This window comes from Halobacillus sp. HZG1 (assembly GCF_035818575.1).
Classification (GTDB): Bacteria; Bacillota; Bacilli; order Bacillales; family Halobacillaceae; genus Halobacillus; species Halobacillus litoralis.
In genome coordinates this window covers 1-57,450 of the sequence record NZ_JAYLVQ010000037.1, presented here as the reverse complement: position 1 = coordinate 57,450, position 57,450 = coordinate 1, and the positions used below count along the sequence as shown (strand labels likewise).

At 41.3% G+C, this 57,450-nt stretch carries 59 protein-coding genes, 5 tRNA genes and 2 riboswitches (1 of these 66 only partly in view); of the genes, 46 read left to right on the top strand and 18 right to left on the bottom strand.

The window, feature by feature from the left end; genetic code table 11:
* Window positions 1-1,075, top strand: partial view of a Nif3-like dinuclear metal center hexameric protein gene (locus VKA52_RS05220; protein ID WP_326314453.1) — the 3' portion only. 44 nt of this gene lie to the left of the window's left edge; the window shows 1,075 of its 1,119 coding nt (coding positions 45-1,119); its start codon lies beyond the left edge, outside the window; the stop codon is at window positions 1,073-1,075.
* 34 nt (window positions 1,076-1,109) lie between these two features.
* Here the strand turns inward: VKA52_RS05220 and VKA52_RS05215 are convergent, their stop codons facing one another.
* Window positions 1,110-2,066: a 4-hydroxy-3-methylbut-2-enyl diphosphate reductase gene (locus VKA52_RS05215; protein WP_160915044.1), complete on the bottom strand. Its 957-nt coding sequence runs from the start codon at window positions 2,064-2,066 to the stop codon at window positions 1,110-1,112.
* A gap of 175 nt (window positions 2,067-2,241) precedes the next feature.
* Here VKA52_RS05215 and VKA52_RS05210 point away from each other — a divergent pair, with 175 nt between their 5' ends.
* Both VKA52_RS05210 and VKA52_RS05205 read left to right on the top strand, forming a co-directional pair.
* Window positions 2,242-3,561: a DEAD/DEAH box helicase gene (locus VKA52_RS05210; RefSeq protein ID WP_326314451.1), complete on the top strand. Its 1,320-nt coding sequence runs from the start codon at window positions 2,242-2,244 to the stop codon at window positions 3,559-3,561.
* A 15-nt stretch (window positions 3,562-3,576) separates the two neighbouring features.
* Entirely contained in the window at window positions 3,577-4,470 is an 894-nt protein-coding gene (locus VKA52_RS05205; protein ID WP_160915040.1) for a deoxyribonuclease IV, read from the top strand.
* A gap of 217 nt (window positions 4,471-4,687) precedes the next feature.
* On the opposite strand, the gene VKA52_RS05200 is transcribed toward VKA52_RS05205, so the two are convergent.
* Window positions 4,688-4,972, bottom strand: coding sequence for a DUF2624 domain-containing protein (locus VKA52_RS05200; protein WP_160915038.1), 285 nt, complete (start codon window positions 4,970-4,972; stop codon window positions 4,688-4,690).
* Between the two features lie 190 nt (window positions 4,973-5,162).
* On the opposite strand from VKA52_RS05200, the gene VKA52_RS05195 reads away from it, so the two are divergent.
* Window positions 5,163-5,891, top strand: a complete 729-nt coding sequence (locus tag VKA52_RS05195) for a transglycosylase SLT domain-containing protein (RefSeq protein ID WP_326314449.1) — start codon at window positions 5,163-5,165, stop codon at window positions 5,889-5,891.
* 115 nt (window positions 5,892-6,006) lie between these two features.
* Window positions 6,007-6,582: a DUF4190 domain-containing protein gene (locus VKA52_RS05190; protein ID WP_326314448.1), complete on the top strand. Its 576-nt coding sequence runs from the start codon at window positions 6,007-6,009 to the stop codon at window positions 6,580-6,582.
* A gap of 31 nt (window positions 6,583-6,613) precedes the next feature.
* Here VKA52_RS05190 and ispG read toward each other — a convergent pair whose 3' ends face one another.
* A complete protein-coding gene (ispG, locus tag VKA52_RS05185; RefSeq protein WP_160915033.1) occupies window positions 6,614-7,738 on the bottom strand; it encodes a flavodoxin-dependent (E)-4-hydroxy-3-methylbut-2-enyl-diphosphate synthase in 1,125 nt (374 codons plus the stop codon).
* Between the two features lie 250 nt (window positions 7,739-7,988).
* Between ispG and VKA52_RS05180 the strand changes: the two genes are divergently transcribed.
* From VKA52_RS05180 to phoU, 16 genes are all read left to right on the top strand, one after another.
* Entirely contained in the window at window positions 7,989-8,609 is a 621-nt protein-coding gene (locus VKA52_RS05180) for an NfeD family protein (RefSeq protein ID WP_160915031.1), read from the top strand.
* A gap of 95 nt (window positions 8,610-8,704) precedes the next feature.
* Window positions 8,705-10,486 carry a methyl-accepting chemotaxis protein gene (locus VKA52_RS05175; RefSeq protein ID WP_326314447.1) on the top strand — a complete coding sequence of 594 codons (1,782 nt, stop codon included), beginning with the start codon at window positions 8,705-8,707 and terminating at the stop codon, window positions 10,484-10,486.
* 199 nt (window positions 10,487-10,685) lie between these two features.
* Window positions 10,686-12,323: a Na/Pi cotransporter family protein gene (locus VKA52_RS05170; RefSeq protein WP_160915027.1), complete on the top strand. Its 1,638-nt coding sequence runs from the start codon at window positions 10,686-10,688 to the stop codon at window positions 12,321-12,323.
* A gap of 369 nt (window positions 12,324-12,692) precedes the next feature.
* Window positions 12,693-12,769, top strand: a tRNA-Met gene (locus VKA52_RS05165).
* Window positions 12,770-12,791: 22 nt separating this feature from the next.
* Window positions 12,792-12,867 (top strand) — tRNA-His (locus VKA52_RS05160).
* Between the two features lie 3 nt (window positions 12,868-12,870).
* Window positions 12,871-12,947: transfer RNA gene (locus VKA52_RS05155), tRNA-Ile, on the top strand.
* An 11-nt stretch (window positions 12,948-12,958) separates the two neighbouring features.
* A tRNA-Ser gene (locus tag VKA52_RS05150) sits at window positions 12,959-13,051 on the top strand.
* 94 nt (window positions 13,052-13,145) lie between these two features.
* Window positions 13,146-13,218, top strand: a tRNA-Phe gene (locus VKA52_RS05145).
* Between the two features lie 175 nt (window positions 13,219-13,393).
* On the top strand, window positions 13,394-14,008 hold the full coding sequence (locus tag VKA52_RS05140; protein WP_146812835.1) for a superoxide dismutase: 615 nt from the start codon (window positions 13,394-13,396) through the stop codon (window positions 14,006-14,008).
* Window positions 14,009-14,110: 102 nt separating this feature from the next.
* The gene (locus VKA52_RS05135) at window positions 14,111-15,346 is read left to right on the top strand and encodes an MFS transporter (protein ID WP_326314445.1); all 1,236 of its coding nucleotides are present in this window, start codon (window positions 14,111-14,113) and stop codon (window positions 15,344-15,346) included.
* Between the two features lie 85 nt (window positions 15,347-15,431).
* Window positions 15,432-17,579 carry a peptidoglycan D,D-transpeptidase FtsI family protein gene (locus VKA52_RS05130; RefSeq protein WP_326314444.1) on the top strand — a complete coding sequence of 716 codons (2,148 nt, stop codon included), beginning with the start codon at window positions 15,432-15,434 and terminating at the stop codon, window positions 17,577-17,579.
* Between the two features lie 211 nt (window positions 17,580-17,790).
* Window positions 17,791-18,789, top strand: coding sequence for a PstS family phosphate ABC transporter substrate-binding protein (locus tag VKA52_RS05125; protein ID WP_326314443.1), 999 nt, complete (start codon window positions 17,791-17,793; stop codon window positions 18,787-18,789).
* A 79-nt stretch (window positions 18,790-18,868) separates the two neighbouring features.
* Window positions 18,869-19,816 (top strand): phosphate ABC transporter permease subunit PstC, encoded by a 948-nt coding sequence (gene pstC, locus VKA52_RS05120; protein ID WP_326314441.1) that lies wholly within the window; start codon window positions 18,869-18,871, stop codon window positions 19,814-19,816.
* On the top strand, window positions 19,816-20,694 hold the full coding sequence (gene pstA / locus VKA52_RS05115) for a phosphate ABC transporter permease PstA (RefSeq protein ID WP_326314440.1): 879 nt from the start codon (window positions 19,816-19,818) through the stop codon (window positions 20,692-20,694). The genes pstC and pstA overlap by 1 nt, the downstream gene beginning before the upstream one ends.
* Window positions 20,695-20,716: 22 nt before the next feature.
* A complete protein-coding gene (pstB, locus tag VKA52_RS05110; protein ID WP_326314439.1) occupies window positions 20,717-21,565 on the top strand; it encodes a phosphate ABC transporter ATP-binding protein PstB in 849 nt (282 codons plus the stop codon).
* Between the two features lie 19 nt (window positions 21,566-21,584).
* Window positions 21,585-22,244, top strand: a complete 660-nt coding sequence (gene phoU, locus VKA52_RS05105; protein ID WP_160915013.1) for a phosphate signaling complex protein PhoU — start codon at window positions 21,585-21,587, stop codon at window positions 22,242-22,244.
* Between the two features lie 199 nt (window positions 22,245-22,443).
* Here phoU and VKA52_RS05100 read toward each other — a convergent pair whose 3' ends face one another.
* Both VKA52_RS05100 and VKA52_RS05095 read right to left on the bottom strand, forming a co-directional pair.
* On the bottom strand, window positions 22,444-22,893 hold the full coding sequence (locus tag VKA52_RS05100) for a hypothetical protein (protein ID WP_326314438.1): 450 nt from the start codon (window positions 22,891-22,893) through the stop codon (window positions 22,444-22,446).
* Entirely contained in the window at window positions 22,890-23,267 is a 378-nt protein-coding gene (locus VKA52_RS05095) for a hypothetical protein (protein ID WP_326314437.1), read from the bottom strand. Before VKA52_RS05095 ends, VKA52_RS05100 begins: the two co-directional genes overlap by 4 nt.
* Window positions 23,268-23,450: 183 nt before the next feature.
* Between VKA52_RS05095 and rpmG the strand changes: the two genes are divergently transcribed.
* The 5 genes from rpmG (at window position 23,451) to VKA52_RS05070 (ending at window position 27,200) form a co-directional block, all read left to right on the top strand.
* Window positions 23,451-23,600, top strand: a complete 150-nt coding sequence (rpmG, locus tag VKA52_RS05090) for a 50S ribosomal protein L33 (RefSeq protein ID WP_035509116.1) — start codon at window positions 23,451-23,453, stop codon at window positions 23,598-23,600.
* A 100-nt stretch (window positions 23,601-23,700) separates the two neighbouring features.
* Complete coding sequence (locus tag VKA52_RS05085; RefSeq protein ID WP_326314434.1) at window positions 23,701-24,270, top strand: 5-formyltetrahydrofolate cyclo-ligase; 570 nt, start codon at window positions 23,701-23,703, stop codon at window positions 24,268-24,270.
* Between the two features lie 92 nt (window positions 24,271-24,362).
* Complete coding sequence (locus VKA52_RS05080; RefSeq protein WP_326314433.1) at window positions 24,363-25,346, top strand: L-lactate dehydrogenase; 984 nt, start codon at window positions 24,363-24,365, stop codon at window positions 25,344-25,346.
* 30 nt (window positions 25,347-25,376) lie between these two features.
* On the top strand, window positions 25,377-25,562 hold the full coding sequence (locus VKA52_RS05075; RefSeq protein WP_160915006.1) for a hypothetical protein: 186 nt from the start codon (window positions 25,377-25,379) through the stop codon (window positions 25,560-25,562).
* Window positions 25,563-25,670: 108 nt separating this feature from the next.
* Window positions 25,671-27,200 carry a rhomboid family intramembrane serine protease gene (locus VKA52_RS05070; RefSeq protein WP_326314432.1) on the top strand — a complete coding sequence of 510 codons (1,530 nt, stop codon included), beginning with the start codon at window positions 25,671-25,673 and terminating at the stop codon, window positions 27,198-27,200.
* Here VKA52_RS05070 and VKA52_RS05065 read toward each other — a convergent pair.
* Window positions 27,197-28,048, bottom strand: coding sequence for a hypothetical protein (locus VKA52_RS05065; RefSeq protein ID WP_326314478.1), 852 nt, complete (start codon window positions 28,046-28,048; stop codon window positions 27,197-27,199). The two genes, VKA52_RS05070 and VKA52_RS05065, sit on opposite strands and share 4 nt — an antisense overlap.
* A 138-nt stretch (window positions 28,049-28,186) precedes the next feature.
* On the opposite strand from VKA52_RS05065, the gene VKA52_RS05060 reads away from it, so the two are divergent.
* The 6 genes from VKA52_RS05060 (at window position 28,187) to VKA52_RS05035 (ending at window position 34,910) form a co-directional block, all read left to right on the top strand.
* The gene (locus VKA52_RS05060; RefSeq protein ID WP_326314431.1) at window positions 28,187-29,668 is read left to right on the top strand and encodes a spore germination protein; all 1,482 of its coding nucleotides are present in this window, start codon (window positions 28,187-28,189) and stop codon (window positions 29,666-29,668) included.
* 65 nt (window positions 29,669-29,733) lie between these two features.
* Entirely contained in the window at window positions 29,734-29,949 is a 216-nt protein-coding gene (locus tag VKA52_RS05055) for a YqgQ family protein (RefSeq protein ID WP_160914998.1), read from the top strand.
* Window positions 29,949-30,905, top strand: a complete 957-nt coding sequence (locus tag VKA52_RS05050) for an ROK family glucokinase (RefSeq protein ID WP_326314430.1) — start codon at window positions 29,949-29,951, stop codon at window positions 30,903-30,905. Before VKA52_RS05055 ends, VKA52_RS05050 begins: the two co-directional genes overlap by 1 nt.
* A 298-nt stretch (window positions 30,906-31,203) precedes the next feature.
* Window positions 31,204-33,084 (top strand): LTA synthase family protein, encoded by a 1,881-nt coding sequence (locus tag VKA52_RS05045; RefSeq protein ID WP_326314429.1) that lies wholly within the window; start codon window positions 31,204-31,206, stop codon window positions 33,082-33,084.
* Between the two features lie 337 nt (window positions 33,085-33,421).
* Window positions 33,422-34,108, top strand: a complete 687-nt coding sequence (locus tag VKA52_RS05040; protein ID WP_326314428.1) for an ABC transporter ATP-binding protein — start codon at window positions 33,422-33,424, stop codon at window positions 34,106-34,108.
* Window positions 34,109-34,121: 13 nt separating this feature from the next.
* Complete coding sequence (locus VKA52_RS05035; RefSeq protein WP_160914990.1) at window positions 34,122-34,910, top strand: ABC transporter permease; 789 nt, start codon at window positions 34,122-34,124, stop codon at window positions 34,908-34,910.
* A 55-nt stretch (window positions 34,911-34,965) separates the two neighbouring features.
* Here VKA52_RS05035 and VKA52_RS05030 read toward each other — a convergent pair whose 3' ends face one another.
* Window positions 34,966-35,139 carry a DUF2759 domain-containing protein gene (locus tag VKA52_RS05030; RefSeq protein ID WP_307725367.1) on the bottom strand — a complete coding sequence of 58 codons (174 nt, stop codon included), beginning with the start codon at window positions 35,137-35,139 and terminating at the stop codon, window positions 34,966-34,968.
* A gap of 184 nt (window positions 35,140-35,323) precedes the next feature.
* Here VKA52_RS05030 and VKA52_RS05025 point away from each other — a divergent pair, with 184 nt between their 5' ends.
* The gene (locus VKA52_RS05025) at window positions 35,324-35,947 is read left to right on the top strand and encodes an MBL fold metallo-hydrolase (protein ID WP_326314427.1); all 624 of its coding nucleotides are present in this window, start codon (window positions 35,324-35,326) and stop codon (window positions 35,945-35,947) included.
* Window positions 35,948-36,009: 62 nt separating this feature from the next.
* On the opposite strand, the gene VKA52_RS05020 is transcribed toward VKA52_RS05025, so the two are convergent.
* Window positions 36,010-36,255 (bottom strand): DUF2626 domain-containing protein, encoded by a 246-nt coding sequence (locus VKA52_RS05020; RefSeq protein WP_146812856.1) that lies wholly within the window; start codon window positions 36,253-36,255, stop codon window positions 36,010-36,012.
* A 246-nt stretch (window positions 36,256-36,501) separates the two neighbouring features.
* On the opposite strand from VKA52_RS05020, the gene VKA52_RS05015 reads away from it, so the two are divergent.
* Window positions 36,502-36,885 (top strand): Spx/MgsR family RNA polymerase-binding regulatory protein, encoded by a 384-nt coding sequence (locus VKA52_RS05015; protein WP_160914986.1) that lies wholly within the window; start codon window positions 36,502-36,504, stop codon window positions 36,883-36,885.
* A 364-nt stretch (window positions 36,886-37,249) separates the two neighbouring features.
* Here VKA52_RS05015 and VKA52_RS05010 read toward each other — a convergent pair whose 3' ends face one another.
* The 6 genes from VKA52_RS05010 to comGA are packed head-to-tail and all read right to left on the bottom strand — an operon-like array spanning window position 37,250 to window position 40,746.
* A complete protein-coding gene (locus tag VKA52_RS05010; protein WP_326314425.1) occupies window positions 37,250-37,669 on the bottom strand; it encodes a ComGF family competence protein in 420 nt (139 codons plus the stop codon).
* A complete protein-coding gene (locus tag VKA52_RS05005) occupies window positions 37,653-37,985 on the bottom strand; it encodes a type II secretion system protein (protein ID WP_326314424.1) in 333 nt (110 codons plus the stop codon). Before VKA52_RS05005 ends, VKA52_RS05010 begins: the two co-directional genes overlap by 17 nt.
* Window positions 37,972-38,424, bottom strand: a complete 453-nt coding sequence (comGD, locus tag VKA52_RS05000; protein WP_326314423.1) for a competence type IV pilus minor pilin ComGD — start codon at window positions 38,422-38,424, stop codon at window positions 37,972-37,974. Before comGD ends, VKA52_RS05005 begins: the two co-directional genes overlap by 14 nt.
* The gene (gene comGC / locus VKA52_RS04995) at window positions 38,396-38,713 is read right to left on the bottom strand and encodes a competence type IV pilus major pilin ComGC (protein WP_326314421.1); all 318 of its coding nucleotides are present in this window, start codon (window positions 38,711-38,713) and stop codon (window positions 38,396-38,398) included. The genes comGD and comGC overlap by 29 nt, the downstream gene beginning before the upstream one ends.
* Window positions 38,714-38,729: 16 nt before the next feature.
* Window positions 38,730-39,782 (bottom strand): type II secretion system F family protein, encoded by a 1,053-nt coding sequence (locus VKA52_RS04990; RefSeq protein WP_326314420.1) that lies wholly within the window; start codon window positions 39,780-39,782, stop codon window positions 38,730-38,732.
* Window positions 39,736-40,746, bottom strand: coding sequence for a competence type IV pilus ATPase ComGA (gene comGA / locus VKA52_RS04985; RefSeq protein ID WP_326314419.1), 1,011 nt, complete (start codon window positions 40,744-40,746; stop codon window positions 39,736-39,738). The genes VKA52_RS04990 and comGA overlap by 47 nt, the downstream gene beginning before the upstream one ends.
* A gap of 91 nt (window positions 40,747-40,837) precedes the next feature.
* On the opposite strand from comGA, the gene VKA52_RS04980 reads away from it, so the two are divergent.
* Window positions 40,838-41,326 (top strand): shikimate kinase, encoded by a 489-nt coding sequence (locus VKA52_RS04980; protein ID WP_326314418.1) that lies wholly within the window; start codon window positions 40,838-40,840, stop codon window positions 41,324-41,326.
* Between the two features lie 48 nt (window positions 41,327-41,374).
* Entirely contained in the window at window positions 41,375-41,557 is a 183-nt protein-coding gene (locus VKA52_RS04975) for a YqzE family protein (protein ID WP_089651741.1), read from the top strand.
* 151 nt (window positions 41,558-41,708) lie between these two features.
* Here VKA52_RS04975 and VKA52_RS04970 read toward each other — a convergent pair whose 3' ends face one another.
* Both VKA52_RS04970 and VKA52_RS04965 read right to left on the bottom strand, forming a co-directional pair.
* Window positions 41,709-42,533, bottom strand: coding sequence for a YqhG family protein (locus VKA52_RS04970; protein ID WP_326314417.1), 825 nt, complete (start codon window positions 42,531-42,533; stop codon window positions 41,709-41,711).
* Entirely contained in the window at window positions 42,530-44,173 is a 1,644-nt protein-coding gene (locus VKA52_RS04965; RefSeq protein WP_326314416.1) for a DEAD/DEAH box helicase, read from the bottom strand. Before VKA52_RS04965 ends, VKA52_RS04970 begins: the two co-directional genes overlap by 4 nt.
* Before the next feature lie 167 nt (window positions 44,174-44,340).
* Window positions 44,341-44,430, top strand: a riboswitch (glycine riboswitch).
* Between the two features lie 3 nt (window positions 44,431-44,433).
* Window positions 44,434-44,525: riboswitch (glycine riboswitch) on the top strand.
* Window positions 44,526-44,589: 64 nt separating this feature from the next.
* Here VKA52_RS04965 and gcvT point away from each other — a divergent pair.
* From gcvT to gcvPB, 3 genes are read left to right on the top strand one after another with little or no spacing between them, the layout of a single operon-like run.
* A complete protein-coding gene (gene gcvT / locus VKA52_RS04960; RefSeq protein ID WP_326314415.1) occupies window positions 44,590-45,690 on the top strand; it encodes a glycine cleavage system aminomethyltransferase GcvT in 1,101 nt (366 codons plus the stop codon).
* Between the two features lie 18 nt (window positions 45,691-45,708).
* The gene (gene gcvPA, locus VKA52_RS04955) at window positions 45,709-47,058 is read left to right on the top strand and encodes an aminomethyl-transferring glycine dehydrogenase subunit GcvPA (protein ID WP_160914962.1); all 1,350 of its coding nucleotides are present in this window, start codon (window positions 45,709-45,711) and stop codon (window positions 47,056-47,058) included.
* The gene (gene gcvPB / locus VKA52_RS04950) at window positions 47,051-48,514 is read left to right on the top strand and encodes an aminomethyl-transferring glycine dehydrogenase subunit GcvPB (protein WP_326314414.1); all 1,464 of its coding nucleotides are present in this window, start codon (window positions 47,051-47,053) and stop codon (window positions 48,512-48,514) included. Before gcvPA ends, gcvPB begins: the two co-directional genes overlap by 8 nt.
* A 106-nt stretch (window positions 48,515-48,620) precedes the next feature.
* Here the strand turns inward: gcvPB and VKA52_RS04945 are convergent, their stop codons facing one another.
* A complete protein-coding gene (locus tag VKA52_RS04945) occupies window positions 48,621-49,001 on the bottom strand; it encodes a rhodanese-like domain-containing protein (protein WP_160914958.1) in 381 nt (126 codons plus the stop codon).
* 371 nt (window positions 49,002-49,372) lie between these two features.
* Here VKA52_RS04945 and VKA52_RS04940 point away from each other — a divergent pair, with 371 nt between their 5' ends.
* The 3 genes from VKA52_RS04940 (at window position 49,373) to VKA52_RS04930 (ending at window position 53,738) form a co-directional block, all read left to right on the top strand.
* The gene (locus VKA52_RS04940) at window positions 49,373-51,946 is read left to right on the top strand and encodes a vitamin B12-dependent ribonucleotide reductase (protein ID WP_326314413.1); all 2,574 of its coding nucleotides are present in this window, start codon (window positions 49,373-49,375) and stop codon (window positions 51,944-51,946) included.
* Between the two features lie 192 nt (window positions 51,947-52,138).
* Window positions 52,139-52,570: a transcriptional regulator MntR gene (gene mntR / locus VKA52_RS04935; protein ID WP_160914954.1), complete on the top strand. Its 432-nt coding sequence runs from the start codon at window positions 52,139-52,141 to the stop codon at window positions 52,568-52,570.
* A 280-nt stretch (window positions 52,571-52,850) separates the two neighbouring features.
* Entirely contained in the window at window positions 52,851-53,738 is an 888-nt protein-coding gene (locus VKA52_RS04930) for a patatin-like phospholipase family protein (protein WP_160914952.1), read from the top strand.
* Window positions 53,739-53,768: 30 nt separating this feature from the next.
* On the opposite strand, the gene VKA52_RS04925 is transcribed toward VKA52_RS04930, so the two are convergent.
* Window positions 53,769-54,176 carry an SA1362 family protein gene (locus VKA52_RS04925; protein WP_206945694.1) on the bottom strand — a complete coding sequence of 136 codons (408 nt, stop codon included), beginning with the start codon at window positions 54,174-54,176 and terminating at the stop codon, window positions 53,769-53,771.
* Window positions 54,177-54,523: 347 nt separating this feature from the next.
* Here VKA52_RS04925 and VKA52_RS04920 point away from each other — a divergent pair, with 347 nt between their 5' ends.
* From VKA52_RS04920 to efp, 4 genes are read left to right on the top strand one after another with little or no spacing between them, the layout of a single operon-like run.
* Complete coding sequence (locus VKA52_RS04920) at window positions 54,524-55,039, top strand: YqhR family membrane protein (protein WP_160914948.1); 516 nt, start codon at window positions 54,524-54,526, stop codon at window positions 55,037-55,039.
* A gap of 45 nt (window positions 55,040-55,084) precedes the next feature.
* Window positions 55,085-55,546, top strand: coding sequence for a type II 3-dehydroquinate dehydratase (gene aroQ, locus VKA52_RS04915; protein ID WP_326314411.1), 462 nt, complete (start codon window positions 55,085-55,087; stop codon window positions 55,544-55,546).
* Window positions 55,543-56,604: a M24 family metallopeptidase gene (locus tag VKA52_RS04910; RefSeq protein WP_326314410.1), complete on the top strand. Its 1,062-nt coding sequence runs from the start codon at window positions 55,543-55,545 to the stop codon at window positions 56,602-56,604. Before aroQ ends, VKA52_RS04910 begins: the two co-directional genes overlap by 4 nt.
* 18 nt (window positions 56,605-56,622) lie before the next feature.
* Window positions 56,623-57,180, top strand: a complete 558-nt coding sequence (gene efp, locus VKA52_RS04905; RefSeq protein WP_160914942.1) for an elongation factor P — start codon at window positions 56,623-56,625, stop codon at window positions 57,178-57,180.
* Window positions 57,181-57,450: the final 270 nt, after the last annotated feature.

Below are 57,450 nucleotides of genomic sequence, written 5' to 3'. Positions count from 1 at the left end.
AAAATGGTCACCTAAGGGGTTGGCCTTTGAATGGGATAATGTGGGGCTCCAAGTCGGTACACTTAATAAGCAGGTAAAAAACATTATGGTTACTCTTGATGTGTTGGAGAACGTTGTAGATGAAGCGATTGAAAAAGAAGTGGATTTAATTATTGCCCATCATCCTCTGCTTTTTGTCAAATTGAATCAAATCAATTTGGATACACCGAAAGGAAGAATTGTTCAGAAACTGATTAAAAATGACATCACGGTTTATGCCGCCCATACGAACCTTGATATTGCTAAAGGCGGTGTGAATGATGTTATGGCTGAACTGATTGGAGTAACGAGTAGCCGTCCGCTGATTGAAACAGGCAGCGACTCTCTAGTAAAGCTCACTGTTTTCGTCCCGGTAAATCACGCAGATGAATTGCGGAATGCCATCAGTGAAGCAGGTGCAGGGCATATAGGCAATTATAGTCATTGTACGTACCAGCTTTCCGGACAAGGAACATTCAAGCCGGAAGAGGGTACCAATCCATACCTCGGTGAACAAGGAAAGCTTGAGATCGTTGACGAAAAACGAATCGAGACGATTGTTCCAAAGTCACGCCTATCCGGAGTATTGAAAGCGATGGAAGAAGCTCATCCCTATGAGGAAGTCGCTTATGATGTTTATCCATTATTAAACGAAGGGGAACCAGTGGGAGCAGGGCGTGTAGGAGAACTCAAAAATCCTATGGTTTTACGTGAACTCGTAGAGTTAATCAAGAGAGAATACAGTGTTCCTCATGTACGTGTATCTGGAAATATGGATAAAAAAGTGAAGAAAGTCGCGCTTCTTGGAGGCAGTGGTGAAAAATACATTCATAAGGCCAAGAGAAGTGGTGCCGATGTTTATATTACGGGAGACATGACATTTCATATGACACAAGATGCCATGGAGATGGGACTTTCCCTCATTGATCCCGGGCACCATGTTGAAAAGGTTGTCTGTCCAAAAGTAAAACAATACTTGGAAGAGACATGTAACAAAGAGGGAGATTTAAACATTTTTGTTTCCGAAGCGAATACAGAGCCCTTTACCGTTGTATAAGAAAAGGATGAAAGCGTAGGCTTTCATCCTTTTTTTATCTCTTTACTTTTTTTCTGGCACGGACGGGAGGTAAGATTTTTTTCTGTTCAACTTTTGACTCGCGAATCCATGTGCTTTCATCGTTATGATCGAACTGCTCGATGAATTTAATGACTTCTTTTGTTATCGGAGTTGGAGTTGAAGCTCCCGCTGTAACGGCTACTTTCTCTACACCTTCCAACCATTCTAACTGGATTTCTGTCACATCAGCAATACGGTAAGCTGTTGTGCCTGCTTTTTCCATAGAGACTTGGGCGAGTCGATTGGAGTTGTTACTCATCGGGTCACCGACAACCAATGTCAAATCAGCTTCACCCGCCTGCTCAGAAACAGCTTCTTGCCGTACCTGGGTCGCCATGCAGATTTCCTGCTGTTTTTCGAGTTGTGGATACTTTTCCTTTGCCTTTTCCATGACATCATAGACATCCCATTGACTCATTGTCGTTTGGTTGGTGATCATCAATTTGTCATGATCCAGATTAAGTTCTTCCACATCTTCTTCTGTTTGGACGAGATGGACTTTACCTGGTGCTACTCCCATCGCGCCTTCTGGTTCAGGGTGTCCCTTTTTTCCTACGTAAATAACTTCGAAACCTTCAGCTACTTTCTTTCTAATCAAATTGTGGGTGTTTGTGACATCAGGACAGGTGGCGTCTAAAACGGTCAATCCTTTCGCCTTGGCGCGTTCCTTCACTTGAGGAGAAACACCGTGAGCGGTAAAAATAACCGTGCCATCGTGAATGCCTTCGAGCATGTCGCTTCGATTTTTTCCATCTACCGTAATGATCCCTTCTTCCTTGAAGGCATCGGTTACATGTGAGTTGTGGACAATCATACCTAATATATAAATAGGACGTGGCAGGTTTGGGTCTTTAGCTGCGTTACGAGCAATGACCATTGCATCTACTACACCATAACAATAACCGCGAGGGGCGATTTTAATGACTTCCATTGATTAACGTCCTCCTCTATAAATCCAATCCAATAACTTTAAAGATACCATTATCATTATAAAGGGTAAAGGGAAAGATGACAAAGAAAGACGTTCTAAGACAAGGTTATCGTGCAATTTGTCTTCTGCTCTATTATAATAAGGAAGGAACATTTTACATTAAAGGAGAACGGTTATGAGTAAGCATACATTTGAACAATATGCCATCACTTCTACAGTCAGTCGAATTGTAGAAGGGTTAGGCTTTAAAAAACCCACCCCCATTCAAAAGCAGGTACTGCCTGCAGCATTAAGAGGGGAGAGTCTCATCGGACAGTCCCATACAGGATCAGGGAAGACACATGCCTATTTACTTCCACTATTGAACCAGATGGATGAAGAGGCGGACCATGTACAGTTTGTAATTACAGCGCCAACAAGAGAATTAGCCATTCAAATTCAGGATGAAGTGAAAAAGGCCATTCAAATGGCTGGGAAAGAAGAGGTTTGGCGTTCAAAACTCCTCATAGGTGGAACGGATAAGCAGAAAATGGTTGACAAGCTGTCTTCAAGAGCTCCGCATATTGTCGTCGGAACACCTGGTCGTATATTAGATATGGTAAAAGAGGAGGCTATTGACCTCTACCAAGCCAAAGCGTTTGTGCTGGATGAAGCGGATCTGATGCTGGATTTAGGATTCATTGAAGAAGTAGACCAAATTCTCGTCAGGATGGACCAGGATGTACAGATGCTCGTCTTTTCGGCGACCATTCCAGAACGTCTACAGCCATTCTTAAAGAAATATTTGACGAACCCGACACACATTGAGATTGAAGATGACAAACCATCACCAGAAACGATGGAGCACCGCTTAGTCCCGTTAAGACATAAAGAACCAGCCGAAGTCATTGTCGAAATATCGAAGGCGATTCAACCTTATTTGGCTATCATTTTTACAAATGGAAAAAATCATGCCGATGAGCTTGCTGGGGAATTGACGAAGAGAGGTCTTGAAACAGGAATTCTTCACGGAGGTCTTTCACCAAGAGAAAGAAAAAGAATGCTAAAAGAGTTGCAGAACTTGCGTTACCAGTATATTGTGGCCACAGACCTTGCTTCTCGAGGCATCGATATTCAAGGCGTCAGTCATGTGATTAACGCACAAATGCCGAAAGAGGAAGAATTCTACATTCACAGAGTCGGACGAACGGCTCGAGCTGGATTGCAAGGAACGGCTATCAATTTGTATAAGGAATCCGATCTGCCTCTTATTCAGAAGCTCGAGAAAAAAGGACTTACCTTTGAATTTTATGAAGTGAAAAATGGTGAATGGAAAGAAACAAATGCCTACAACGAGAGACAGAACCGTGAGCGCCATGCTTCCGATTTAGAGAAGAAAGCGAAGCAGATGGTACGGAAACCGAAAAAAGTGAAGCCTGGCTACAAGAAGAAAATGAAACAGCAAACAGATAAAAACATGAGGAAGCTGAAGCAGAGTCGTTTCAAGAAGAAATAAGAAAGGATAGATTGTATGTTGAAAATTGGGTCACACGTGTCTATGAAAGGGAAAAAAATGCTGCTGGGCGCCAGCGAAGAAGCAACCTCGTATGGTGCAAGCACATTTATGATTTATACCGGAGCCCCGCAGAATACAAGGCGTCGTCCCATTGAAGAATTGAATATCGAAGCAGGGACTGAGCATATGAAGGCGAATGGCATCACGGACATCGTGGTCCATGCTCCTTATATCATCAATATAGGAAATACAACAAAACCTGAAACTTTCCAACTTGGTGTTGATTTTTTAAGGAATGAAATAGAACGTACAGAAGCTCTAGGAGCAAGGCAAATCGTGCTCCACCCAGGGTCACATGTTGGACAAGGAGTAGAAAAGGGATTGCCGAAGATTATTGAAGGCTTGAACGAGGTACTTCATAAAGACCAAAAGGTCCAAATCGCTCTTGAAACAATGGCAGGAAAAGGCTCTGAAATCGGGAGAAGTTTTGACGAGTTGGCGCAAATCATTGATGGGGTAACCCACAATGAGAACTTATCTGTCTGCATGGATACGTGTCACATTCATGACGCAGGTTATAATGTCATCGAGGATTTCGATGGCGTCTTGGATGAATTTGATAAAATAGTGGGCATCGATCGTTTGAAGGTCGTCCATGTGAACGACAGTAAAAACATCAAAGGAGCAGCCAAGGACCGGCACGAAAATATCGGGTTCGGCCATATCGGTTTCGATGCTCTTCATAAAGTCATTCATCATCCAACATTGAAAGACCTGCCAAAAATTCTTGAAACGCCATATGTAGGGGAAGATAAGAAAAATAAGAAGCCTCCGTATCGCTATGAAATCGATATGGTTAAAGAAGGCGTTTTTGATGAAGGTTTAAAAGAAAAAATCATGCAACAATAAAGAAGGAGCCTCTGGGCCCCTTCTTTTTTTGTTAGTTATTAAATAAAATGGCAGGCAGTGGAAGCCTCCGTTTCAAGAATTTATGGGGTCGTTTCCTTGTTGAAGTGTCAGGGGCACTCGGCCAGCTATTCGTTCTCCTGCAGGAAAAAATTTCTCGAAATAAAGTTTTCAACTAATGGGAGTGTTTATTCGATAGAGAATGGAATTTAATCAGGTTTTATCTTAGCCAATGCTCTACTCCGTATTCTTTTGCCATTTTCATGAGCAGTTTATTTACAGATCTTGCTGTATCTTTTGATGTGATTTTTGCAAGTTTACTGAGCATGCGCTTCCGTCCATCGGGGTCGAAAGGGTTATCTTTATTTTTTTTCAATGCTGTGACAATGGCAGTGGCTTCATCCTTAGATATAGGGATTTGATACTTCTGACTATAAAAAAGTAGTTCTTTTACGGTTAACTGCTTCAATTTCTGGGTAATTAACTGTTGTGCCACATTCTTCATAGGCTTATACTCCCTCTCTCCTTATTTACTACACCATATGAATGTTGAGAAGGATTTGTGTTTTTAAAAAATTATGTCTACAAGTGTTTCAATTGAATTACATATTTTATTCGGTTAGTATAAGCAAATGGGTTCAGTGTGGTGCTGGTCAAAAGTACCGGTGCAGAGCGTGAAGGAGTGAAAAACAAATATGAAAGAACAAAAACCTCTTTGGACAACGGGTATGGCATTGCTTCTCGTCATGGTGACATTTTTTGCTTTCAACCAATGGAACCAGAAGCAGGAAAAAGCCCTGGAAGATCAAAAGCAGGAATTGAAAAATAAAAATCAAAAACTATCCATGGAAATTGAACGGTTACAGTCGACGAATGAGTATTTGAAGGAAAAGCCTTCAGCCGAAGAAGAAGAAAGTGGCTATCACACATGGCCGGAAATTGAAAAGAAAGCAGATCGACTTGTAAGTGAGAGTGATGGGAATTTCAAAAAGTCCTGGGCTATGTACCTCGTTAAGGAAGCCCAGCGTTATAAAATCAATCCCTATCTTGTTTATGAGCTCTTAAAAGTGGAGACGGGAGGAACTTTTGACCCTGAGCTGGTGGGACCTGAAACCAAATATGGACATGCGTACGGGATGTCACAATTTATGAAAAATACCGCCCCGTGGATTGCTGATATGGCTGGCTTACCATATGAAGAAGAGTTGCTTTTTGACCCTTATTATTCCATGCAATTATCATTAGTTTATTTAGATTTCTTAAAAAAGAAATATAATAATTGGGACGAAGCACTCACAGCATATCACCGAGGCATGGGTGGCTTGAAAGCATATAAAAAAGAAAATGGACACGCAGAAAGCTGGTATGCAGAAGAGATCCAAGAGAAAGCAGAAAATCATACGACTGTAGTATTAGCGAATTGATTGGGAACGCCTGACTTATAGTCAGGCGTTTTTTTACCATCAACTCCCTTATGTAATTTCTTGTACTCTCCATATAATAATCATGATTCTTCAAACAGAAAGTGAGGGTATTCTAATGCATGATCCGAAAGATACTGTTGAGAATCATCAAAATACGCAAAAAGCTCCTGAGCACGGGGATGAATTAGAGCAAGTTCATGAAGAAGCTGTTGACGAACATGACGAGCCGTCGACAGAACAAGTCCTGAATGAAGCTTTTGAAGAAATCCAAGATCAGGATTTAAGACAGGAACCGGGTTATAAAGAGGCTAGAGCGGCTGAGTATAATGACGTTACTGCTGTCGATGATCATGGTCGTGGATCAGATCAGCCTGTTTATGGCGATAGTTATGAGGAAGAGTTTGCTCAAGAAGCGGCTGTAGGGCCGATAGATGAACCTATGAATAACGAGGAAAAGGAAACAACAATGGAAGAAGAGGAAGATGTTAAAGTGGGGATGGGCTGGCTAGGGTTATCCGCCGCGATCCTTTCTTTCTTTTTTGCTCCGTTAATACTCGGTGCGGCCGGGATTGTTCTTGGGATCATCGGTAAACGAAGAGGAGCCGATACACTTGGCAATATGGCGATTATTGTCAGTGTCGTTTCCATCGCATTTTCTTTATTCTTCGCCCCAATGTATAACTTGATATAAAAAAAGGTGACCCTGTTCAGGGTCACCTTTTTTAGGACTGTTCTTGCTCTTGTTTTAGCTTCTCTTTTTCTTGACGTTCTTTTTCATAGTGTTCTTCAGCCAATTTGTCGACTTCTTTCTTCAGTTCATCGACCATGATGTCTTCAGGTACTTTACGGATGATCTCTCCGTGGCGGAAGAGTAGACCTTCCCCTCGGGCACCAGCAATCCCGATGTCTGCTTCTCTCGCTTCACCAGGGCCATTGACTGCGCAGCCAAGCACAGCCACTTTAATGGGTGCTTTAATGGTTTGAATATATTCTTCAACCTCATTGGCAATAGAAATCAGGTCAATTTCAATTCGTCCACAAGTTGGACAGGAAATTAAAGTCGCAGCGTTAGACGCAAGACCAAAGGATTTGAGAAGTTCTTTCGCTACTTTTACTTCCTCCACAGGGTCAGCACTCAAGCTGATTCGCACAGTACTTCCAATTCCTTTACTTAAGATGGCTCCAAGTCCTGCAGCACTTTTCACCGTGCCGGCAAAAAGAGTTCCAGATTCAGTAATTCCCAAGTGTATTGGATAGTTGAAGGCTGCTGCTGCTTTTTCATAAGCTTCAATAGCCAATTTCACGTCCGAAGCTTTAAGGGATACAATAATATCATGGAAATCAAGATCCTCAAGAATCTTAATGTGATGCAAGGCACTTTCAACCATTCCATCTGCGGTAGGATAACCGTATTTTTCAAGGATATGGCGCTCCAGTGAACCTGCGTTGACTCCGATTCGGATCGGAATGCCCTTTGCTTTTGCTGCTTTTACTACTTCCTCGACTTTTTCACGTTTCCCGATGTTCCCTGGGTTGATGCGGATCTTGTCTGCTCCACCTTCAATGGCTTTCAAAGCCTTTTTATAATCGAAGTGGATGTCAACAACCAATGGAATGTTGATCCGTTTTTTAATTTCAGGAATCGCATCAGCGGCTCTGTCATCTGGACAAGCCACTCGCACGATTTGACATCCGGCTTCCTCCAGACGTTTGATTTCAGCGACTGTTGCTTCTACATCGTGTGTTTTGGTGGTGGTCATGGATTGAATCACAACCTCATCCGATCCACCTATCGTAACGTCTCCGACTCTTACGGGACGAGTATCTTTTCTGTGCGTAATTGCCATTAATATCGCTCCTTTGTATATTCACAAAAAGGTATGCAAGATGAATTCCAATCTTCATTATAAGGGCTATTTTTGCAAATGAGAAGTCAGGAACCTTAAATATGCACATTTGTAAGTTAAATTTGTGTAAACTCATAAATGTTGTCATCATTATATCATGGGAGTAATAGAGAAAAAATAATGGAGACTTTGAAACAAAAAGGGATCTTCGAACGTACATATAGTAATTAAGGAGAGGATGTGAGCCATCATGTTTACTTATGATTGGATCGCTTTGTTTATTACTTTTCTCGGTACGATGTTTTTAATTGGGGAATTACTCGTCAATATGCGTGGATTGTTCGCCATTATCGGCTTTGGCTTTATAACTGTTTATTTCTCAGGTTACCTTGAAACAGAAATGTTTATCGTCATGATGCTCGTTTATTTCCTGGGAATTATACTTATGATCATTGATGGGAAACTGCTGAATGACGGGACTCTTGCGATCATTGGTGCTGCAACGATGATTATTGCTGTTGGCTTTAGTGCACCTAATTGGGTGGCTGGGTTGTACAGTGTTATAGGGGTTATTTTAGGGGGAGCGGCTTCCTTACTGTTCTTGAAAGTTTTCAAACACCGAAAAATGTGGTCGAAAATGGCTCTCAATGATCAAATGTCCTCAGAAATGGGATATAATTCAATGAATGAAAAATACCAGTACTTACTTGAACAGCAAGGCGAGGCCCTAACAGACATGAGACCTGTAGGTACGGTGAAAATTGAGGATGAAGAATACAGTGCTGTTTCCAATGGTCAGTGGATTACGAGAGGCGATCAAATTAAAGTAGTGAAAGTGGATGGTACAAAAATCCTGGTCAAGAAGTTGTGAAATTACCAAACCTTAAAAGATTATTAACAATTCCTTAACACTCTGTCGTCATACTTTGTTTGTGCAATCAATCAAAGAGATGGAGTGTTTATTTTATGAAAGACTCGATAAGACTTAAATCAAGAATTCCAAAAGTTCAATGGCCTCAAATCAATTTGCAAATCAGGTTGACAGTCATTGTTTGTGTCCTTGTGCTTATTTCAGTTTCATTGATTGGTTTCTTTTCTTATACGAAAGCTAAGGAAAATCAAGTAGATCTGGTTCAAGACCGTCTGGAACGTGAGTTGCTGATGGCTCAGGATGTGGCAGAGCAATTGATGTATGCCTTTGTTGGAGATCAGAAAGAATTCTCAAGAAGAATGGAAGGGTATTCGAATGCACAACAAGCAGAAATCCAACAAGATGGTTTATCTTCTGAAGCTTATTTTGTAAATAACAGTGGGGTATATTCCTACCCGTCCATGGATGAAACTTCTTTACCAGAATCACTTTCGCAGGATCTGTTGAATAAAGAGAATGGCACAGAAACTGTAGAGTTGAAAGGGGAGAAATACATACTTTCCTACGCACCCGTCCAAGAACTGCAAGGAATCTATGTTCTAGGAGTACCCGAGAAGGATTTTATGAGTGGAGTACGCCAATTGGCCTTGTACACAATAATATTAGGCTTTATTACTGTCCTTGCGATCGGAGTGATCGTTTATTTTATTGTGGGGAGAATTGTTCACCCAGTGAAACAGATGCAGCGTGTTATGAAGCAAGCGAGGAATGGTGTTTTAAGTGAGGCAGGTTCCATTAGTACGAGTCTTCCTGAGATTAAGTCGTTAAGAAAAAGTTACGAAGAACTTATACATAAGATTGCAGCTATTTTGGACTCTCTACAAGGGACTGTCGATCAACTGGGGAAGGGAGGGGAAAAGATGGATGATTCCTCTCATGAGTTGAAGCTTGTTTATGAAGATTTACGGAAAAGTGTGGATCAAGTTCAAGACGGAAGTGACTTGACTTCTCGATATATGGATAGCCAAAAAGAAGTGTTCGATGAATTGAACAAAGTCTTCGTCCAGTTACATCATACGTTGGAAAACCTTTTTGGAGAACAGGAACGGATGAATGAAGCGGTGCATTCGGGGAATGGAGGAGTCGAACAGGTCGATCAATGTTTTCACAGTTTGAGAAACGAAATTCACGAAATGACTTCGAGAGTGATATCTTTTCAAGACTACATGTCGAACATCCAGGATTCTGGAAACAAAATTCAGGAGATTGCAGAGCAGACGAGGATGCTTGCATTGAATGCTTCTATTGAAGCCGCTCGTGCTGGAGAGCAAGGAAAAGGATTCGCAGTAGTGGCTAAGGAAGTTAGAAGCCTGGCAGATCGGTCAAGAACAGCAGCTGTTGACATTGATCAGCGGATGAAGGATGTGATGTCCCTCGGGGGAGAGCTTTCCAGTCAATTTGACCAAATGGAAAGGGATATTCTAGAGCGACAGCACCAAATGGATATATCGAAGGATGCTTTCGAGCATTTATCAGAAGGTATGAGTGCGTTTAATTTACAATTGGAGTCCACCAAACATCAGTTAAAAGAAGGTGGAGAGGTTATGCCACGAATGGAGAATGTCATTGAAGGTATGAAAAAAGTTATCTCAAACCAGGTTCTTTCCACAGGGAAACTAGTGGATACTTCTGACCGTCAGCAGAGGGCAATGCAAACCTTTGATTCTTTTTCGACTGAATGGATTGAACTCACGCAGGAGCTATCGTTTATCATTGCGTCCAATCAATTTGAGAAGAAAGATTACTCCGATCAGCAAGACAAGGGCGCAGGAGAAAAACAGGAACCAGATTCTCTAATGAAGGAAAAGGCATCATAAAAAAAGGTCCTCTTAAGGTCCTTTTTTTATTGGAAAATTCGGATAACACATGGAAATTGCTTCAGTATTATGCGAATGTAAATTTAATGTTAAGATTCGTGAATTACCTTTACAAAAGTTTTTTCCATGGTTAATATGAGTGAGGTTGTTTAAATAAAGAGAAAAATGATGAAACTTGGATGAGGAAAGGGTGGAGAACATGGAAATCGATGTGCAACAGATGATATTTGAATTCATCGGTGGACTCGGTATCTTTCTATTCGGCTTAAAGTATATGGCGGATGGACTACAACGTACAGCGGGAGATCGTTTGAGGGAACTATTAGACCGTTTCACGAGCAATCCATTTATGGGTGTGATCGCGGGTACGGTCGTTACGATTCTTTTGCAGAGTAGTAGTACGACAACCGTACTAACGGTTGGTCTTGTCAATGCGGGATTCATGACATTCAGACAAGCGATTGGTGTTATTATGGGTGCCAACATTGGTACAACCATGACTGCATTTATTATTGGTATAGATATTAAAGCTTATGGACTTCCAATCCTTGCTGTTGGTGCTTTCCTGCTATTCTTTTTCAAAAGTAAAAAAGTCGCGAACTTTGGTCAGACCATTTTCGGTCTCGGTGCATTGTTCTTTGGACTTGAAGTGATGAGCGGAGGGGTGAAACCACTACGATCATTACAAGCTTTCCAGGATTTGACGGTAAGCATGAGTGATAACCCGATTTTGGGTGTTATTGTAGGTACCTTATTTACGGTAATCGTACAAAGCTCCAGTGCAACTATCGGAATTTTGCAGACGTTGCTGGGTGAAGGGCTTGTCGATTTACAAGCAGCGATTCCGGTATTGTTTGGTGATAATATCGGTACCACGATCACGGCCGTTCTTGCATCCATCGGTGCAAGTGTCGGAGCGAAGCGAGCTGCCTTTGCTCACGTTATATTCAATGTGTTAGGTGCCACCGTATTCTTGATTTTTCTAGTTCCATTTGAGCGGTATGTGAACTGGTTGCAAACAAGTATGGATCTGGAGCCCGAAATGACCATTGCCTTTGCCCACGGATCCTTCAACATTGCTAATGCGGTTGTGCAATTCCCGTTTATTGCAGTCCTCGCATGGATTGTCATTAAACTGGTACCAGGACAGGATTCAGAAATTGATCATAAACCACAGCATTTAGATCCGATTTTTATTGAGCAATCTCCATCCCTTGCTTTAGATCAAGCAAAAGAAGAAGTTGTAAGAATGGGTGAATATGCTTATAAAGGCCTTGAAGAAACAAGCCTATATTTGAACAACAAACAACAAAAGCATTCTGAACTGGCTATGCAAATTGAAGATGCTTTGAACAACCTTGATCGTAAAATAACAGATTATCTGGTTGATCTATCTCAAGCTTCTCTTTCAGATGAGGAGAGTCATAAGCATTCGGCACTAATGGATTCTGTTAGAGATTTAGAACGTATTGGTGACCATTTTGAGAATATCATTGAGTTGATCGATTATAAGAACTCCAATAAAGTGAACCTTACTCCTCAGGCTATTGAGGATTTAAATACGATGTTTGATTTAACATTAATGACTGTTAAGCAGGCGACCAGATCGCTTGAAACGATGAGCCGTGAAGAAGCACTGGCCGTCGTTCAAAAAGAAAATGAATTGGACCGCATGGAACGCAGTTATCGTAAGAAACACATCATTCGTTTGAATGAGGGTGTTTGTACTGGGCAAGCAGGTATTGTCTTTGTAGATATGATCAGCAACTTAGAACGTATCGGTGACCATGCCGTGAACATTGCTGAAGAAGTGTTAGGAGAAAAAGAAAGTCTATAATGGAGAAAGGCGGCTTTTACAGCCGCCTTTTTTGTTGAAAATAAGTGATATAAGATGGCGGTAACTATCAAAAAGCTCTATAAATCATTGACCAGACCTTAGATCAGATAGAAATATTTTAATTTATCCCGGTGAAAAACTTCTTTTCCAGCAGTGTCTAATCCCATTCAAATATCCCGAAACTCAGTCCAGTGCAAAAGAAGTGTATGTGAAAGTCTATACAATTCCATACTTTTCTTAAAAAAACTCTTGAAAGGAAAGGGAGGGCGTGATATATTATTTTTGTCGCTGATTTGAAAGAGAAAAAACAGTTGACGCATTCATATATAAATGTTATATTATTTAAGTCGCTCATAAGCGATACTAATTGGCGGTGTAGCTCAGCTGGCTAGAGCGTACGGTTCATACCCGTGAGGTCGTGGGTTCGATTCCCTCCACCGCCACCATATATACATAAATAAAAACGTGGCGGTTGTGGCGAAGTGGTTAACGCACCGGATTGTGGTTCCGGCATTCGTGGGTTCGATTCCCATCAACCGCCCCATGTGGACCCTTAGCTCAGCTGGTTAGAGCTATCGGCTCATAACCGATCGGTCGCAGGTTCGAGTCCTGCAGGGTCCACCACATCATGTTCCGGAGGAGTACCCAAGTTTGGCTGAAGGGAGCGGTCTTGAAAACCGCCAGGGGCTTTACGGCCCGCGGGGGTTCGAATCCCTCCTCCTCCGCCATAATACATAATTACCCTTATGAGAGCAGAACATTTCTATATATATTGAAACGAAATATGGAGTCAAATCAACAATGAAAATGAATGCTTATCATGGCTCGGTAGCTCAGTCGGTAGAGCAACGGACTGAAAATCCGTGTGTCGGCGGTTCGATTCCGTCCCGAGCCACTCTTCTAGACAATCAAGTGTTTCTTGATTGTTTTTTTATGTTTTAAAATTTCTTTTCAGGGAATTCTTAATATCGTGATGCAAAACATTTGCTAATCAATTTTCCGTTTGATAATGTAAAATGTGAAGCGGAATGCTTCTGTTTTACATATTATTTTAAAGGAGGAGTTACATTATGGCTAAATTTGAACTACCAGAACTACCTTATGCTTATGATGCTCTAGAACCTACTATTGATAAGGAAACAATGAACATCCACCATACGAAGCACCACAACGGATATGTGACAAAGCTTAACAATGCACTTGAGGGACATGCAGATCTTCAAGACAAGTCCTTGGAGGAGCTTCTTTCCAATAATCTTTCTGTTGTACCGGAAGATATCCGCACAGCGGTTCGTAGAAATGGTGGAGGCCACGCAAACCACAGCCTTTTCTGGACAATCATGTCTCCGAATGGTGGCGGTGAGCCAACAGGCGATCTTGCTACGAAAATCAATGATACGTTCGGCGGTTTGGACCAGTTCAAAGAAAAATTTGAAGAAACGGCAAAAGGCCGCTTCGGATCTGGTTGGGCTTGGTTAGTAGTCAATAATGGTGACCTTGAAGTAATCGATACGCTTAACCAGGATTCTCCGATTATGGAAGGTAAAACTCCAATTTTAGGTCTTGATGTTTGGGAGCATGCGTACTACCTGAACTACCAAAACCGTCGTCCTGACTATGTTTCAGCATTCTGGAACGTTGTAAATTGGGATGAAGTAGCAAAGCGTTTCGACGCAGCTAAATAATTGAAAATTACGGAGAGGCATGGATATTAATCCATGCCTCTCTTTTTGTATATCTCCTTTTGTTCTGAAAACACTAAAGGTGAACACAAAGGAGACATGGATATGGTGAGTAAGCTGCGTGTGTGGCTCAGCCACGAAAATGTATCAAAAGATTTATTGCTGTTACTTCTCATTGGAGGCTTATACTCTCTCGGTATATTCTTATCCAGTACATTTGTGAATATATACTTATGGAAACAATCCAATAGCTACATTGACATAGCTCTTTATAATTTAGCCATTTATGTTTTACAACCAATAACTTTCATAATAGCGGGAAAGTGTGCAAAGCGGATAGATCGTGTGATCGTATTGAGAACAGGAGTGACCTTTCTCTCTTTGTTTTTTTTAACCGTTTTGCTTGTTGGGGAGCGGGCAGCCACATTTAATATTATGCTTGGATCACTATTGGGGGTAGGGTATGGGTTCTATTGGCTTGCCTACAATGTATTGACCTTTGAAATTACCGAACCGGATACCCGTGATTTTTTCAATGGCTTTTTAGGGGTGCTGCAATCTCTTGGAGGAATGACAGGACCGTTACTTGCCGGTTATATCATTTCCAGATTGAACAACTTCACGGGATATACCGTAATTTTCACCATTTCTTTCGGTTTGTTCATTGTTGCTGTTCTTGTAAGTTTCGGGATATCAAGAAGGAAGGCCAAAGGTCATTTCTCCTTCCGTAGGATCGTTACAGAGAGAAAAAACAACTCAAATTGGAGACGGATTCTAAATGCTCATGTTTCGCAGGGATTTCGAGAAGGAACTTTTTTATTTGCCGTCTCTATCTGGATCTTCTTAATGACTGAAGATGAATTGTCTTTAGGTGTGTTTAATCTGGTTTATTCCGGTTTTTCTTTTCTCTTTTACTTCCTTGTGAGTCGTTGGGTTAAACCCAGGCGCAGAAAGAAGGCAATCCTCATATCTGGATTGGCTTTATATTTGAGTGTCTTAATCCTGCTGTTCAGTGATACCATGGCTCTATTGCTTATCTATGCAGGAGTTGCAGGGGTTTTCTTTCCTATGCTCTATGTGCCATATATATCATTAACCTATGATGTGATAGGGAAATCTTGGAATGCTGCCGAAATGAGAATCGAATATATTGTTGTGCGCGAGATCTTCCTGAATTTCGGAAGAGTTTTATCGATTGTGATTTTTCTTTTTGCGATTACTTTCATCCCACCAGAAACAGGCATACCGTATATTCTGTTACTTGTCGGAGGGGGACATTTCTTCATCTATTTCTTTGTTAAGGGTATTGACACTCAGTGCAAGGAATCGACACATAATTGAAACCAATAACCCATGAGCTTCGTCTATTCTATGGTGCATGAAAAATGCTATAATGAATGAAGCATAAAAAGAAGGAGAGAAGTTCATGGGGAAGAAGCATAAAAACAAAAATAAACACAAGTCACACCTTTCTTTCCGATTGAACGTGGTGTTTTTTGTTGTATTCCTTATATTTGCTGGGATTATACTACAACTCGGGGTCGTTCAAATTCTTAACGGGGAAGAGGCCCAGGATGAAATTGACCGAACAGAAAACACAACGACAAGCATACCTGTTCCAAGGGGAGAAATGTATGACCGGTATGGACGTGTAGTGGTTGATAACCAACCATTGTATTCGATTACCTACACCCCTCCAAAAGGTGTGCAGCCTACAGACAAGCTGCAGTTAGCGGAAGAAATATCTAAGTATATAGATATGGAATTTGAAGGAAAGTTAACGGATAGAGATTTGAAGGAATATTTCTTCCTTCAAAATCAGGAAGAAGTCACGGCACGTATTGAAAATGAAGACACGTCTGATTTAGATAATGGTGAAGTCTACCAACTTCAATTAGATAGTATTAAGGAAAACGAAATTGCCGGCTATGACAATCAAACGAAAGAAATCATAGCAATTAAAAAGGAATTAGATAAAGCCTACGCTTTAGCTCCTCACGTTTTAAAGAATGCTGATATTTCTGAAAGGGAATATTCTGTAGTAGCCGAGCACTTAGCTGAGTTGCCGGGGATCAATGTAACCTCAGATTGGGAGCGTACATATCCGTACGACTCTACTTTTCGCAGCTATATCGGAAGCATTACATCGAAAGAACAGGGTGTACCGAGAGATCAACTGGATTATTTCATGTCCCTGGATTACAGCCGTAATGACCGTGTAGGTACAAGCGGGCTAGAACAAGAGTATGAGGATGTTCTGAGGGGCACGAAAGAAAAAGTGCAATATGAAACCGATAAAAATAATCAAGTCATTGATTCAAGGGTTATCCGTGAGGGGCAGAAAGGGAAAGACCTCGTTCTAACCATTGATATGGAGTTGCAGGAGAGAGTGAATAAGATTGTTCAGGAGGAGCTGGAAGCAGCAATTCGCGAGGCTCCTGGGGCAAATAGACACTTGGAAAATGCGGTGGCAGTCGTTTCTGATCCAAATACAGGTGAAATACTAGCGATTACAGGTCAAACCTATAATAGAACTCCTGGAGAAGGGGAATCCAGATTTTCTGATACGTCCCATCAGGCGCTTTATAATTCCTATATGCCTGGTTCAGTAGTAAAAGGAGCGACTGTTCTAACGGGTTTACATGAAGGAGCAGTGACTCCTAATACTTGGATCAATGATAGACCTATCACAATTGCTAAAGATCAAAAAGGTTCGTACACCTCAAATATAGGAACAGTCAATGATATTGCAGCTCTTCAACAATCATCGAACGTGTATATGTACTTCCTTGCGATGTATTTAGGAGGGGAGTATAGTAACAATTATGATATGAACTCCCTGTCATTAAGAGCAGGCACGTTTGACAATTTCATTTATAATTTTAACCAGCTCGGACTTGGTGCTAAAACGGGTATTGATTTTCCGTATGAAGGCTTGGGAGTTACAGGCGAACCACAGATTCCTGGACACATCTTGGACTTTTCCATCGGCCAGTTCAGTACCTATACACCGATGCAGTTGAATCAATATGTATCCACCATAGCAAACGGTGGTGACAGAATGCAGCCTAGATTGGTGAAGAGTATTCATGAGCCGTCACTTGAACCTGGGTTGGGTCCTTTGTATAAAGATTACAGCCCTCAGGTATTGAACCAGATTGAAATGGATCAAGCATATATTGAAAGAGTCCAGGAAGGGTTCAGGCAAGTTGCTCAAACGAATCAGGGTACAGCCAGTCATGTGTTCTCTAAAGAACCTTATGCAAAATACAATATGGCTGTAAAAACAGGAACAGCACAATCATTTAAAGCAGAGTTTGATGAAAATGGTGAAAGAACAACCTATAAGAATCTTTTAAATAAAACCTTGGTTGGATATGCACCTTCCAATGATCCGGAGATTGCTTTTTCCATTGTCTCTCCTTATTTAGGAGAAGAGGCATCAAGCACATTTAATATAAGTAATAACATTGGCGCCCGGATTGGCCAAGCGTATTTTGAATTGAAAGAGGAACGTAAGGAAAACGGAATACAAACGAATAATTCAGATGAAGAAGCAGAAACTGAGGAGTGATACGACAAGTATCACTCTTTTTTTTATATATGAACGAGAAAATCATGTGGAAAATACAAATATAAGGGTATTTATTCAACAAAAATCGCCAATTTACAAAACCTTTACGTTTGGTTCATATGTCATTAAAACTCTCTCGTTAATATATAAAATGTGAGTTGGCCAAGCAGCCAGACACAAAACATAACCACAAAAATAGGGGGAGAAAGAAATGAAAAACTTTAAAAGTTTAGCACTAATGCTAATGTTCATCCTAGTGCTCGGAGTACTTGCTGCATGCGGAGGATCCGAAGAGGAACCAGCAGCTGAAGAAGGCAACAACTCAGAAGAAGGTTCAAACGCTGAAGGTTCTGAAGAAGTATCTGGACCAATTGCTATTGATGGCTCTTCTACTGTATTCCCGATCATGGAAAACTTGACTTACACATACAACCAGGAAAACCCTGATGTTAATGTGACAGTTAACTCTTCCGGTTCCGGCGGTGGATTCAAAAAATCTACAGTTGGTGAAATTGATCTAAGTAATGCTTCTCGTCCTATCAAAGAAGAAGAAAAGGCAACTGCTGAAGAAAACGGCATTCAACTAGAAGAACTAGAACTTGCATATGATGGTCTTTCTGTTGTAGTTAGTCAGCAAAATGATTTCGTTGAAGAATTGACTATTGATCAATTGAAGCAAATCTTCCTTGAGTCTTCTGACGCTAAAATGTGGTCTGATATCAATCCAGAATGGCCAGAAGAAGAAATCAAAATCTTCAGCCCTGGACATGATTCCGGTACATTCGATTACTTCAATGAAGTAATTCTTGAAGAAGAGCCAATGAAAGAAGGTTCCAACACTACACTTTCTGAAGATGATAACGTACTTGTTCGCGGTATTGAAAATGATCCAAATGCGATCGGATTCTTTGGATATGCTTACTATGCTGAAAACGAAGATGTATTGAAAGTTCTTGGGATTTCTGAAGAGGGCAATGAGGCTGTAAAACCAAACCCTGAAACAATTCAAGATGGTTCTTACACACCACTTTCCCGCCCGCTATTCACTTATGTAAACGTGAATGCATATAAAGAAAAAGCACAGGTTCGTGATTTCGTAGAGTACACATTGAACAATGCTGGAAAAGCTGCTGAAGAAGTAGGGTATGTAGCTCTTCCTGAAGACAAGTATCAAGAACAACTTGAAACAGCGAAAAGCTGGGCAGAGTAATTGATTTGAAAACCTAACAAGGAAGGTGAGACTTGATTTGGGGTCTCACCTTGCCTTATGGATGAGAGGAGATTTTAACATGGACAAGGGGTTACAATCAGAGGGAAAAATGATTGACGTCCAACAAATGATTGAAAGGAATAAGAAGAAGAAAAATCTTGGGGAAAGAATAGAGAAAATCATTCCTTTTTTCTTGCTTCTTTGTGCTGCAGTTAGTGTTCTAACAACTGTAGGGATATTGTTTACTTTGTTGAGAGAGTCTATTGGCTTCTTTTCCAATGTGTCTTTAGTTGATTTTTATACAGGTACAAGCTGGTCACCTTGGTCTGGTGAGTATGGAGTCGCTCCGTTGATTGGTGGTACGTTACTCATCACTTTGATTGCTACGCTGGTAGCTGTACCATTGGGACTTATGTCTGCCATATTTTTGAGTGAATATGCAAATGATAAAGTAAGACGTGTGATTAAACCTGTGCTTGAAGTTTTAGCAGGTATTCCGACTGTCGTTTATGGTTATTTTGCTTTGACGTTCATCACACCAATGTTCCAATCTTTCATTCCTGATTTGGGAATTTTTAACGCCCTAAGTGGTGGGTTCGTAGTCGGTATTATGATTATTCCCATGGTGGCGTCTCTTTCAGAAGATGCTATGAACTCTGTTCCTAATGCTTTACGGGAAGGAGCTTACGGATTAGGTGCAACAAAACTGGAAGTTGTATTTAAGGTAGTCTTACCTGCCGCACTTTCTGGAATCATCGCATCCATCGTTCTTGCAATTTCAAGAGCTATCGGAGAAACAATGATTGTAACGATTGCAGCAGGGGCTACACCTAACCTAACCTTCAATCCGACAGAATCGATTCAAACCATGACTGCTTTCATTGTGCAGGCAGCAACAGGGGATACCACTTTCGGATCTACTATTTATTACAGTTTGTATGCAGTAGGAATGACATTGTTTGTTTTTACACTCGTCATGAACCTTATTGCACAGTACATTTCTCGTAAGTTCAGGGAGGAATATTGATGCTTGGTCAAAATGAACAAAATATTAAGAAACGTATGGAAGGGAGAGTAGCCGTCAACAAAATCCTCATGGTCTTGTTCGGTCTGGCTACTGCAGTGGGATTAGTCTTTCTAGTCTTACTTTTTTATCGTGTATTGACTCAAGGAATTGGTTATTTAAGTCTTGATTATATTTTGAACTTCCCTGCACCATATCCAGAAGAAGCTGGTATTTATGCCGGATTAATCGGATCCATTTTCTTAATGATTATTGTTGCAATATTTGCCGTCATCATTGGGGTTGCAACAGCCATTTATTTGGAAGAGTACGCACCTAAAAATAAATTCACGGAGTTTATTAGAGTGAACATTCAAAACTTAGCTGGTGTACCTTCCATTGTATTCGGACTATTAGGATTAACTTTCTTTGTTTATATGTTTAACTTTGGTTATACACTCATTGCTGGTGGCTTAACAATGGCGTTGTTGATTCTTCCTGTCATTGTAGTAGCTGCTCAAGAAGCTGTCCGATCAGTACCAGCTGAAATTAAGGAAGCATCTTATGGTATGGGAGCTTCCAAATGGCAAACCATTGCCCGGGTTATTCTTCCTGCAGCTATTCCGGGGATTCTTACCGGTGCCATTATCGCTTTGTCCCGTGCCATTGGTGAGACTGCGCCCTTAATTATTGTAGGTGCAGCCACTGCCATTTACACGTTGCCAGACTCATTGCTGGCTAAATATACCGTCATGCCGATTCAGATTTACAACTGGACAGGTAGACCGCAGGAAGAATGGCAGTATGTTGCAGGAGCAGGAATTATTGTTCTTTTAGCCTTATTGCTACTCATGAATTCAATTGCTGTTTTGATCAGAAACAAATATCAACGACGTCTTTAATTAGGATGAGGAGGGTTTCAATATGAATAAAGTAATGGAAGAGAAAACAAATAAAGAGGTAAACCAGGGAACTGCGAAGCCTGAGGTTAAAAAAGAGGGAATTAGAAAAGAGAAAACGAATAGCATTATCGAAGTGAATGACTTGAACTTATGGTATGGCTCAGACCAGGCTTTATATGAAGTGAGTATGGAGGTACCAGAGAAGCAGGTGACTGCGATAATCGGACCTTCCGGGTGCGGAAAATCGACGTTCTTGAAAACATTAAACCGCATGGTGGAAATGGTTCCAATCGTAAAGACTTCCGGATCAATTAAGTATCGTGATCAGGAGATCTTCAGCAGTAAATATAAAGAAGAATACCTTCGCACAAAGGTAGGAATGGTGTTCCAAAAACCTAACCCATTTCCTAAGAGTGTCTATGATAATGTAGCATACGGACCAAGAATCCACGGAATTAAAAAGAAAGAAGTATTGGATCAAATTGTAGAGAAAAGTTTAAGAGATGCGGCGATTTGGGATGAGCTGAAAGATCGTCTAAATGAAAATGCCTACAGTCTATCTGGTGGACAGCAGCAGCGTGTTTGTATCGCCCGTGCTTTAGCAGTTGAACCTGATGTTATCTTGATGGACGAGCCGACTTCAGCATTAGACCCGATTTCTACGGCAAAAGTAGAAGAGCTTGTTCAGGAGTTGAAAGAAAAATACAGTATTATTATCGTTACACACAACATGCAGCAAGCCGCGCGTATTTCAGATAAAACAGCCTTTTTCCTAAATGGAGAATTAATAGAGTTCGCTGACACAGATAACTTGTTCCAAAACCCTCACGATAAGCGAACAGAAGACTATATTACTGGACGCTTCGGCTAATTTTCAGGGGGGATATACTATGTCAATCCGTGTTCATTTTGAAGAAGAACTCGAGGACTTAAAGAAACAAATTAAAGAGTTAGCTCATGATGCAAAAGATTCACTTGATCAAGCAATCCATGTCTTGTATCAAGGGGATGTAGAGGCTGCAAAAAAAATCTTGGAAGACGACGCAGTCATCGATCGTAAGGAAGAAAAGATAAATGATGATGCTATTTTGATGCTGGCGAAGCAACAGCCGGTAGCGAGAGATTTAAGAAGGATCATCATTGCCATTAAGATTTCCAGTGACCTGGAACGCATGGCTGATCATTCGACTAATATTGCGAAAGCAACGATTCACTTAGGTGAGCAACATGGGATTGAAGTAGATCCTGAGTTGCGTGAAATGGCTGTCCTGGCTATGGATATGGTAGATCTGGCCATTAAATCATTCGAGTATGAAGATATTTCGTTAGCGAATAAGCTGGCTGAAATGGATGATGTTGTTGATAAAAAGTATGGTTCGATTGTAAAAGAAATGCTTGAATTGACGGCAATAAATCCACAGCAGATCCAGCACATCATGCAGATGGCTTATATAGCCAGATATATTGAGCGCTTTGCTGATCATATAACCAACATCGGCGAAAGTATCTTCTATCTGGTGAAGGGTAGAACGTATGATTTGAACAAATAGGAGAAACAAAAGACATGAATCGATGGCTTCGATTCATGTCTTTTTAGTCTGGAAGTCATTTCATCTCTATTATTCCAAATAAGCGTTCGCTATTTGGATCTACAGGGGATTTATATATTACTCTGGATTATTAAGGTGATGTCGGAACATGTTTCTTTAAAAGAGGAAAATAAAAAAAGCCGCTATTTTGCGGCTTTTTTTATTTGGATGTAATAGCTTCAGCGATTTCCTGATGTGACATTCCTGAATTTAGTGTAGCCTGACCAATCTGAATGTAGCGGCTGTAATCATTATCTCTCATGAAGGATTCAAATTCATTTGCATCTTTTATGATATTGGCCTGGATCAATTTTTCACTGATATCATCAGTTGTAGTGCCTGAGACGATGTCAATAGAAAAAGTCGTTACAGGCTCTTCAACAGGGGTAGGTGTGGATGACTCCCTGTTGTCACTTTCTTTAAGAGCTTTCCACTCGTCCGTAGTTATTGTTCGATACCCTTCACTTTGGAGCTTTTCAATCATTTCATCCGCTGTGTACTCTTTTTCTGGGGCTGGAGAGGATGTGGCTTCTATATTCCAGTAGGATATAGCAAACACAATCACCGCTGTAAGTAAGCCCAGAGAATAGGAGCGTATCCACTGTTTCATGACTGAACACCGCCAGTTTTTTGCTGTTGAATCATCGACTGAACATCATACTCACTCAAATTCGTCTGTTTTGCTATGTAATGAGTTTTATATCCCTTTTGATACATGGATAGAACCGTATCTACTAAGGGAAGGCTACGGGGAGTTTCTTTTTTCTTCAGAGGTTGTTTCATGATTTCCTGGGTTAAATCTTCAGCCAGAAGCTCTTCTTCTAAAACCTTCATTTTCTTTTTTAGCTGGTAGTTGCTTTGCATCATTGTCATATTGACCTGTTCGACTTGGTTTTCAAGTTCTTTCATCCTGTCATTCATGAAGTATGAAAGAATAAAAAGACCAAGGGCAACAGCAGCCAATGTACCAATCACATAAATCAAGCTGTATCACTCCTTTGGTTGTCCACATTTATTTATATCATAGATACAGATGCGTGGCTATGGGATATTTCACCGTTTTTAGCTGAATAACTACTTGAAAGGTCCAATCGTTTTTGGTATTATGAATTAGTCTGATAATGTGAATGAGACAGTGAATAGCTTTTATGATTAGGAGGAATAATAATGCGCGTAAACATTACACTTGCATGCACCGAAACTGGTGACCGCAATTATATTAGCACAAAAAACAAGCGTAAAAACCCAGAGCGTCTAGAGCTTATGAAATATAGCCCACGCGTAGGGAAGCACACGCTTCACCGTGAAACAAAGTAAGCAGTAGGATTATTTCCTACTGTTTTTTTTATATCCAAATGCTACTCGCGAGCCTATTTGTTATTAAACAATGTATGTAAGCAGAAGGGGAGGTGTTGGTTTGGAAAAGAATGAACTTAGGTTTAAAGGAAGGAAGATTCTTCAGGAGATCAGTTTAAAAGATAGACTCCATCTAGAAGCAAAAATGCATGAGACGTTGTTCAAAAGCGAACTATGGAAGAATGCTGAGGTCGTGGGGGTTACATTATCTCAGACGCATGAATGGTCTACAGAGCCTATAATTGAGGAAGGATGGCGGACCGGCAAGAAAATGGTCGTGCCCAAATGTATTCCTCAGAATCGAGAGATGGATTTTTATCATTTGGAGAAGTATGATCAATTAGAAAGAGTCTATTTTGGTTTAAGGGAACCCAAGCCTGAGAGCTCATCTTTAGTGGAGAAAAATGAAATGGATCTTCTTCTTGTACCAGGTCTTTTATTTGATGAAAAAGGTTACAGAATAGGGTACGGAGGAGGATATTTTGATCGATTCATTGAAGGCTTTCGTGGGAAAACAGTAATGATTGCTTCCGATCGACAAAAATACTCGCCACTTCCTATTGAAGAATTCGATCAAAGAGTGGAATATGTGCTTACAGAAAGCGGACTGCGATTTACATACCATCTTTAGTTCTAAAGGTTTCACAAAACATTCATTCATTGTGAAATTGTGAGCAAAGTTATAAGTTATAATAGGGTTAGATTAATGAAGGAGGGATTGGATTGGAACATGTAAATCGAGTAGCATTAATCGGTACAGGTGCGGTGGGTTCGAGTTATGCGTTTGCTTTATTGAACCAGGGAGTTGCGGATGAATTGGTTATGATTGATTTGAACAAAGAGAAGTCTGAAGGCGATGCGATGGATCTGAATCATGGTCTTGCCTTTGCCCCCTCAAACAAGAAGATATGGTTTGGGGATTATGCCGATTGTGAAAGCGCTGATCTAGTCGTTATTACGGCAGGAGCGAATCAGAAACCGGGGGAAACAAGGTTGGATTTGCTTGAAAAAAACACGGCTATATTCAAATCCATTGTTGGCTCTGTTATGGAGAGTGGTTTCGATGGTATTTTCCTGGTAGCAACAAATCCTGTTGATATTCTGACCTATATGACTTGGAAGTTTTCCGGTCTTCCTGCTGAACGTGTCATTGGATCAGGGACGATTCTGGATACAGCCCGACTCCGTTTCAAACTAAGTGAATATTTCGATATAGATACACGAAATGTGCATGCGTATATCATGGGGGAACACGGAGACTCTGAACTTCCGGTTTGGAGTCACGCAAATGTAGCTGGACGCTCTGTTTTCGACCGTATTAAAGATCATCCTGATTTGTATGATGAAAATGACCTTGAAGGTATTTTTGAACAAGTCAGGGATGCTGCCTATCATATTATCGCCCGCAAAGGGGCGACTCATTATGGGATTGCCATGGGGCTTGTCCGACTAACAAAAGCGATTCTTCATAATGAGAATGCAGTTTTAACAGTCTCTGGTTATCTACAGGGGCAGTATGGTATGGATGATCTTTATATAGGTGTGCCTGCGATTGTAAATCGCAAAGGGATTCAAGAAATCATTGAATTGGACCTTGATCAAGATGAAATGAAAAAGTTTCACGCGTCTGCTTCCTTATTGAAAGAGGCAATGGAACCTGTTGTTCATAACTATGTGTATAAGGAAGACGACCCAAGCGAAAAATAAGTTCACCTAAATAAAGAAGAGGTGGATGAGATGCGTCAATTTTTCAGATGGGTCATGATCATCGGCTCGGTTGCAGCAACGGTTTATAAATACCGGTACAAAGCGTTGGACATTGTTACGAAGGTTCCTTTTCTTCGTAAGCTTCTTGTTCGTTTGTCCATGAACATTCCTTGGATTCGCCAAAAATTTCTTTCACAAATGTTTCGTGGGCTATGAATATAATAAGCTGTCAGGGTATCTTCCTGACGGCTTTTTTCAATGCTTTCAGTTAGCTCCTTAACAAAAGGACATGATATGATGAAGGTGTAATTGAGGGGGTGCAACGTGTTTATTGAACAAGAGTATTATTTATGGAAACTTACCTATGACCTTGTTGTAGCGCAAGATTTTCAAGTGCTTAATATGAGTACAGAACAAGGGGAAATATGGCTTGAGAAGGAGCAGGATTGGCAGACCCATGTCATCCGCTTAACACATAAACAAATCAATTGGAGAAATGAGCTGCGGAGGGACCTTGAGAAAGCTTATCGCCAGTTGTCTCAAAATAAAAAATTATTCCGTGGCGGAAAAGTTCAGTTCCATGTAGTGTATGTTTCAGAACACCCTCCTGTGGAAGAGTGGGAAAATGTTGAAAAAGATATCGCTTCACAAAAAAATCCCATCTTCCTTTACTATATGGATAATGAAAGCAAAACTAGAGAGAAGAAAAAACTTTACGATGCTTTTGAATTAGATGAACCTCTCATTGATCAACACGTGAGTGAAAGCGAAATGGAGTCCATGCTGCCCTATTTGAAGCATCAGCTTGTTAAGAAACAACAAGATCAAAGAAAACAAGTTATGTCCATTTTCGATTATGGCAAACCTCGAATGACCTACTTTTTACTTGCTATCAATGTATTGATTTTTCTTTACATTGAATGGGTGGGTGATAGTACTTCGGTGGAAACCCTTATACAGTACGGCGCAAAATTCAACCCCGCCATTATGGATGGGGAATGGTGGCGAATCGCTACTTCTATGTTTCTGCACATAGGGTTTCTTCATCTATTCATGAATATGTTCGCCCTTTACTACTTAGGTACGGCCGTTGAGAAATTATATGGCACTCGGCGTTTCACATGGATCTATTTACTTTCAGGTTTGTTTGGCGGTGTGGCGAGTTTTATGCTGAATCCTCATGTAGCGGCTGGAGCATCAGGTGCCATTTTCGGGTTGTTCGGGGCTCTCTTGTTTTTTGGTGTCCAGCATAAACAGTTGTTTTTTCGAACAATGGGCTGGAATCTTATTTTTATCGTTCTACTTAATATCTCATTCGGGCTTCTCGTTCCACAAATCGATAATGGAGCCCATATCGGTGGAATGGTTGGTGGTTTTATTGCAACTGCTGTGGTCCGTATGCCTAAACAGAAGAAGGGCTTTAAACAGCTGACTGCTCTTGTTGCCTATTTATTACTTATCTCAGGTATGGCATTAACTGGTTATATGGGACTGTTCAATAGCGGGAATGGCTTTAGTGAGGTACAGGAGACGCAGGAACTAAATCAATCGGGTGCCTATGATCAAGTGATTGAAATCACTAGTGAAGCTTTGCGAGAACCTGGTGAATATGAGGCTGCTCTTCTTTTTAATCGATCTTTTGCGTATTTACAAAAAGGTGAGACCAGTGCAGCAAGGAAAGATTTGCTTCGTGTTTTGGAACTTTCCCCTGAGATGGCAGAGGCACATTATAATTTAGCGCTATTATACAAGCAGGACGGTGAAGAAGAGAAAGCGGCTGACCATGCAGAACAAGCCGCTGACCTTAATCCCGATCAAAAGGATTTTAAAGAACTATACGACAGCCTCCGTTAATAGGACTGAATGAGCCGATGTTTTTTTCCGGTATCATCCTCATAAAGGACGATCAAATGCTTCCCTTTTTTATCAAAAAGAATGAGTGGAATATAGCTCTGAATCGGGTGGGAAGATTTTGTATCGCTGATGCCCAGCACATAGTTTTTATATAAACCTTCCCATAGCTGTCCTTTGATTCGTTCAGTGTCATCTTCATTCGTTCCAGGTAAGGGCTTGTCTTTGTAGTCTGCGAGATCAGTCAAAGGTACAAGTGTGTAGTCTTCTTTGTTTATGCCATAGTGCGTCAGCAACTCTTCCCATTGAACTTCCAGTTGTTGCTGAATGGAGTGGTCCAGTCTCTTTTTCCATTCCTCCTCCTCTTGATTTGCTGGTTTTTTGAATGCGGTCCGCTTGGAGTGAGGGGAATCAATGACATAAAGCTCGTCCTTCGAACTTGCCTGGATGCTTTTAATCGGACCACTCTCCTCATGAATTTCTCCATGATGGAAAGAGATCGCCTGATATTTTTGGCTATCCTCCCCGTGTAAGGACGTTTCTTTCTTAATTTTTGATGTGTTTTCCTCCCACTTGCTCACCACGCCTTTTAGTCGCCCGTTTACATATAAAAGGGAGACATCCTGTCTTAAGTACATGGCTTTATCACTTTCAGAAAACATATTCCATAGGATTTCATATTCATCCTCATCTTCTTGGGAAGCAAAATTCAAGGATGTGCCGTAAGATTGAAATTCACTTCTGTCATCTAATGGAAAATATTTGATGACCGCTTCTTCATTAAAGTATTGAGTATAGATTGCGATAATTATGGCTAAGGCCAAAGGACCAAGTACCCATTGTACCCACACTTTTCTCAAACCATCATCTCCTCATACATCCTCTCTGCATAGGTGATTTATATTTCAAGATATGTTCCATTTACCGTGGACATGCGTATAATCCTCTCTCTTCCCTTAGTGTATGAATAAATGAATTTGGAAGAAACTATGCGCAGAAGGTTAAGAGGAGGGTGCGTTTTGGAAGAACAACGCTTATTTGATAGTTATGAAAAAAATGTATCGTATCTCAAAGATCGGCTCGGAGTAGAAGAAAGTTTTGACATGGTTCATCTTGACCTGGTTTACGCTGGACGAGGGATGTCCTTATTTCTTGTGGATGGTTTCGTAAAAGATGATATTCTTCACTATTTAATGAAGCTTCTCTCTAGGCTGGACCCTGATCAACTGGAACCGGACCCCCTTGAAAAATTATTAAAAACCCATCTTCCCTATGTAGAGTTAGAGAAGAAAAAAGATTTGAATGCAGCGGCAGATTGGGTATTGGCAGGGCCAACAGCATTAGTTGTTGAAGGCGTCGATGAGATCATTATGATTGACGCACGCACTTATCCTGTTCGCGGGCTTCAGGAACCTGATCTTGAGAGAGTAGTGAGAGGCTCGAGGGATGGTTTTGTAGAGACCATTATCTTCAATACGGCTTTAACGAGGAGAAGGATTAGAGACCGTTCTTTGAGAATGGAATATTTGCAAGTCGGCCGCCGGTCATTAACGGATGTGTGTATTTGCTATATCAAAGATATTGCAGACTCCGACCGTGTCGAAGAATTGAAGAACGTATTGCAGGAGATTGATACGGATGCGCTTCCGATGGCAGAAAAGACCATTGATGAATATATCAGCGGTCGTTACTGGAACCCCTATCCAGTTATCCGTTACACAGAACGTCCCGACACGGCAGCTGCCCACTTGTATGAAGGGCATATTCTCGTCATTATAGATGGATCACCGAGTGTCATGATTACTCCATCAACTTTTTGGCATCACTTACAGCACGCAGAAGAATATCGTCAGAAACCGTTGGTAGGTGCGTATTTACGTGCTGTTCGATTTTTTGGTTTCTTTGCATCCATTTTTATTCTTCCTCTATATTTTCTTTTCTCTAAGAGACCGGATTTGCTTCCAGAAGCTCTTGCATTCATTGGACCCACCGACACGGGGACCTTGCCGCTCATCATCCAGTTTTTGATTGCCGAAGTAGGTATAGACATGCTGCGGATGGCAGCCATCCATACCCCATCTACACTGGGAACAGCTCTTGGGTTAGTAGCTGCCATATTGATTGGCCAAGTGGCTGTAGAGGTTGGGATGTTCTCAAGTGAAGTGGTCTTGTATTTAGCCCTTGCAGCTATAGGTACGTTTGCTACACCGAGTTACGAATTAGGACTAGCCGATCGAATAACAAGGCTTGTGCTTCTTCTTGTCACGGGGTTATTTGGATTAAAAGGATATGTAGTGGGAGTGACCCTCTGGCTCCTTTATGTTTCCAGCATGAAGTCTTTCAAAACACCGTACTTATGGCCGTTCTTACCTTTTTCATGGAAACCGTTAAGAGATGTTTTACTTCGTTCCCCGATTCCTTTAAAAAACCGAAGACCGGCATTTCTACACCCGGATGACCCTGATCGTTGATCGATCGGGGTTTTTACGTTTTCAAGTTGTGTAGGTATTGGTATAATGTATGGTGGTGATGAAAAATGAAAACGATTTATGATATTCAGCAATACTTGAAAAAATTCGGAACGATTATTTACATAGGCGACAGATTGGCCGATTTAGAAATGATGGAAGATGAAGTAAGGGAGTTGTACAAATCCCAATGTATGCCTTCCGAAGACTTTCAAATGGCTATTCTGCTTTTAAGAAGTGAAATTGCGAAACAAAAGGATCGTCAACTGGGGGAGGAAAAGTAATGAATCATTACTATATCGGTGCAGATATCGGTGGAACGACTGTAAAATTAGCTATTATTGATGAGAATGGTACAATCGTTAAAAAATGGGAGATCCCAACGAATACAGATAATCAGGGAGAAGCGATTCCTTCTGATATCGCAGTGTCCATTACAAACACTTTGAAAGAAGAGACGATTGACTCTTCGATGGTTGTGGGGATTGGCGCAGGAGCACCAGGGTTTGTGGATACGACTACCGGCTATATTCATGAAGCCGTGAATATTGGTTGGAAAGATTTTGATTTCGGTAACCTTCTTAAAGAATTGACTGGAATGACCGTATGGGTGGATAACGATGCGAATTTAGCTGCTTTAGGAGAGAACTGGCTAGGGGCGGGAGAAGGGTGCACAGAGCTCATAGCTGTTACTCTTGGTACAGGTGTAGGTGGTGGCATTATTGCAAACGGCCAGATTCTTAATGGTGCCAACGGTACTGCAGCCGAGATCGGCCATGTCACAGTTGTGCCTGATGGAGGAGCTCCTTGTAACTGTGGAAAAACCGGGTGTCTTGAGACTGTTTCTTCAGCGACAGGCATTGTCAGAAAAGCGAAAGAAGCAGCGGAATACCACCCGGAATCTAAACTGAACGCTTATATAAATGAGGGAACATTGACCTCCAAAGATGTATTCGAAGCATCTGAGGCTGGTGATGAAGCGGCAAGTGGTGTGATTTCGGAGATTACCGATGTCCTTGGAATGGCGATTGCAAACATGGCGATTGCGATCAACCCGGAAAAAATCGTGATTGGTGGGGGAGTCTCCCGAGCAGGTGATTTACTGTTGGTCCCTCTTGAAAAAGCGTACCGGAAATATGCCTTACCAAGAACGGCGGAAGCATCGAGTTTCGGTATAGCTGAGTTAGGGAATGATGCAGGTGTAATTGGAGGAGCTTTCTTAGTGAAAAAGAATACATAAAAAAGTTGGAGCCTGGAGCTCCAACTTTTTTATGTTTCAATTGTATAAAATTTGTAAAAAAATTTTAATCGTCAAGACTTCTTTTTATCATGTTTTTGTCTTATGATAAGAAAAGCTCCATCCTATCATTTTGCAGATGATGGAAAATGTAAATTTTATGAAACTTTTATGGGACCAATTACGTCATATATGAAGAAAGAGTTTAATATGGATTATAAGTGGAAAATGTTAAAGAAGATAAGGAACCTGGTTAATTTTTGTTAAAATTGATCAGTATCGTACTAGAGGAGGAACCATGATGCAATGGAGAATGAAGAACATGCCATTATTTATCATTGCGACATTGTTGTTTGGTCTGAAGACTTATGTCGTGTATAGATTCATGTTCGATTTATCGATTGAGAATCCAATGCAAGAATTCATACTTTTATTTAATCCAATTGCAAGTGCCTATTTGATTTTCGCAATCAGTGTGTGGCTGAAACCTAAAAATCAAATGAAATATTTACGCTGGACGACGTTGATCGGTTCATTGGTCTTATTCTTAAATTTAATTTTCTATAGGAACTTTACCGATTTTATTACGATTCCTGTGCTGTTCCAGGGAAACAATGCTGCAGACCTTACTGGTAGTTTTCTGACCTTGCTTCACATCGAAGACATTTTTATCTTTGCTGATGTGGCGCTCGTATGGTATTTGAGCAGACAGAAATTTAACCTATCAGTGATGATGCCGAAGCGTGGGAAGATTGCAGTGACTGCCGTTACTTTTCTGCTTTTGGCGGGGAATGTTGTGCTTGCAGAGATTGAGCGTCCGATGCTTTTCGTACGGGCCTTCGACCGTGAATATCTTGTGAAGAATATCGGCATTTACAACTATCATCTGTATGATGCAACGATGCAGACAAAAACAAAGGCCCAGCGAGTTTTTGCAGATGGCAGTGAAATTAGTGAAATTGAGACGTATTTGAAGGAAACATCGCCTGACCAAACGAACAAGGATTCAGAGCTATATGGAATTGCAGAAGATAAGAACGTCATATTTGTAAGTGTGGAGTCCTTCCAGAACTTTCTATTTGATTCCGAGATTAACGGAACAGAAACGACACCTTTCCTTAATGATCTGAAACAAAGTAAGGACACTATCACATTTGAAAACTTTTACCATCAAACGGCCCAAGGGAAAACCTCTGATTCGGAGTTCATTGTTGAAAACTCCCTTTATCCTTTGGGAAGAGGTTCTGTGTATTTCACACATGCAGGGAACGAGTACAATGCTCTGCCTGAAATATTGAATCAAGAAGGTTATGAAACCTCTGTTTTTCATGCCAATAACGCAAGCTTTTGGAACAGGGATGTCATGTATGACAACGTAGGGTATGACCAGTTCTATGATGAGAAATCGTTCGAAGTTACCCCTGAGAACTCTTTCGGCTGGGGGCTGGAAGACAAAGCGTTTTTTGAACAATCCATTAAATATTTGCAATCACAGGAAAGACCGTTTTATAGCAAATTTATTACTTTGACTCACCATTTTCCATTTGAACTTCCTGAAGAAAAAGCAAATATCGATAAATACGATTCCAATTCAAAAACGTTGAACTCCTATTTCCAAACCGCTCGTTACACGGATGAAGCGTTGGAACAATTTTTCCAACAGTTGAAAGATGCCGGTATATATGATGATTCCATCATCGTTTTAATGGGGGACCATTATGGAATTAGTGATTTTCACAATAAAGCTATGGGCCAACTCCTAGGAAAAGAAGTCGATCCTTTTGTGCAAACCCAACTTCAGCGAGTACCATTTATGATTCACATTCCTGGGTATGAAGAAGGCGGAGTGCAAGATAAGGTGGTTGGTCAAATTGATGTTAAACCGACATTACTCCACCTCCTAGGTATTGAAGAAAACGGAGACTTAACCTTCGGTGATAATATGTTCGCAGAAAAGAATAAAGACTTCGTTGCTTTAAGAGACGGCAGCTTTATTACAGATGATTATTTGTATTCAAATGAAACGTGTTATGATCGTTCCTCAGGAGAACCTCTCCCTGAAGAAGACGCTCAAGTATGCCAGCCTATTAAAGAAAAGGTAAGTAAAGAAATGAATTACTCAGATAATATCATTTATGGAGACTTGTTCAGGTTTTACGAGTTTAATCAAACAGAAAAATAAGGGAAAAGCCGCTGAGACATTGTCTTAGCGGCTTTATTTTTTTGATATAAGAAGTGAGGAACGCTGTAATAAAACACTTCGGCCTAAGTTGTAGTAAAGCTGAAGCAAACTCGCACCCATTTGAGGGTTGTATTTTAGAATTCTTTATAAAAAACTGATAAACTTTATGAAGGTGAACAAGGAGGGGTAAAGATTACTCGTGAATAGATAACGTATCCACCCACTAAAGCGGCTGGTAGTAGTTAGAGTAGGGAGCTTTTACTCGCTGTTCACATAAATTCATACATATAAGGGTAATGATATTTACAAACAATGTTTTATGGAGAGAGGGAAAGGTATGTTTCGTTTTGAACATGTGTACCAAGGGGTTCTTCAAGATATTAATTTTACAATGGAAAAACAGGATAAAGTCATCCTTTTCGGCCCCTCGGGCGCTGGGAAGAGCACATTATTGTTCTTATTGAACCGTTTGAATGACCCTGAGCAGGGGTCCATTTATTTTAAAGGGGAACCGATTGAACAACATTCCATCACTGATTTAAGAAAACAAGTAGGTCTTGTTCTTCAGGCACCGAATCTATTCCCGGGAACCGTATTGGATAACATTAAATATGGACCGTCTTTATTTAATGAATGGGACGACCAACAAGGGAAAAAACTATTGGAATACGTTCAACTCCCTTCCAATTATCTGGAAAGAGATGTAGACCAGCTTTCGGGCGGGGAAAAGCAACGGGTATCTCTGGCAAGGACATTAGCCAATTCACCTGAAGTTTTACTTCTTGATGAGCCTACCAGCGCTCTTGATTATCGCACAGCAGAAGAGATTGAAGAGGTACTGGAGTGTTTGATGGAAGAGCATCAGCTTACCATGCTTATGGTTACTCACAATTTAAATCAAGCACGGAGGCTTGGAAACCGAGGGTTGTTTATTAGTGATGGACAGATTGTAGAAGATGGAAAAATACCTAATATGTTTGATCATCCGAAAACAAAAGAGCTTGCGAAGTTTTTAGAGCAGTAGGGAGGAAGAAGGTTTGGAACCAGAAATATCGAATCAGTCGCTATACTTTTTAATTATTTTCGTTATCGTCCCTTTGGCGTTGTCTTATTACTACCAGCTTGGTGTAAGCAAAAACGTTATCTGGTCCACCGTTCGAGGAACGGTCCAGTTGTTTGCTATTGGTTACATATTAACATTCCTTTTTGACCTACCCGCTCTTTATGGGATTCCGTTTATGTTAACAGTTATGATCATCATTGCTACTTTTCACGCAAGACAAAAGGGGAAGGACTTGCCTTATGTCGGATTTATTCTTTTTGGAGGACTTTTGGCCATTGAGGTAGGTGTACTGAGTTTATGGCTCCTATTTGACATGATCCAGTTTAAACCTTCTGAAGTCATTCCTATGAGTGGGATGGTCATTGGCAACAGTATGACTGCTATGGGGCTTGCTCTTGAACGAATGAAAAATGAGTTTAAAGAAAACAATGGCCGCTTGCTCGCTTCCTTGTCTTTAGGAGCAGAGCCGAAGCAGGCCTCTCATTTGATCGTTCAGAATACATTACATGCTTCTTTGATACCTAATGTCGACCGTCTGAAGACGATTGGCCTTGTACAGTTGCCGGGAATGATGACTGGTTTGATTCTTGGTGGTGTTTCACCTGTCATGGCCATCAAGTATCAGTTAGTCATATCCCTCAGTATTTTCTCTTCTGTTTCATTAAGTGCCATGTTCATTACTTTATGTATGTACAGGTACTTTTTCAATAAAAATAAACAACTGTTGCAAACGGATGAAGAGATTAGAAGTTCACGCTCCTAATATGATCTTTCTAAAAAAAGCAAGCAGACCAAAAGGTCTGCATGCTTTTTATGGTTTAACCAAATAAGTTGTACCAGATCGTCATGACTGAGAACCATCCGAAAATCAATGCTGATGCACCTGCGAAAAGAACAGCAAAGAAGTTTTTTGTTTTAAGTTCACGGAAAATTGCCCAAACACATAAGATTGTTACGAGTAAAAGAAGAATAGCTGTTACCAAATTCAGCACCCCCTAAGTCTCTTTTCATTATTATCATCCATAAAGGATAGATGTTATACTATATGTAGTTATTATTGGTACTTATCTATTTTATAGTATAAACAAAAAATTGTCGAGTTATCTACATTATTTTTACACATTGTACGATAAAGCCGATAAACGTATAAAGAAACGAATAAATGAGGTGGAAAAAATGAAGAAAATAACCAGGTTGCCGCTTGGACCGATCGCTACAAATGCTTATATCATCCATGAAAACCATAAAGCGCTAGTCGTTGATCCGGGTGGGGATTTCGAAAAGTTGCAGAACTATTTACAGGAAAGGAAACTTGATGTAATAGCGGTCCTGTTAACACATGCTCACTTCGACCATATAGGAGCCGTTGATGCCGTAAGAGATGCTTATGAGGCTCCCGTCTACATACATGAAAAAGAAGCGGAATGGCTGGGGGATCCACAAAAGAATGGCTCGGCCTTATTCGGTTTAGGGCAAATTACAGCTCGACCAGCGGATTACTATTTTGAGCTAGGTGAAATGCAAATAGGGGACTTCCCATTTGAAGTCCGTCATACTCCGGGACATTCACCGGGAAGTGTTTCCTTTGTATTTAGAAATCAGCGTCTTACGATTGCTGGAGACACCTTGTTTCAGCGAGGTATTGGACGTACGGATTTACCGGGAGGAAGCCGTGAGGTTCTTGAGAAAAGTATAAGGGAACAGCTTTTCCCGTTACGGAATGATATGCGCATTTTTCCAGGCCACGGCCAGCCGACTACAATCGGTGAAGAGCGGGAAGAGAATCCATTCCTTAATTAATCCGTGTGATGAGCATTAAAAAAAGAACCTGTCATCCTTAAAAAGGATGACAGGTTCTTTTTTTAGTGTCCGCCAAATCCTGGTACTAAGATAAAGGAACAATAATACGTGAATCCAATCATAAAGACTGTCAAGTATGAGAAAAATATGTACACATACATACGTTCTGACAGCTTAAGGTAACCAATAGTAAGGAAAAAAGCCGTTTGAACTAGTGATAATAAGGAAGCTTCCATCATATCGCCTGTATAGAACATGACAGCGAAGATACCTGTCCAAAAGGCCAGTACTCGAAACATTCGATCCATGCTTTTTCCCCCTCCTTTTCTATCGTTAAACTATCATTCATATTATAAACGACCCGGATACAATTGTAAATAAAACGTATTCATCTTTCATTTCTCAGTATTTGTATTCCCAGTTGCGCTTATTCTTTAACCCGCCAAGTTGTGAAAAATATTTGTCTAAATGAAAAAAGGAGTTTAAAATATTGTACAAAGGTTATACAATCAATATACAATAAACTTACACAAAAAAAGCGAGGAGCGTTAAACATGGAAGAGTTAAAATTCTACACATACCCAAGTTGTACATCCTGTCGGCGCACGAAATCATGGTTAAAGAGTCAAGGGGTGGATTTTAACGAACAGCACCTGTTCCGTGAGACTCCTACCGCTGACGAATTAAGAAGGATCCTCTCACTGACCACTCATGGGATTGATGAAATTTTAGCGAAAAGAAGTAAAGAGTTTAAAACACTTGACCTAGACGTAGAGGACTTAACCTTGAATGAATTTCTGGACTTGGTTATTGAGAAGCCTAAGCTGTTGAGGCGTCCAATCTTGACCAATGGAAATAAATTAGTCATCGGATACGATTTGGATGGACTTCGTGGGATTACAGATAAAAGAATGGAATATAAACAAAATATCTCATAAAAGCATCGTCCCTCGAAGAGGGGCGATTTTTTATGGGATTTGAAAAGTTTTGAGCTGAAAGGAATTGCCATTTACTATTATATGCCACAGGCATACCCATTGAATTTCCTCACGTGAGCATTCCACTGCGCTCTCACCATCAGGAGTATGCAGGGTAGTAGAGTATTGCATTTGTTCTTTAGGGATCTTTTTTAATTCTGTATTCAATTTCAACCGTGAAGTGTCCAGAATGTGTTGTTTTATAACGGAAGCTTGATGACTTTTGACGAGGTGAAGGTGGTTTTTGTACTGGTTGATGGTTGTTAATGTGACTATGAGGAGTAAGAAACAAAGAATAAGCATCCACGGAAAGACAATTCCATGGTCATTGTGTAAGGTGGATTTTTCGCGTGTATAGCTGGTCATGAATGTTTACCTCCATTAGAATTGAAGGAGATTCATGAATAAAAGATATGGATTCTATATTTTGTATAAGGGTTTCGTGTCCAGAACCGTCGACCGTTCTCCTGAAAATTGTTCCATACTGTTCCATGACAATGTGCCGGTCCTGCTTATCAACGAATGAGATGAAATGATCAGAAACGTTAAAGGTACGGGATTGGTTGATTTCCCATTGTATGACTGCGTTCAGCTGATCCACCGATAAATCAGAGTAATAGTCATATCCTTTCAGTAAAGAAAATAAGGGGACGGAGATCGTTAACAGGATCATGGTCGCCATCAGACTGATTAAAACTTCTGATAAGGTAAATGCGGTTTCATTTGGACTATTCCCTTTTATCATGCAAACAGAACTCCTTGTTTTCATTTCTTTGGTTTTTCCATAATACGCAGCCTGCAATCCATTCACCCTTAGGTTGGATTATTATAGTCATTTCATAAGTTAATAAATGTTTTGATGTATAAGGAATTGGACCATGCTTCATCCTGTGTTCAAAGAATTCATTATGAAGCAGCGTGACGGCATTTCTTTCTACTTGAAGGTCTTTCTTTGCAGTCCTTATCTCGGTAAGCAAAGGAAGCGTAAATAATGTAATGATCATCAAAAGGGTAAAAGCACTTAAGGTCTCAACCATCGTGAAGCCTTCAGATTTCTTCAATTCGCAACCTGCTCGATCCAAATGGAAAAACTATCTTATAGGTTTTATTCGGGGCATAAAGGTACATTGTTCCTGCTTTTTGAATGATCCCCTTCTGATTGAATCGAACCGATGGCTGGAGAGTAGTCAAGCGCATCGCCCATTGCTCTGGTAAATTCCTAGTGAAAATTGGTTTTCGTTCTTTCGTGTCATATAAAACATAGCCTCCTGATTCTTGGTCGAAATTCAGTGTATAGTAAACATGATCATTCATAGAAAGGTGTTGGGTAAGGAGAAGGTCTTCCTTTAATTGTTGAAGGGTAAGGTCTGCTTTAAGTTTCTGGTAGGTGCGGTACTGCAATGGTATGAAACAGGAAAGGAGTATGGACCAACACAATAAAACGATGACCATTTCAGTGAAAGTGTAGCCGTTACGTTCCGGTTGGTGATGTTTTCTCACTGACATTTCCCTCTGAGCTTATTACCAATTCTGTACCGTCAGGACATGTACCTTGGGAGATATATTCTTCATCCACCAACGTTTGAATAGACGCTGGGAAAGTTTCGTGTTCAATAAAGTACGCCTGCACTTGAGCCTCTACAGTTTTTTGGAGTGCTTCACACCCTTTAGATTTTACAGAATCACTGTTCCTGGACATGTTAGGGATTGTGATGATCAACAATATAGAGATGACAAGTAGAACAATAAGCATCTCAATTAATGTGAATCCTCTTTCGTTTTTTACCATGAGAGTTCCTCCTCGTTTAAATTTGGTTCATCCATTGATACAGAGGGAGCATGATGGATGCGTAGATCAAAATGATGACAGTTGCGATTATGATGAAGAAAGCAGGCTGAATGACATGGAGCCACGTGGATATCTTTTGACTGAGGTACTCCATCAAGAATTCTGCAAGAAGTTCAAGTTCATCTTTTAAAGCTTCGACGTCGTTGGTGTGATGGAATATATTTGTTAGTTCCGGTCTGAATAACGGACAGCTGTAAATCGCCTGAGCAAAAGTTTTACCGTTGGACAGTTCTTTTAAGAGTTCATTACAGTAATGAGAGAGTAGTTCATAATTTTCATTCCCATAAATCATCTCAATAGCATCTTTTAATGGAAGACCTGCCTGAAGTAAAGAGTGGAGATGGGTCGTGAAAAGGAAGGAAACGGAGTAGGATTGATACAGCTTTAAAAGAGAGATTTTTTCATAAAATGACAGCTTTTTTTTAAAAGGCATCCGCGGTAAGATAATCATAATGGCCATAAAGAGAATGGCAGTCAGTAAAACAAGGATGCCCAGCCCATTCATCACATGCATGAGAATGACCATCATGTGGAAGGTTCCATCTTTCTTGCCTTCAAATAGATGTACAAAATTTGGGATCACGGTTTTTTGTAAGATTGTGCAAGCAACGATGAGGAAAATAAATAAGAAAACGGGGTATCGGATAACCTTCACAAATTTCTCTTTGTAATCTTTCTTCATTTGCAGCATGGCTCTACACTGATGAAAGCTTTTCGATAAGTTATGGTGGATCTGACTGAAATAGAGGAAATTGGTCACGGAAAGGGAGAAGCGTGCTTTCACAAAAGCTTCCTGGATAGGGTCTCCGGCGCTGAGGTGCTGTGTCAACGTGTCACAAGTGGATTTTAGTTTTGTGTCCCACCCAGTCATTTGCAGAGCATCGTGAAGCGGATAACCTTTGTCCAAAATATGACTGCATCTTTTAAAAAACAGAATTTGCTGACTGACAGGTAAAGGCGGGTCACGAAAACGGGTCCACTTCGTCTTTTGCAACAAAGCCAAGTGCATAGGCTTTCCTCCTTAAGTTTCTGAACGATTGAAAATTCTGCTGGTGATTGGTCTGTCCTATAATGGCTCTTTTTAATGAAGGACCTTCCAAAAGCTCGAGAATGGCTGCTCTCTTCGGTAAATGCTTGGCTCCCCTAAGAGAGATAAGCTGTTGAGATGCAATGGCAATCATGGTTTGGTCGATATCGGTTTGTTTGATACTCATCTCTTTAAGACGGTGAATGGTACCATGTGCATCCCGCGCATGAATCGTGCTGATAACGAGGTGGCCGCTTAAAGCGGCACGAAACGCAAATTGAGCGGTTGATTTGTCTCGGATTTCCCCGACCATTAAGAGGTCAGGGTCATGTCTTAAGGCCGCTTTTAACCCCGTATCATAGGTCACACCTGCACGCTCATTCACTTGTACTTGAATAATGTTGTTTAAATTTTTCTCGATGGGGTCTTCAAGAGTAATAGCCTGAAATGAATTTGAGGAGGTGAGGGATTGGAGCAAGGCATACAAGGTAGTGGTTTTTCCACTTCCCGTCGGTCCTGTGAAGAGGATCATGCCACTTCGGTAATTCAACCAACGCTGGATTTTTTTAAGTTGGTAAGGAAAAAGAAAAAGCTGTTCAAGTGGAGTATGGTCCATCGGTCTTAGAATGCGAATGGCCAAACTTTCGGTTCCGGTTATGGGGAGGGTAGACAGGCGCAGGTCGAATGTGTTCTGATTGGAGCGGTGTTGGAGTGTACCGTTTTGAGGTCGTTTGTGTTCTCCAATATCCATCCCTGAAGTGAATTTGAAGTAGGAAAGAAGCTTCTTGTATATGGGAATTGGTGTCGTGGAGTGGAAAATACGGTTTCCATGGATACGGAAATGAATGGAGGCTGTTTCTTCATAAGGGGAAAAGTGGATGTCCGTAGCAGTTTGCTGGATTGCGGAAACGATAAGGTCATGGGCATATTGAGCGATGGATTTCAAACATTTATCACCTCTTTCGTATTATTTTGGCCTTTTATTGTATTCGACATAAAGGGACTAATTCCTGCAATAACTTTTTAAAAGGAGGAAAATGATAGTGATTTTTTTAATTGGCTTCATGGGAAGTGGCAAGTCTACAATAGCAAAAATGGTAAGTGAAAAAACAAGTTATTCTTACATAGAAATGGATGAGGCTATTGAAGAAGCAGAAGGAATGAAGATTCGTGATATGTTCACGCTAAAAGGAGAGCAGTACTTTCGGGATAAGGAAACAGAATTCTTGAAGAACTTAAGAGAAGAAGTTGTCTTGTCTACAGGAGGGGGAGTCATCCTCCGGGAAGAGAATCGTGAACTCATGCAAGAAGGGACCGTTGTTTACTTAAAAGCAGAATGGGAGACGATTGTGGAAAGATTGGCTGGTGACACCGACCGGCCCTTGTGGAAAGGTGATGTCTCAGAAAAGAAAAAACGGTTTGATGAACGTCTGAGTTTATATGAACAGACGGCAGATATAGTCATACATGTGGACCAGAAGACTCCGGAAAAGATCACTGAAGAAGTGGTGTCACGTCTAAAGTAGCAGGGTTTGGAGCATACTAAAGGCAACAATGGAAAAAGAGGGGTTCTCATGAATCAGAATGATTATGTAAAGTTTTTGACAGAAGAAGTTGTCAAGTATATGCACATGTCTAAGGATGAGAAGCAGCAACGAAAAGAATCCAAGCCCTCCAAAAAATCCTCCTTTTACTGGTTCGGATTGCTTCCTTTCGCTTTGAAAATGTTTAAAAGAAAACGAATCAACAATCATTGAAAGAGTAAGAAAAGCCGCTGAGGTTCTCAGCGGCTTTTTCGTTTTCACAAACTGTGGAATGATGATCTCTGGAACCACTCAAGCAATCTGTTACGCCCGCATGTTTCCATTCTAAATTCAGACAGCTGTTTTTTTCTTATGGATATTTATCTCATGGATTGTCTGAAACTTCATTTTGCATCCAGGTCTTGCTGGTTTCCTGTGAAATATAAAATAGTCCTCCATTGATGACTTCCATTTCTATATAAGGTTTGTAACGATTATCAAGCTGCTCACGCTCTTTCGTGAAAGAATCCAAACCGATGTCTTCAGATTCATAAAAGGATTCCAGCAATTGGGTTTCTTTTTCAAGATGGTGCAGAGAATCTTTTGCCCATTGATGATCGAGCGAACCTACATACGTTTCAATATGTCGTTCCATGCGTTTATATGCATGTGATAAGGAAATGACAGGCCTCATCGGAAATGTATAGTCCGAAACGGTGGTTTCAAAATTCATATCCATCATTTTGTCCATCATTCCAAGCATCATCGTCCCGTGGATTAAATTGATTCCTATAGAAACAGATTCATCCCTGGTATGTTTTCCGCGGAAGTGCAGAAGCCCATTAACGACCAGCCAGGGACTCATGGCCCGGTTTTGTCCCGTGGTTTGATGGACTACTTCATAAAGCCTGGCTGTCCGTGCTTTAGAAATTGCTGTATTGTACAAGCGGTGAAGTTTAGGTGTTCCTGCATGAAGATAAATGCCGCCTGCCTGTTTCTGATCCGTATCACTGAAGGTCAGCTTCATTGGGACGCCTTCTCGATTCATTTTCTTCATGTAATGCCAGTAAAAAGGCCGATTCATGATCTCCTCATCCATCTCGTTGGTAAGCTGTACAGTGAATTGGGAAGGAGAATCGCTGATGATGGTACAACCGTGAGATGAAAAGAACTGTTTGACGAACGATTTGTGTGGGTTTGGGGCATTCAACTCGATTCCCTCCTTTCATTCACCGTATGCTCGACATAACTGACTAAATTGTTAAGTTTGATGTCAACTTCTCCTTGACTTTCCGATTGTTTAAGGATGGATTGAATTTGATGCTCGAACGAGCCACCTGGAATTTGCTCAAGAATATGATCCAGGTCACCGACCGCATTTTTGAACATTTCGATCTTCTCATACAGCATCTTCATAATGTGGTCTTCAATCGTATCTTTGATTGCAAAGTTAAAAATTTTAACATCGTGCTCCTGTCCGAAGCGGTGAATCCTTCCAATTCTTTGTTCAAGGCGCATGGGGTTCCATGGAAGATCGTAGTTGATCATGTGGTGACAGAATTGGAGGTTGATCCCCTCTCCACCGGCTTCTGTTGCGACCATCACCTGGGCTTTGTTCTTGAACAATTGTTTCATCCAATCCCGCTTGCTCTTATTGAATTTTCCGCTGAATGGTACGGAAGTAATTCCGTTCTGTTGGAGATACCACTGCAAATAAAATTGGGTGGCGCGGTATTCTGTAAATACTATGAATTTCTCGCCTGTTTTTTCAATCAGTTCAGTCATACGTTTGGCTTTCACATGATGAGGGACCTGTCCGATCGCTTCAATGTATTCATCATAGAGGTCAGCTTTTTCTTCCGGTGCATTTTTCTTCAATTGGTTCAGGGACATGTAACAAGCTTCTCTGGATGAACATAGTTCTTTTGCAAGTGTCAGCCACGTAAAGGACGGGTGACTTGCTTTTAGATGTTCTAGTTTTCTGTACATGTCCATTTCTTCATCTGAAAACGAGAGTCTTTCGTTGACGACTTTACGCTTGGAGGAATCGAGTCCGGTGTCTTTTCTCCGGTTCCGTATCATTAAATGCCCGACAAGAGAATGGATGTGTTGGATATTATCCTTATCGTCAGCATTTTCTTTATATTTCTTCTTGAAATCGGTCAAGTTTCCGAGGTAACCAGGTTTTAGAATAGATACTAAATTAAACAAATCACTCAATTTGTTTTGAATGGGTGTAGCAGTCAATAGAAGACAATAAGTTTTTTTCAAGGATTGTACGAATTGGTAATTTTTCGTTTGATGGTTCTTGAGCTTATGAGCTTCGTCAATAATGATAAGATCGTAATCGATATCGAGAATGACTTCTCTGTGATTTTCCCGTTTGGCCATATCGATGGAAGTCACTGTTACGTCCCATTCTTTCCATGAAGCCTGTTTCTTACGGGGAGAAGCAGCCTGAATGTAAAACTTTTCATTTAGTTCTTGAATCCATTGGTTTACAAGGGAAGCGGGTGTTAAAATGAGAATTTTTTTAGCTCTTCCCCTGATCATATATTCTTTTAGAATCAGCCCTGCCTCTAAAGTCTTTCCGAGCCCTACTTCATCAGCTAGAATGGCGCGGCCATTCATCTGATGGACGGCTGTTTCTGCTGCTTCAATCTGGTGTTCCATAAAATCTACATGGGGGAGATGTTCAAGAGCAAGGAGGCCGTCGAATTTTGGTACGGTTTTAAATTGCGCAGCCTGATACGCTAGCTTAAATCCATCCCAGGTTGTGAGTTTGTCGGGATGTTCCAGGTTCTCGCTCAATAATCCAATAAATGACTGGTCTGGATGAATTTCGATCATATTTGTAGCCCTCCATAAATAGGGATGATAAAAGATTGCGAATTATTGTAGAATTACCATGTCTTTTGTGAAAGACGCGTGATATAATGATGCTGAAAATATACAAAATAATGTTTGAACTTTACACAATAGTATGCCCGGTAAAATCTAGAAAAATACGAAAGCGAATGACTGTAGAGGGAGAGACCACGTACGTGGCGCCGAAGGAGCAAGCAATCATTTGTGAATCTCTCAGGCAAAAAGACCTCTATAGGACGCAACTCTGGAGAGTGTTTGCATTTTGTGTGCAAACCACCCAAGAAGCAAGCGTCAGGTTTTCCTGATGTGAATCTTTCTGGTGAAACGGACAGAGACTCCCGTACAAGCGGTGAAGTCTCTTTTTTTATGGGCGAAATCAGTGATGAGGAGTGGTTCCAATGGCAGATTTGAAACGAACACCGTTATACTCTGAATATAAAAAACTCGGAGCGAAAACCATCGATTTTGGCGGCTGGGATTTACCTGTGCAGTTCTCCAGTATCAAAGAGGAGCACCATGCTACACGAACAGCCGCAGGGTTGTTTGATGTCTCTCACATGGCAGAAGTGATGGTGGAAGGGCCGGATAGTCTTCCCTTTCTGCAAAAAATGCTGACGAACGACGTATCCAAGCTGGAACCAGGGAAAGCTCAATACACAATTATGTGCTATGAAGACGGGGGGACGGTGGATGATTTGATCGTTTATCACCTTGATCAAGACAAATATCTCCTCGTTGTGAATGCAGCAAACCGGCAAAAGGACTATGAATGGTTGAAAGAACATCAGGGAGGCGACGTAACCGTGGAAGACGTCTCTGATGAATACGTACAACTGGCGGTTCAGGGACCAAAAGCGGAAGAAGCACTTCAGACCATCACGGACACGGATCTTTCCGACATCAAGTTTTTCCGCTTCAAGCAAGGTGTGACCTTGAAGGGTGTAGATGGAGATGCTCTTGTATCCCGCACAGGTTACACCGGGGAAGACGGCTTTGAAATTTACCTGCACGCAGATTCAGGAGCCCAGTTGTGGCAGGCCATCCTTGAGGCGGGTGAACCGTTTGGGTTGAAGCCGGTTGGACTCGGGGCTCGTGACACGCTTCGTTTTGAAGCAAACCTCGCCTTGTATGGCCAGGAGCTTAGTAAAGAAATCACTCCGATTGAAGCCGGATTGAACTTTGCAGTGAAAGTGAATAAAGAGTCAGACTTTATTGGGAAGGATGTCTTAAAACGACAAAAAGAAGAGGGCCCTGGTCGAAAGCTTGTCGGAATAGAGATGATCGATAAAGGGATTCCTCGTACCCATTACGATGTCCTGGACGGCGAAGAAGTCATTGGCTTTGTTACTACAGGAACTCAGTCCCCAACCCTTGGGAAAAACGTCGGTCTGGCACTGATTAATAGCGAATACACAGCTGAGGGCACTGAAGTGACGGTTCAAGTCCGGAAAAGGAAACTGAAAGCGAAAGTCGTCAAAACACCTTTGTATAAAAGATAAATTGAGGGGGATGGAAGCATGGAGTTTCGTTATTTGCCCATGACAGAAAGAGATAAAAAAGAAATGCTGAATGTCATCGGTGTTGAGCAGTCCGATGAACTTTTCTCAGATATACCGGAAAGTATCCGTTTTAAAGGTGATTTACAAATCAAAAAACCTAAAAATGAATTTCAACTGATGAAAGAGTTAACGGAGCTGGCTGGAAAGAACGTCGATTTGAAATCTCATACCTCTTTTCTTGGTGCGGGTGTTTATGATCATTACATTCCTTCTATTGTAGATCATGTCATTTCAAGATCAGAATTTTACACGGCTTATACTCCTTATCAGCCTGAAATTTCTCAAGGTGAGCTGCAGGCCATTTTTGAATTTCAGACAATGATCTGTGAATTGACAGGGATGGATGTAGCAAACTCCTCCATGTACGATGGAGGGACGGCTTTAGCTGAAGCCGTTAACTTGTCTGCCGGTCAAACGAAGAAGAAGAAAGTACTCGTGTCAAAAGCGATTCATCCTGAGTCCTTAGCTGTTATCCATTCCTATGTTAAAGGACCAGGCGTGGAAGTGGTGGAGATCGACCATAAGGACGGTAGAACAGATCTTGAGCAATTAGAAAGAGAAATCGATGAGGACACGGCAAGTGTGGTGGTTCAGTATCCGAACTTCTTCGGTCAAATCGAACCACTGGACCAGGTTAAAGCTATTGTAGATACACAGAAAAAAGCGATGATGATCACATCAAGCAATCCCCTTGCTTTAGGGTATTTAACGCCCCCGGGGGAATTTGGAGCCGATATCGTTGTCGGAGATGCCCAAGTGTTTGGAATACCTGCACAGTATGGAGGTCCTCACTGCGGATATTTTGCGACGACGAAGAAATTGATGAGAAAAGTGCCGGGGAGACTCGTTGGGCAGACGGTGGATGAAGAAGGCCGTCGCGGCTTCGTATTGACCTTGCAGGCTAGAGAACAGCATATCCGTCGGGATAAAGCCACTTCTAACATATGTTCCAATCAAGCCTTGAATGCTTTAGCTTCTTCAGTAGCCATGTCTTCGCTTGGTAAACAGGGCTTGAGAAAAATGTCCTGGATGAATATCCAGAAAACAGCCTATATGAAGAAGCAGCTCCAGGAAAAAGGCGTGGAGGTTGTTTTTGACGGGGCATTCTTTAATGAAATTGTAGTGAAATTGAATAAAGACGTGAAAGAGCTCAACCGCCTCCTTCTTGAGCAGGGGATCATCGGAGGATACGACCTTGGTGAAGTCGATGAAAAACTGAAGAACTGTATGTTAGTTGCCGTAACAGAGATTCGGACAAAAGAAGAGATTGATATGTTTGTCAAGGAAGTGGGGGATCTTCATGTCTAACCAGGACTTTCCGTTAATATTTGAATTGAGTCAAGAAAGTCGTACGGGATATAGCTTACCAGAGTTCGATGTGCCGGAAACAGATGTCGATGACATGATTGGAGCAGGCTATATCAGAAAAAGTGAACCAGATCTGCCAGAAGTAAGTGAGCTGCAAATTATGCGCCACTACACGGGCCTTTCCAAAAGAAATCACGGGGTGGACTCAGGTTTTTACCCCCTTGGTTCCTGCACGATGAAATATAATCCAAAAATGAATGAAGATGTAGCTAGGCTGACTGGATTCAGTCATATCCACCCTTATCAGCCTGTAGAAAGTGTTCAGGGAGCATTACATTTAATGTACGATTTGCAGGAATCTCTGGCTGCCATTACAGGCATGGATACCGTTACCTTACAGCCGGCTGCCGGTGCTCATGGGGAATGGACGGGGTTAATGATGATCCGTGCTTACCATGAAGCAAGGGGAGAGTCAAACCGGACGAAAGTCATTGTACCGGACTCTGCTCATGGTACGAATCCTGCCTCAGCTACAGTCGCTGGTTTTGAAGCGGTAACCGTGAAGTCGGATGAGAGAGGACTTGTTGACCTGGAAGACTTAAAACGAGTAGTCGATGAACAAACGGCAGCTCTAATGCTTACCAACCCGAACACTCTTGGTTTGTTTGAAGAGGATATCGAAGAAATGGCGGCCATTGTGCATGAAGCCGGCGGAAAGCTTTATTATGATGGTGCAAACCTCAATGCCATTCTTGGTTATGCACGACCAGGGGACATGGGCTTTGACGTGGTTCACTTAAATCTTCATAAAACGTTCACAGGCCCTCACGGAGGCGGAGGACCAGGTTCAGGTCCAGTCGGAGTTACCGCTGAATTCGCTGAATATTTGCCAGCACCGATTTTGAAGAAGGAAAATGACTTGTATGTGTTTGATTATGACCGCCCACAATCAATTGGAAGAGTGAAACCTTACTATGGGAACTTTGGCATTAACGTCCGTGCCTATACGTACATCCGTACGATGGGGCCGGAAGGGTTGAAAAAAGTGAGCGAATACGCCGTCATCAATGCGAATTACATGATGCGACGCCTTCAAGAGGAATTCGATCTACCATTCGATCGTCATTGCAAGCACGAATTTATCCTGTCTGGTAAACGTCAGAAAAAGCTTGGGGTCCGCACATTGGATATGGCGAAGCGTCTTCTTGACTTCGGCTATCATCCACCGACTATTTACTTCCCGATCAATGTGGAAGAGGCTCTCATGATCGAGCCGACGGAAACGGAATCAAAAGAAACGCTGGATGATTTCATTGATCGGATGATTCAAATCGCACACGAAGCGGAGAATGATCCTGAAAAAGTTCAAGAGGCACCTCATACGACGATTGTGAGTCGTATGGATGAAACGCAAGCTGCACGGAAGCCTGTTTTAAGATATCAAAAAGAACAATAACAAAACCCGGAGTCCATCTACATATGGACTCCGGGTTTTATCTCTTAAACTCTATAGTTTAAGTGGAGAAAAGAAAATCCCGGTTCTTTGAGAACCGGGAGGGTGGTTACTTTTTCGTTTTGACTTTACCATTCCACTTTTTGAATCCACCTTCAAGCATATTGAGGTCTTCATATCCTTGCTTGTGGAGCATCATTGCGGCACGTGCGGAACGGGCGCCGCTTTGGCAGTATAGATAAACAGGTTTGTCTTTGCGGATTTCAATAAGGCGGTTTTTCATTTGAGACAATGGTATATTTCTTGCCCCAAGAATGTGGCCGCCATCAAATTCCTTCGGTTCACGAACATCAATCAACTGGGCTTTTCTGTACCCTTCGCGGAACTTGTCTTCCGGTAATGTGGTCATGATTTTTCTAGCTTTGAAGAATCTATACAAACCGAAAGCGATAATTAATAGGATCGCTGCGATTAAGATCCATAAATCCATCTTTCCATCCCCCTCATTTCTCTATTCCTCTATCTATTATAGGAGGGAATGAGGAGTATTTCAAAAAAATTTTTCCGAAACATGTGTGAAATTGTTATTTTGTCGAGGATTGTAGTAGGTGATAGGATGCAAATGATGAAAAAGCTGAAACAACCAACAAGGGAGAGGTTTTTCTTTTAATCTCTGGGATATACGTTTAATATCTCAAGATTTTCCGATTGACAAGTTTCTACATATTCGTTCAACAGCACAATATATGGTGACTGAAAATTATCACAACACAATATATTGATTATCTTTTTGCAGATGTGGTATGTTACATATATCAAATGAAAATTACTTAGTTTTTAGTTTAAAGGGAGAGATGCAAAATGCAGACGACCACCTCCATAGATGTACACACAAAAATTGATGTGCAACGCCTCAATGCAGATATAAGGCAGTTTCCACAGGTTCATGAAATTACTGAATCCATGGCAATCACACACAAAGGTGTCTCACGACTTGTGATGCTGGACAGGTATGCGTTTAAAGATACAGAAAAGTTGACTCTTGCAGAGGGTGATTTCGTAGTTCTTACAGTTAAGGACGATCCGAAGTTCCCTGCCCGTGGTTTTGGGTTTATTCATTCTATTGATTGGCAGACTCACCAGGCTATAGTAAGGGTGGAAGATGAATTCCTAAATGTTCTTGAGCATGAAGAGGAACGAAAAACAGGTTTGATCAAGCGTAGCCTTGACACGATCGATAAACCTTTGGAAGTCTACTATGAGCAGATTGCCCTTCGTAATGCTTCGGGGCTTTCTGAAGTAGAAACAGATACGGAAAAGAAACAACAAAGCTTCAATGACTTCTATGAAGAGTTATCGGAGTTGAATTTCATTCCAGCCGGACGTGTTTTGTATGGCGCAGGTTCTCAAACCGATGTCACATATTTTAATTGTTATGTGATGCCATACATTCAAGACTCTCGTGAAGGCATATCGGATCATCGTAAGCAAGTGATGGAAATTATGTCCCGTGGAGGTGGAGTGGGAACGAATGGCTCAACACTACGTCCTCGGAACACGCTGGCTAGAGGAGTAAACGGCAAATCTTCAGGTTCCGTTTCCTGGCTCGATGATATCGCTAAGCTTACACACCTTGTCGAACAAGGTGGTTCAAGACGCGGGGCGCAAATGATTATGTTATCTGACTGGCACCCTGACATTCTTGAATTTATTATTTCTAAAATGCAAAATACGCGAATTCTCCGTTTCCTCATTGAGAATACCGAAGATGAAACGATCAAACAATTGGCTAAAGATAAATTGAAATTCACCCCGCTCACAGAAACAGAGAGGGACTTGTACCAGAGTGTGGTCAATTATAAACACATCCAAGGGCAAGGAGGATTTACGGATCAAAGCATTCAAGAAGCAGAAGAAAAGCTTCACCTCGGCGGGAACTATACCGTTCATAACTCTGAATTTTTGACAGGCGCCAACATTTCTGTGTGTATCACGAATGAATTTATGGAAGCTGTGGAAAATGATGCTGCTTATGAGCTTCGTTTCCCGGATGTTGAAAATTATTCAGCTGAAGAAATGAAAATCTACAATGAAGAATGGCATCAAAGTGGAGATGTTCGTGAATGGGAGGCGCGTGGATTCGATGTGCGCACCTATCGTACAGTAAAAGCCAGCGAATTGTGGAACCTTATCAATATCTGTGCTACGTATTCGGCTGAACCAGGCATATTCTTTATTGATAATGCCAATGAGAAAACAAATGCAACAGCATATGGACAGAAGGTAGTCGCTACAAACCCTTGTGGTGAACAGCCACTTGCTCCTTATTCTGTATGTAATCTCGCTGCAGTCAACCTGGCAAATGTTGCAGACAAGGAACGCAAGCAGGTCGACTTTGAAAAGCTCAAGAAAACGGTTCGTCGTGGTGTCCGTATGCAGGACAATGTCATTGACGCAACTCCGTATTTCCTGGAAGAAAATAAAGTGCAGGCCCTTGGTGAACGAAGAATTGGTCTTGGTGTTATGGGCCTTCATGACTTGTTGATTTATTGTGAGACCACTTATGGATCTGAAGCAGGAAACCAACTGGTCGATGAAATTTTTGAAGCTATCGCTACCACGGCCTATCGTGAGTCGATTGAACTTGCAAAAGAAAAAGGCAGTTTTCCATTCTTAACAGGAAAAACGCAGGAAGAAACGAAAGAACTGCGTGAACGTTTTATTCAGACGGGCTATATGAAGGAAATGCCGGAAGATATACGCCAAGATGTACTGACGTATGGAATTAGAAACTCCCATCTCTTAACTGTTGCTCCTACAGGAAGTACTGGTACTATGGTGGGCGTAAGTACCGGACTTGAGCCTTACTTTTCATTCTCCTATTACCGAAGCGGTCGTTTAGGTAAATTTATTGAGGTGAAGGCAGATATTCTTCAGGAATATTTGGATGCTCATCCGGAACAAGATCCCAATGAGTTGCCGGATTGGTTCATTACCGCAATGACAATGAGCCCGGAGGCACACGCAGATACACAGTGCATCATCCAGCGCTGGGTAGATAGCAGTATTTCCAAGACAGTCAATGCTCCAAAAGGGTACACCGTTGAACAAGTGGAAAGAGTGTACCAACGTTTATATCGTGGAGGTGCCAAAGGTGGTACGGTCTACGTTGATGGAAGTCGGGATAGTCAAGTATTATCTTTAAAAGCAGAAGAGAATGACTTCGAGGGAGAACAGACGGAACTGTTTGAATCGGAAGACAAAAAACCTCATGTTGTACTTATGGACACGATCCATGAGCTAGATAAGACAAACGTTACAATCGGATCTGAAGTAGGAGATACGTGTCCCGTTTGTCGCCAGGGTACGGTTGAAGATATAGGTGGTTGCAATACTTGCACGAACTGTAATGCGCAGTTGAAGTGTGGATTGTAATAACACAACCGGTCGTTTTTAACGGCCGGTTTATTTTTTTGATTCCTTTCATTGTGTTAAAGATCAAGTACAGGCCTTGCTTGTCACTGGTAGGAATCTGGTGTATCATTTTAATGTGGAAACATATGCTATAAAAACCGTCCACCATACAGTGTAGGGCGTGTACATAAGACAGGGTATTGGGGGTTCAACATGCCGACACCTAGCATGGAAGATTACATTGAACAAATCTATATATTAATTGAAGATAAAGGTTATGCACGAGTTTCTGATATAGCTGAAAATCTCCAGGTACATCCATCCTCCGTTACGAAGATGGTTCAGAAACTTGATCGAGACCAATACTTGAACTATGAAAAATATCGAGGATTGATTTTAACACCAAAAGGAAAGAAAGTCGGAAAGCGTCTTGTTTATCGTCATGAACTATTGGAACAGTTCCTGGAGATTATCGGGGTCGATCAGGAGAATATTTATGATGATGTTGAAGGTATTGAGCACCACATGAGTTGGAACTCTATCGACCGTATTGGTGATCTCGTTCAATACTTCGATGAGAAGCCAGAGCGTGTGAGTGCGTTAAGAGAAGTTCAGAAAAAGAATGAAGAACAGAATGATGAGTGAAAAGACGCATGGGATCCCATGCGTCTTTTTTTATGACGAATTTTTTATACACCTCATTGATCCGTTATCCTGATATTATTGTAATATTTTATATATGCTTTAGGTCTTCATCGGCCATTTCGTAACCGAATGCCTCGGAAAATGTGCAGGCGGGGGAACTATTAATTGCCAGCGAAAGACAAGGTATAGCATCTTAAATAGCCTTGCCTTTGAATTCGTCTGCTTTCGTTCTAATTTGCCAAACCCGTGTTTATAATGAAGTAAAGTGGGGTGAAGCAGGATGAAAGTGGACGGTGTTTTTTCCGGCGGCGGTGTGAAAGCCCTTGCTTTCATTGGAGCTCTTGAAGAACTAGAAGAGCAAGGGTACACATTCAAACGAATGGCAGGAACATCGGCTGGTGCCATTTTGGCTAGTTTGACAGCCGCCGGCTACACAGCTAGAGAACTGAAGGAAAGACTCAATCATCTTTCGTTTCTTAGTTTAGTAGACGTTCCATTGTCAGATCGCCTGTTTCCATTTATGAAATGGCTTCTTTTGTATTATCGGATGGGGCTGTATAAAGGGAATCAGTTGGAAAATGTATTAGAGGAGTGGCTTGGTGAAAAGGGCGTGCGTACTTTTGCGGACTTACCGTCCGGGTCATTAAAGGTGATATGTTCTGACCTGACTTTAGGAAGAATAGTTGTGATCCCTGATGATTTGAAGAAAGTGTACGGCATTGATCCTGCTACTTTCTCTGTAGCCAAAGCTGTAAGGATGAGCTCAGGACTCCCCTACTTTTTTATTCCTGTAAAAATTCACGGAAAACGTGGAAGGTCCATTATGGTAGATGGTGGAGTGTTGAGTAATTTCCCTCTGTGGATTTGGGAAAAGCCGGATGGCTGTCGTACCAGACCTATAATCGGAATGAAGTTAAGTGATGAACCAGATAAATTACCAGAACAGAAAATCAAAAATGCCATCCAAATGTTCCATGCACTTTTTAAGACGATGCAGCAAGCCCACGATGCAAGGTACATTTCCAAGGCGTTGAGTAAGGATATTATCTTTATCCCGGTCAGTGGAGTAGAAACAACGGATTTTGATATGAGTAAAGAAGAAAAAGAAACCTTGATGGCGTTAGGTCGTGAACATGCAAGTAAATTCTTGAAACGATGGAGCAGATGAACCAAAATACGAAATAAAAAAATCGAGCCATTAGAAGGTGGCTCGATTTTTTCCTTTGCTTTTACTGCCTTCAATTACACGAAGCTGTGGTCCACTCGAACGTTTCCGGTTTTTTCTACCTAATGCAGACGCTTTGGTCTGGGCTTTGGCTACAGGGCTTTTCTTAATGGCAGGTGTTGGCTGCTTGTATTTTTGTTTGGATTGTTTGACTGCTTGCTTGTATTTCTTCATTTCATTTCGGTTTCCACCTGCTGCCCCTCCTATACCGCGCTTGCGGAGGAAGAAGAAGTAGATGGCACCGTAAATGAGAACAGCGATTCCGATCATCATAACGATCGAAGTGAGAAAGCTGGTTGTGTTCGTAAACAACTGAACGCCAACAAAGAAAATGGCTAAACCAATCAATGTGTAAATGACAGGAGTCATCCAATTACGCATGATATTTTCCTCCCTTCTCGTAGTGGTCGACTATGAATATCTGGTTATTGAACTATACCCTTATTTCAACACTATTCATCATCAGATGCGGCGGATGGTAGGCTATTATGTGCTATTTAAGATTGTGTCCTTTATAGAATAAAATATGCAGGCCCATCATTATTTTTGAATGGTGAAAGAGTACGTTTTAGTAAACTCTTTCCTTCAAAGGGGCTTGTTTAAACAATAGAGTATTAAATTTGGTTGGACTTTTATTTTACCTCAAATTCGTATGAAGCACTAGCCCAACAATCGAAAAGAGCATGAAAAAATTGGGGTTGGTTAAAATGAGAATAGAGGTGATGAAGATGGCTGAAAAACAAAAAGACCAAAGACAACAAGAGCCACAGCAAAGTGTCATAGCAAAAGCATTAGTCATAGGGTTTACTGCCGGGATTTTATGGAGTGGTTTAGGTGCGCTTGCGTATTATTTCAATTTCACAGAAGTGTCTCCTGCCTCCTTCGTTTTCCGATCATTCTGGCAGACGGATTGGACGGGTACATGGCTTGCTGAAGTACTAGCTGTTCTTATTCTAGGGATATTATCTTTAGGGACAGCTCTTATTTACTATCTTCTTCTGAAAAAAAAGAATGGGATGTGGCCAGGTGTTTTTTATGGAATAGGGCTCTGGGCGGTCGTTTATCTTCTATTAACCCCCATCTTTCCAGCAATTCCGGCTTTTATGGAACTAAATAGTGATACATGGGTGACAACTGGTTGTTTGTTTATTTTATACGGGGTTTTTATCGGGTATTCCATCTCTTATGAATACAGGGAGTTCAATGAGACAGTGAATTCTTATTCAAATCAAGGGAGAGTATGATAAACTTAAAGTGTATGACAATTTTGGAAATGGTGGGATTGGTGAATGGGGAAGAAGCGGCTGTTTTTGATCAATGGGCCGAATTTGAATAGGTTAGGCAAGCGGGAGCCGGAAACATACGGAAAAAAATCTCTTGAAGATGTTGAGGTATTGGTCGAGCAAACGGCCTCGGAGCTCGGGTATGTAGTCACATCTTTTCAGTCCAATCATGAGGGGGATCTCGTCGATTGGATTCAGCGGGCTGAAGAAGAGGCTGAGGGGATCATCATAAACCCCGCAGCTTATACACACACAAGCATTGCTTTAAGGGATGCCATAAGTGCAATCTCAAAACCTGTGGTAGAGATCCATATTTCAAATGTCCATGAACGGGAATCTTTCCGCCATATCTCGATGTTAGCACCGGTTTGTTCAGGCCAAATAGTCGGCTTTGGAATCGATGGCTACCGATTAGCGACATTGGGGATGATCCAAAAGATAGAAAGTGAAGGGAGAAATCATTCGTGAGTAAACTTTCAAATTTAAGAAAATCGATTGCGTCAAATGAACTAGATGGCCTTTTAATTATGAGTCCGAAAAACAGAAGGTATATATCAGGCTTTGCCGGTTCTTCTGGAGCTCTTTTAGTGACGAGAGACGCAGCTGTTTTAATTACAGATTTCCGTTATACAGAACAAGCGGCAGAGCAAGCGAAGGAGTTTGAGATCCTCGAACATAAAACGCCTATGCCGAAAACAGTTGCTGAAAAAGCAAAAGAATTAGGTTTGAAACGGATCGGATTTGAAAAAGATCATGTTACCTATACGCTTTTCGAACAATATAATGAAGTTTTAGAGGCAGAACTCGTCCCTACGTCAGGCCTTGTGGAAAAATTACGCTTGATTAAGACGGATGAGGAGATTAGTATATTAAAGGATGCCGTTAAGATTGCTGATGATGCTTTCGAACATATTCTTAGTTACATAAAGCCTGGTGTGAAGGAGATTGATGTATCTAATGAACTTGAGTTCTTCATGCGTAAGCAAGGAGCGACCTCTTCAAGTTTTGATATTATCGTTGCATCAGGATATCGTTCAGCTCTGCCCCACGGTGTGGCTTCCGAAAAGGAAATCCAATCTGGAGAGCTTGTGACGCTTGATTTTGGTGCCCTTTACAAAGGGTATTGTTCTGATATCACAAGAACAGTAGCTGTAGGCGAAATCAATGATCAGTTGAAGGAAATCTATGATACCGTTTTACAGGCCCAGTTAAAAGGTATGGAAGGAATAAAAGAAGGCATCACGGGTAAGGAAGCCGATGCGCTGACACGTGATTATATAAAAAAAAAAGGGTATGGCGAATATTTCGGTCATTCCACAGGTCATGGAATTGGTTTGGACGTCCACGAAGGGCCTGGACTTTCTTTCCGTTCCGATGTCACTCTTGAAGAAGGCATGGTCGTGACGGTTGAGCCGGGCATTTATGTTCCGAACGTCGGAGGCTGCCGTATTGAAGATGATACAATCGTGACGAAAACAGGAAATGAACGACTGAGCAAGTCTACCAAAGAATTAATCACGTTGTAATTTAAAGGAGGAAGACAAATGATTTCAGTAAACGATTTTCGTACAGGACTGACAATTGAAGTGGATGGAGATATTTGGCAAGTAATGGATTTCCAACACGTAAAGCCAGGAAAAGGAGCGGCCTTTGTTCGTTCGAAACTCCGTAACCTCCGCAACGGAAATATTCAGGAAAAAACGTTCCGTGGTGGTGAAAAAGTAGAACGTGCACACATTGAAAACCGCAAAATGCAATATCTTTATGCAAATGGTGATATGCACGCGTTCATGGATATGGAGACATATGAACAAGTGGAAATTCCTACAGCTACTATCCAGGAACAATTGAACTATTTGAAAGAGAACATGGAAGTCCAAATCCAGTCATACGAAAGTGAAACAATCGGTGTTGAACTGCCGAAAAACGTTGAGCTTGAAGTTACAGAAACAGAACCTGGTATTAAAGGTGACACAGCAAGTGGCGGTACAAAACCTGCAACACTTGAAACCGGTCTGACTGTTCAAGTGCCATTCTTCATCAATGAAGGGGAAGTATTGGTCATCAGTACGACAGACGGCAAATACGTATCCCGTGCATAATCTTGCGTTTCGAAAAGAACTTGTCCGATCCGGACAGGTTCTTTTTTTTGTGTGAAATATCTATGACCCAAGGAAAAGACTTTTCCATATAAGCTTCCTTTTCTTGAAGACTCAGTTTCGAGACTTTTGTTGAGTGGATGGGGGCTGCGGGGAATAGCTCGCTTTCCGCGGGAGCGCGGTGAGCCTCCTCGGACTGCGTCCTGTGGGGTCTCACCCTGCACTTTTTTCCCGCAGGAGTCTCGCCATTCCCCTCCGCCCCTTTGCTATATC

Bases quoted from the DNA above. Each gene is read 5' to 3' on its own strand.
- VKA52_RS05045 (WP_326314429.1), top strand. From the start codon at position 31,204: ATGCAATGGAGAATGAAGAACATGCCATTATTTATCATTGCGACATTG.
- VKA52_RS05140 (WP_146812835.1), top strand. From the start codon at position 13,394: ATGGCTAAATTTGAACTACCAGAACTACCTTATGCTTATGATGCTCTA.
- VKA52_RS05020 (WP_146812856.1), bottom strand. From the start codon at position 36,255: ATGGATCGAATGTTTCGAGTACTGGCCTTTTGGACAGGTATCTTCGCT.
- VKA52_RS05025 (WP_326314427.1), top strand. From the start codon at position 35,324: ATGAAGAAAATAACCAGGTTGCCGCTTGGACCGATCGCTACAAATGCT.
- ispG (WP_160915033.1), bottom strand. From the start codon at position 7,738: ATGGCAATTACGCACAGAAAAGATACTCGTCCCGTAAGAGTCGGAGAC.
- efp (WP_160914942.1), top strand. From the start codon at position 56,623: ATGATTTCAGTAAACGATTTTCGTACAGGACTGACAATTGAAGTGGAT.
- VKA52_RS04940 (WP_326314413.1), top strand. From the start codon at position 49,373: ATGCAGACGACCACCTCCATAGATGTACACACAAAAATTGATGTGCAA.
- VKA52_RS05135 (WP_326314445.1), top strand. From the start codon at position 14,111: ATGGTGAGTAAGCTGCGTGTGTGGCTCAGCCACGAAAATGTATCAAAA.
- VKA52_RS04975 (WP_089651741.1), top strand. From the start codon at position 41,375: ATGAATCAGAATGATTATGTAAAGTTTTTGACAGAAGAAGTTGTCAAG.
- VKA52_RS04930 (WP_160914952.1), top strand. From the start codon at position 52,851: ATGAAAGTGGACGGTGTTTTTTCCGGCGGCGGTGTGAAAGCCCTTGCT.
- gcvPA (WP_160914962.1), top strand. From the start codon at position 45,709: ATGGAGTTTCGTTATTTGCCCATGACAGAAAGAGATAAAAAAGAAATG.
- VKA52_RS05050 (WP_326314430.1), top strand. From the start codon at position 29,949: ATGAATCATTACTATATCGGTGCAGATATCGGTGGAACGACTGTAAAA.
- phoU (WP_160915013.1), top strand. From the start codon at position 21,585: ATGTCAATCCGTGTTCATTTTGAAGAAGAACTCGAGGACTTAAAGAAA.
- VKA52_RS05180 (WP_160915031.1), top strand. From the start codon at position 7,989: ATGTTTACTTATGATTGGATCGCTTTGTTTATTACTTTTCTCGGTACG.
- VKA52_RS04925 (WP_206945694.1), bottom strand. From the start codon at position 54,176: ATGCGTAATTGGATGACTCCTGTCATTTACACATTGATTGGTTTAGCC.
- VKA52_RS05015 (WP_160914986.1), top strand. From the start codon at position 36,502: ATGGAAGAGTTAAAATTCTACACATACCCAAGTTGTACATCCTGTCGG.
- VKA52_RS04990 (WP_326314420.1), bottom strand. From the start codon at position 39,782: ATGCACTTGGCTTTGTTGCAAAAGACGAAGTGGACCCGTTTTCGTGAC.
- VKA52_RS05125 (WP_326314443.1), top strand. From the start codon at position 17,791: ATGAAAAACTTTAAAAGTTTAGCACTAATGCTAATGTTCATCCTAGTG.
- VKA52_RS05200 (WP_160915038.1), bottom strand. From the start codon at position 4,972: ATGAAGAATGTGGCACAACAGTTAATTACCCAGAAATTGAAGCAGTTA.
- VKA52_RS05100 (WP_326314438.1), bottom strand. From the start codon at position 22,893: ATGAAACAGTGGATACGCTCCTATTCTCTGGGCTTACTTACAGCGGTG.
- VKA52_RS05190 (WP_326314448.1), top strand. From the start codon at position 6,007: ATGCATGATCCGAAAGATACTGTTGAGAATCATCAAAATACGCAAAAA.
- VKA52_RS04965 (WP_326314416.1), bottom strand. From the start codon at position 44,173: ATGATCGAAATTCATCCAGACCAGTCATTTATTGGATTATTGAGCGAG.
- VKA52_RS05170 (WP_160915027.1), top strand. From the start codon at position 10,686: ATGGAAATCGATGTGCAACAGATGATATTTGAATTCATCGGTGGACTC.
- VKA52_RS05055 (WP_160914998.1), top strand. From the start codon at position 29,734: ATGAAAACGATTTATGATATTCAGCAATACTTGAAAAAATTCGGAACG.
- pstB (WP_326314439.1), top strand. From the start codon at position 20,717: ATGAATAAAGTAATGGAAGAGAAAACAAATAAAGAGGTAAACCAGGGA.
- VKA52_RS05205 (WP_160915040.1), top strand. From the start codon at position 3,577: ATGTTGAAAATTGGGTCACACGTGTCTATGAAAGGGAAAAAAATGCTG.
- VKA52_RS05175 (WP_326314447.1), top strand. From the start codon at position 8,705: ATGAAAGACTCGATAAGACTTAAATCAAGAATTCCAAAAGTTCAATGG.
- VKA52_RS05060 (WP_326314431.1), top strand. From the start codon at position 28,187: ATGCGCAGAAGGTTAAGAGGAGGGTGCGTTTTGGAAGAACAACGCTTA.
- VKA52_RS04920 (WP_160914948.1), top strand. From the start codon at position 54,524: ATGGCTGAAAAACAAAAAGACCAAAGACAACAAGAGCCACAGCAAAGT.
- pstA (WP_326314440.1), top strand. From the start codon at position 19,816: ATGCTTGGTCAAAATGAACAAAATATTAAGAAACGTATGGAAGGGAGA.
- VKA52_RS05210 (WP_326314451.1), top strand. From the start codon at position 2,242: ATGAGTAAGCATACATTTGAACAATATGCCATCACTTCTACAGTCAGT.
- gcvPB (WP_326314414.1), top strand. From the start codon at position 47,051: ATGTCTAACCAGGACTTTCCGTTAATATTTGAATTGAGTCAAGAAAGT.
- rpmG (WP_035509116.1), top strand. From the start codon at position 23,451: ATGCGCGTAAACATTACACTTGCATGCACCGAAACTGGTGACCGCAAT.
- mntR (WP_160914954.1), top strand. From the start codon at position 52,139: ATGCCGACACCTAGCATGGAAGATTACATTGAACAAATCTATATATTA.
- VKA52_RS05075 (WP_160915006.1), top strand. From the start codon at position 25,377: ATGCGTCAATTTTTCAGATGGGTCATGATCATCGGCTCGGTTGCAGCA.
- VKA52_RS04980 (WP_326314418.1), top strand. From the start codon at position 40,838: ATGATAGTGATTTTTTTAATTGGCTTCATGGGAAGTGGCAAGTCTACA.
- VKA52_RS05040 (WP_326314428.1), top strand. From the start codon at position 33,422: ATGTTTCGTTTTGAACATGTGTACCAAGGGGTTCTTCAAGATATTAAT.
- VKA52_RS05010 (WP_326314425.1), bottom strand. From the start codon at position 37,669: ATGATAAAAGGGAATAGTCCAAATGAAACCGCATTTACCTTATCAGAA.
- VKA52_RS05130 (WP_326314444.1), top strand. From the start codon at position 15,432: ATGGGGAAGAAGCATAAAAACAAAAATAAACACAAGTCACACCTTTCT.
- pstC (WP_326314441.1), top strand. From the start codon at position 18,869: ATGGACAAGGGGTTACAATCAGAGGGAAAAATGATTGACGTCCAACAA.
- VKA52_RS05215 (WP_160915044.1), bottom strand. From the start codon at position 2,066: ATGGAAGTCATTAAAATCGCCCCTCGCGGTTATTGTTATGGTGTAGTA.
- gcvT (WP_326314415.1), top strand. From the start codon at position 44,590: ATGGCAGATTTGAAACGAACACCGTTATACTCTGAATATAAAAAACTC.
- VKA52_RS04945 (WP_160914958.1), bottom strand. From the start codon at position 49,001: ATGGATTTATGGATCTTAATCGCAGCGATCCTATTAATTATCGCTTTC.
- comGC (WP_326314421.1), bottom strand. From the start codon at position 38,713: ATGGTAAAAAACGAAAGAGGATTCACATTAATTGAGATGCTTATTGTT.
- aroQ (WP_326314411.1), top strand. From the start codon at position 55,085: ATGGGGAAGAAGCGGCTGTTTTTGATCAATGGGCCGAATTTGAATAGG.
- VKA52_RS05195 (WP_326314449.1), top strand. From the start codon at position 5,163: ATGAAAGAACAAAAACCTCTTTGGACAACGGGTATGGCATTGCTTCTC.